This window comes from Oceanobacillus chungangensis (genome assembly GCF_003369565.1).
Lineage (GTDB): Bacteria > Bacillota > Bacilli > Bacillales > Amphibacillaceae > Oceanobacillus > Oceanobacillus chungangensis.
On sequence record NZ_PIOD01000016.1, the window covers coordinates 22,581 to 80,251 of the forward strand.

Genomic DNA, 57,671 nt, shown 5'->3' on the forward strand with positions numbered 1-57,671 from the left:
TCCTGCTGATTTAATTTTTCTACTGGCGTTGTTTTTGTGCTCCTGCTAATATTATTTTTCTCCTGGCGATATTCTTGTGCTCCTGCTGATATTATTTTTCTACTGGCGATATTCTTGTGCTCCTGCTGATAATGACTCCCCTAGTGATATTTACAGCCGATTTTCATCTTATAAGAAAAAGCCCGAATAGCATGGCTATCCGAGCTCTGTCCCTTCTTATTCTTTTTTTCAAACCATCACTTTACAAATATCATTCGTAAACTCTACTGGATCATTGATTGGCAGTCCTTCAATAAGAAGTGCTTGGTTGTACAGCAGGTTTGTATATAATTTCAATTTGTCTTGATCATTTGCAAAGGCATCCTTTAATGCTCCAAATACTTCATGGTCGATGTTGATTTCTAATACTTTATCAGCCTTAATATTTTGATCGTCTGGCATTGCGTTAATGACTTTCTCCATCTCGATTGATATTTCGCCATCAGCCGTAATAACAACTGGATGTGATTTTAATCGTTTGGATGCTCGTACATCTTTTACCTTGTCAGCCAAAATAGTTTTCATTTCTGCAAATAGGTCTTTGTTTTCTGTTTCTGCTTCTTCTTTCTCTTCCTTATTCTCATCTTCAATGCCTAGGTCGCCACTTGAAACAGATTTAAATTCTTTTTCTTTGTAGCTCATTAGCATTTTAATTGCGAACTCATCGATTTCCTCTGTGAAATACAAAATTTCATAGCCTTTATCTGCGACAACCTCTGTTTGTGGAAGCTTATCAATTCGCTCATTGGAATCACCAGTAGCATAATAAATATACTTTTGCTCTTCAGGCATTCTTGATACATATTCCTCTAAGGTAACCATTTTCTTTTCTGTAGAAGAATAGAAGAGAATTAAGTCTTGTAATACTTCTTTATGTTGGCCAAAGTCACTGTATAGTCCGAATTTAAGCTGTTGACCAAATGATTTGTAGAACTTCTCATAGCTATCACGATCATCTCTTAATAAGCTGAGCAATTGGCTCTTAATTTTCTTGCTGATGTTTTTAGCAATAATCTGTAGTTGTCTGTCATGCTGTAGCATTTCTCTAGAAATATTAAGTGACAAGTCTTCTGAATCTACCATCCCTTTAACGAAGCTGAAATAATCTGGAAGCAATTCAGGACTCTTCTCCATGATTAACACACCACTTGAATAAAGCTCTAGACCTTTTTCATATTCACGTGAATAGTAATTGTATGGTGCACTCTCTGGGATGAAAAGAATTGCATTATATCGTACAGTTCCATCAACACTTAGATGAATATGTTTTAATGGCTTATCGAAACCGTAATGCTTTTCATTGTAAAAATTCTCATAGTCCTCATCTGTAAGCTCACTCTTGTTCTTTTTCCAAATCGGAACCATCGTATTGACGGTTTGTTCTTCGACTACCTCTTCATATTCGTCTTCAGAACCTTCTTTAAGCTTACTTTCCGTTACGTCCATTTTAATTGGGTAGCGAATGAAATCGGAATACTTCTTAATGATTTGTTTCAAACGATATTCTTCCAGAAACTCATCATAGTTATCGTCTTCTGTACTTTCTTTAATTTTCAGTGTAATTTCTGTTCCTACTTCATTTTTCTCGGCAGATTCAATTGTATAACCGTCTGAGCCAGTAGACTCCCATTTATACGCTTCATCACTATCGATTGATTTACTTACAACCGTTACAACATCAGACACCATGAACGCCGCATAGAAACCTACACCAAATTGACCAATAATATCATGGCCATCTTTTACTTCATTTTCACTCTTAAATGTATGGGAACCACTTTTCGCAATTACGCCAAGATTACTTTCTAAATCCTCTTTCGTCATCCCAATTCCCGTATCAATGATTTTTAGTGTACGTTCGTCTTTATTTGGGACCACTTTTATGTAGTAATTCTCTTTATTAAAACTTAAATTATCATCGGTTAATGCTCGGTAATAGATTTTGTCGATTGCATCACTTGCATTGGAGATAAGCTCTCTTAGGAATACCTCACGTTGCGTATAGATAGAATTAATCATCATATCTAGTAATTTTTTCGATTCTGCTTGGAACTCTTTTTTCGCCACTGCTATCTCTCCTTCAAATAAGATACTCTCCATTAGCACTCTAAGATCTCGAGTGCTAATCCCTATACTTTAAATACCATAATAATCGCTCCTGTGTCAATTAAATTAACTATTAATGAAATAACAGGGTATCATTAGAAATAGAAAGGTGGGAGAAGCGATGTTAAAAAAGTATTTAGATAAAGCCAACTATGCAGTGGTCTTTACAGGTGCTGGTATGTCAACCGAAAGTGGGTTACCCGATTTCCGTTCATCGAACCAAGGGTTATGGAGGAAAAAGGATCCGAGTAAACTCGCCAGTACAAATGCGCTCAATGAAAATGTGAATGAATTTATTGATTTTTACCGTGAGCGAGTGCTTGGTGTCAAGGAATACAATGCTCACGAAGGACATTATATTTTAGCAGATTGGGAAAGGCGCGGGATTATCCAGTCAATTATCACACAAAATGTCGATGGTTTTCATCAGCAGGCTGGAAGTAAGCGAGTGGCAGAGCTTCATGGTACATTACAAAAGCTCCATTGCCAGAAGAAGCGTTTCAATTTGCATTAACTGAAACGGAAAAAGCAGATTTATTTATTGTTTTAGGTTCTTCTCTAACGGTAACACCAGCAAATCAATTCCCGCTTATCGCTAAAGAAAATGGCGCGAAATTAGTCATTGTTAATCAGGAAAAAACAGAAATGGACCAGTATGCAGACCTTGTTATTCATGACAAAATGATTGGCAGCTTATTAAAAGAACTGGATGGCTAATCTGCCAATCCAGTTCTTTTAAGGATATTTGAAACCTATACCTCTACTTCATCTTCCCAATCAAGCATTCCGCCTGCCATGTTGGTTACATTATAGCCCTCAGCTTCTAGAAACGCACTTGCTCTGCCGCTTCTTGCTCCCGAACGACATACCATGTAATATTGCTTCTCTTTGCTTAGCTCATTTAACCGATCAGGTAACTCTCCTAGAGGAATATGAGTTGCCCCAGGGATTTTCCCTTGTGCCACTTCTTCATCTTCGCGAACATCAATAATATTTAATGACTCTCCGTCATTTAATTTTTTTGCTAATTCTGTTGCTGTAATCTCTTGCATTACTTCTTGCCTCCAGTTATCTTTTCTTGATTTATATAGTAAAACTATATTTGTTTCGAAATGTTTATTGGTTTTATATAAAGTGCAGACTAGTTTAGTGTTTAGGAATCTCAGGCTAGTCGCTCTAGGAATACACTACGCTTTTCGCGGGGAGCTGGTGAGCCTAGGCTCTTCTTCCCACAGAAGTCTCCCTGTATTTCTTCCGCTAGGCTAGTGCAAAAACTAATGAAAACAGTATGACTTACCCACTAACTATCGACGTTGATTGCAGCAAAATACTGGTAACTCATATGTGAATAGCAACTGCTGGCCAGATCAGAAATCACAATTAAAATTAGTCCACACTCTATCTCTGCTGTGACTTAATCAATGCAGTGGTCTTTTGAAATAAACTTAAAGCTAAAAAAATCTATCTACTTTTCACTAACAAATTAACCGCTTCTTGCACGAAATCTTCAGGACTTTTTCCGTTTTCTTCTTCATCACGAATGCTTTGCTCTAAATTTTGAGTGACGATAAGCGCAGCGGTACGATCCAATGCATTTCTAGCCGCTGTTAACTGTGTAATCACATCTTTAACTTCCTTTTCCTCTTCCATCATTCTTAAAGCACCTCTCACTTGCCCTTCGATACGCTTCATTCTGTTAGTCACTTTTTCATTATACTTCATTCTACACTTCTCCCTTATCCCTTGATGTGAAGAACCTAAGTAGTACTTGAAATTATATACAGAAGACGGTACAGGTATGGAAAAGAACCCCTAGTTATAAGAGATTCTTTTCTTTCATCTATAATAGCTATGCCATCCATTTTGGTGGTGTATTTTTATCCCAGAATATCTCGCCAATTTCATGATGTTCCTTGAAACCGTCCTTGCTTAAATGGTAATGGAAATTAAAATAATACCCATCCAATGGACGATTATCACGGCGAACATGGAATCTTGCAACATCCTGTTCATTTAAATGATCGTATACGTGAAAGATTTTTTCTCCGTATCCTTTCGTTGGTTGTTCGGTAATTGCATAATAACGAGACACATCTTCATCTGCATCTTGCATTATCGATTGTAGTGCCATTTCAATATTAGGTAAGATAAATGCAGTAAAATCATCCTCTACATGATCTGCAATTCTAGGTCCGAATTTAGTAATCGTTTGGTCCTTTGCCTTTTCAATTAGGCTATGAATATAGTAATCCCTATCATAAGGGTTGTCCTTATTAAGCCAAGAATCAACTTCCGCTTCTTCCCTTACCTCTGCAGTGGAGGTTGAAACGGCTTCCTCTGCTTTTGATGCAACACTATCCTTACTCTCTTCTGCATCAACTTGCAATAATTCAGTTGGAACATATATGCCTAATGTAGCAACCGTAACTAGGGCTACTAAAATTTTCCTCATCCATAGCTTCATTTTAAAAGTCCCCTTTATTTGTAAGCACTTACTAGAATTTTACCATGTTAGAAATAGATGTCTATCATTTTCTCAATTTTTTACTGAAAATTAATACTTTAGTAATAGGTTTAATCCACTATAATCCTGCTTAATCTATATATGCCATCTTTTCAAAATGCATATACCCTAAATTGAATTGCTAGATTCTCCGGCATGAACTTAAAGACAATAATCAATAATAATATATTAATTATAACATGGGGTTAATGATTTATACCGTACAGACTGCCATTTTTTCGACAATTTGAATTTACATAATCCTTATTGTTTATATTAATGTTACAGATCGTGAAAATTAAGATACAGTTTTCGAAAACAAAAAGGCCTTAATGTAAAGTAGCCCGTATCTGTTCTACTTTTACATGAAGGCCTTTTAGAGTGTCACTCTTATACGGCTAGCTTATTTCCCTAAAATAGCTGGCTCTTTTATTTGAGGTGTTCCATATCTAAAGTACTCTGCTGGAAGTGGAGCACCATACCAAATAATTGCCTTTTCCACTTCTTCTTCTGTCCATGCAACCGGCTCCCAATTCGGGTCAAAAATTAAGTATCCTGCATCACCAAACAATTCAACACGATTTCCGCCAGGCTCAATTACATAAAGGAAATTTGCTTGACTGATACCGTGTTTTCCAGGTCCTGCTTCGATTTGAATGCCATTTTCTACACATAGATCCGATAGATCATTTAAATGTTGCGGATAGCCATACCAATAGCAAACATGGTGTAATCTGCCCTTACCTCCCATTGCATCTCCCAGAAATGCAAGCTCATGTACTAGTGGACTTACACTCAACCATGCAGCACCATCTGTCCCGTCCTTCTTTACTAAATGCTCACGTAAACGAAAACCAAGTTCATCCATCATGAATTGCTTGTTCGACGTTGGATCGTTAGCAAGTAAATTGACGTGATCCAGCCTACGTACTGGAACACCATTTAAAGGACGCTTTTGTGGCCGGTTCTTCAATTTTGTCGTTTGTCCTTCAGGTGCTTGATAATACTCCACATCCCAGAGAATCTCCATATTATGTCCATCTGGTGTGACAAATTGGTATGCATCACCATGACCATGATCTCCATCAATCCATCCTTTGCCATAGCCCGATTTCGTTAAAGCCTCAACACGACGTTCCAAAGCTTGCTTCGAGCTTGCCCGCCAGCCAACATGTCCTAAGCCTGGTTGTTTTCCTTCCGTCACCTTCAGAGTATGATGATAAAAATCCTCATACGCACGTAAGTATACAGATTGACCTTCTCTTTTCGTTTCACTCATCCCCAGTAACTCTTTGAAGAACCATAGTGTTTTGTCAGGCTCCGGTGTAAAAATCTCCACATGTGCTAATTGCGCGACATCAAAAATTTGTTCTTTCTCCATTGTAATTCCTCCCCTGTATAAATTACAAAACCATTTCGTAATCGCTTACATTTTATCTTTTAAAGCTAATTACCGATTTAATAATTCCGTACTAATTACATTAGAAAACGGGTTACTAATCTATGATGGTTTCCAGCAACAACTATAACATGTTCTTCACACTATAAATTCACTTCAGAGTTATCCGTCTGTGGAATTTATATGGCTGAATGATCCTTACTTAATCTCATTATATGAGAATAAATATTAGAAAAAAGACGGCAGTTCCTCTATGCGGAACCAATACACAAAAGTTTTAATTTAGTAAAAGTAATAATAAAAACTGTGCTTTCAACTGTCCGACGGTAATCTAACAATTGAAAGCACAGTTAAATTCTTACTGCGTGACACCAGATTTGCTGTATTGCAGTAGTATTAGAGATTATTTCAACCCGCTTGAAGAACCGTTATTTCTCAGCATCAATGAACAACTAAGAATTAAAATTGCGTAGGTAATGAAGCCGACTTCACGCAGATCAAAATAGAATCCAGATGCCATGAATAACTCAAAACCAATTCCACCTGCTCCTGCAGCTGCTCCCATCGCTACAGCAACACCGAAATTTATCTCGAAGCGTAAGAAGACCCATGACTCATTTGTTATTATTTATCGCTATTGATTCAAGCTGCGAAGTAGGCGCAAGGTTGATTTCCACTGCGGACATAAGGGATGTATTGCTGCCTCATCTTATATTGGGATAGATAAATAGTAGCAAACGCACTAGCGGAAGAAATACACGAAGACTCCTCGAAAATAAAGTCCCTTTTGTCTAATTGCGATGTAACGTTACCAAAGCTTTCCCTGTCCTGCGGGAAGAAGAGCCTAGGTGAGACTTCGCAGCGCAACAGCACAAGAAGGCTCACCAGTTCACCGGGGAAAGCGTAGTGTATTTCTGCAGCCACAGTCAAAGACGCAATATCATCTTAAGTCAGTTCACAGTTTATTTTCTCATTGCATAAGCCCAAAAAAAGGAAAATAAATAACTTAGGGCGAATGATATACATTAAGAAAGAATATCAGAGGGGTGAGGAGCTGGGAAAATGAATCGATTAAATTTAATAACTTTAGGGGTAAAGGACATGGTAGAGTCACTTAAGTTTTACCGGGATGGGCTTAGATTTCAAGTAGTTGTACATGGAGAAGAAACGAATCCAGATGTTATTTTCTTCAATAATGATGGTACAAAAATTTCACTGTTTCCGATTGAACACTTAGTTAAGGACATCAGTGAAGAAAATCCACCAGTTGTTGCAGATGGATTTGGTGGCATTGCACTCGCCTATAACGGCAAATCTAAAGAAGAAGTCGATGAAGTGTTTGCGTTAGCAGAAAAAGCTGGTGCTAAAATCGTTAAGAAACCTGAAACGGTATTCTGGGGTGGCTATAGTGGATACTTTCAGGATCCCAATGGATTCTACTGGGAGGTTGCATTTGGAGAAGACTGGGCATTCGATGAGAATGACATGCTAATTGTAAGCAATAATTAATCTGTTCATAAAGAAGTGTCATTACTAGGCAACTATCATATAAATGAGGTAAATGATGCTAAAAGGGTGACACGATGACACTTTGGATTGACATTTCAGTTAGTAATCATCAACTAAAGCTTTATGATGCAAGTACACTGCTTAAAACATATCCAATTGCAGTTGGAAAAATATTGACAGTTACACCTACAGGAAATTACATGATTGTTAACAAGGAGGAAAATCCCGGAGGACCATTTGGTGTATTGTGGATGGGTTTATCAAAGCAGCATTACGGGATACACGGTACGAATGATCCTTCCTCAATCGGCAAATCTGTTTCACATGGCTGTATCAGAATGTATAACGATGATGTGGTAGAATTATCAAACATGGTTCCACTTGGTACAAATGTCTACATTCATTCTTAATTTTTTCATTTGAATGGTTTAAACAGGTGAACAGCTCCTAATCTGTTCGCCTGTCTGTTGTGCACAGCTTCTCCTAGAAAGCTACGTTAGCTCCTGAAGCGATACCTAATATCTGTTTAATAAAGCTTCGTTCCATATGCTAATAACCGCTCCCTTTCCTTCAGCATAAAAGGCTCTATCCACCTATTCTTTATTTACTAACATCCAGGTAGAATATTCGATTATAATTAGATTATTGAAATAGGAGGAGGGGAATGGATTGTCTTCTGCTTTAAAAAGTGAAAAGGGAAAGAAATCAAAATGGAGAGTAGCAGGTTGGATTGTTGGATCTATCATCGCTATCTGGCTTATTATCTATCTATTTCCTGTTACCGAAAATAAAGCACTACATAAATTTAACCGCGATAAACCGCTAGTCATCGCTCATGGAGGTGGAAATGATTTAGCACCATCAAATACATTGGCAGCTTTTACAAATGCCTATGCACTTGGAGTCGATGTCATTGAATTCGATATCCATATGACAGAGGATGGCCACTTAGTATCGATCCATGATCCAACGGTTGATCGAACGACGAATGGTACTGGAAGAGTCAATGAGATGAAACTAGCGGAGATTCAATCCTTAGATGCAGCGGCAAACTTTCAGAACTTAGATGGCGAGTATAGCTACCGTGGCAAAGGTGTTTATATACCGACTGTCAACGATATTTTTGCAATAATCAATGACCCAGATATGCTATACACCATAGAAATTAAGGATTCCAATGATCCCAAGCTTTACCGCGATATGTGTCAATCATTATGGAGCGTTATTCAGGATTATGGATTAGAGGAAAACGTGATTATCGCATCCTTTGATCAGGAAATTGTAGATATGGTTACCGATGTCTCCGGTGGTAAGGCTCTTGTTAGTGGGGGACGACAGGAAATTACGAAATTCGTTGTTTTTCATAAATTATTCCTTAATGGATTGTACAAGCAAAACGTACATGCACTGCAAATTCCAACAGAGGATAGCAATATCAACCTGCAAGATCGAAAATTAATTCGTGGTGCAGAGCATCGTGGCATGGATGTTCATTACTGGACCATCAATGACAAAGAAACGATGCAAGAATTAATTAATCTTGGTGCAGATGGTATTATGACCGATAGACCTGATCTGTTAATCGATCTGTTGAAAGATTGATTTGCAAAAACTTATTTTATTAACCCCTGCTACTTTTTAACTAGCTTTGACTACTAGCTTTGTGAAAGTAATGATAGTATACCTAACTCTATAAATAGTTTAGGAAAATGGTAGCGCAAATTATTTGATTTATTAAAAAACTTTTACACCAATGTAATCTAGCATTAATGAACATAGATTATAATAAAAGGGTACCAAAAATGTTAGGAGAGGTGATCATGTTGAAACTAAAAAAATTAACAATTGCAACAATGGGGGCAATCCTTTCTACAGGTCTATTGTTTGGATGTGCTGCTGACGAAGAAGATCCAGAAACAGAGGATCCCGCAACTGAAGAACCAGCATCAGGAGAACCAACAGAAGATAACACAGATGATGGTACGGAAGAAGAAGCGCCTGAAGATGGTGCGGAGGACGAAGAAGGTACTGAAGGTTAATAATTATCATTTATGAATTTAGAAGCCTCCACTAATCTAAGTGGAGGCTTTAATAATGAATAATTTATCTAAATGAGAGAAGGAAGGGTCAGACGTATCTAAATTAATTAATCAATGCTTGCAAAGGAGCAGCAATTCTCCCGCCTCGTTTAATGAATTTTTCCGAGCTATATGGATTTACACCCATCACAGGTGCACGGCCAAGCAGACCACCAAACTCTACCATTTCTCCCTCTTCCTTTCCAGGAACAGGGATTACTCGTACTGCGGTTGTCTTTTTATTAATCATGCCAATGGCTGCTTCGTCCGCTATAATGCCAGAGAGGGTTGCAGGAGTAACGTCACCAGTCAGGGCAATCATATCCAAGCCAACGGAGCAGACACAGGTCATTGCCTCTAATTTCGGGAGGGTTAACGAGTTTTCCATAATTCCTCGAATCATCCCATTATCCTCACTAACTGGAATAAACGCCCCGCTTAATCCGCCGACAAATGAGCTTGCCATTGCTCCACCTTTTTTCACTGCATCATTCATTAATGCTAGCGCAGCGATTGTTCCATGTGTGCCGACACGCTCAAGACCAATCTCTTCCAGTATTTCTGCCACACTATCATTCATTGCATTTGTTGGTGCTAAAGATAAATCAACAATTCCAAATGGAAGATTGAGGCGTTCCGCTACTACACGACCAATTAGTTCCCCTGCCCTAGTAATCTTGAAAGCTGTTTTCTTAATAATCTCGGATATGTCGCTAAGATTAGCATCATCATGTCGTTTCAGTGCGCTTAACACGACTCCTGGTCCACTAACACCTACATTAATGACAGCTTCTCCTTCACCAGTACCATGGAATGCCCCAGCCATAAATGGATTATCTTCTACCGGATTACAGAAGACGACTAGCTTTGCACAAGCGAGACCATTTTGATCCTTCGTTCTTTCCGCCGCTTCTTTAATAATCATCCCCATTTTTGCAACAGCATCCATGTTAATACCTGCTCTCGTTGTCCCAATTGAAACCGAAGCACAAACACGCTCCGTAACACTTAAAGCTTCTGGTAGTGCATCGAGTAATGTTTCATCACCCTTTGTCATGCCTTTATGAACGAGCGCAGAATAGCCGCCAATAAAATCTACCCCTAGTTCTAGTGCCGCTTTATCAAGTGTTTTTGCTATTTCAATTGCTTGTTCCTTTGTAGCCTTTCCCAAAATTTCAGCAATTGGTGTTATCGAAATTCGTTTATTAATAATCGGGATGCCATATTCTCGTTCTACCGCTTCCGCAACAGCTTTTAATTCCCCTGCATAATGGGTGATTTTGTTATATATGTTTTGATTAAGATTATCAAAATCCGCATCCGCACAGTCATAAAGACTAATTCCCATTGTAACGGTTCGAATATCTAAATTCTCCATCTGGATCATTCTTATTGTTTCGATCATTTCATTATGTGCAATATTCATTCTAAACCCTCCTAATTCTTATACACGATGCATCGCTTGAAAAATTTCCTCAAGTTGAATATTTATTTTTAAACCAAGTGCATCCCCTAAATGATTAAACTGATCCTGCAACCGGTCGAGATTGTCTCTTCCCGCAACATCAACAAGCATCATCATCGTAAAGAAGTCTTGAAGGATTGTTTGGCTGATATCCAGAATATTAATCTGATTATCTGCCAATATATTTGTTACCTTTGCAATGATCCCTACTTGGTCCTTGCCAATTACACTAACAACTGCATGTCTTTCCGTCATCATGATCACCTCATATAAGATTTTTAAAATGGCTGTTTCTAAATTTCATTGATATATACTGAGGATTAGCTATAGGATAACAATTGCTTACTGGCCTACCGCAGCGAAAATACATTACGCTTTCCGCGGGGGGCTGGTGAGCCTTCCTCTCGCAGGACAGGGAAAGCTTTGGTAACGTTACATCGCAATCAGACAAATAGCCCTTTATTTTCGAGGAGTCTTCGTGTATTTTCTCCGCTAGAATGGAGTGAGAAAAATATATTATTAATTCACATAGCTGTTTATTGGAGCGGAAGACAGTAGACTCTTTAAAATAAAGCAACATTCTCTAACGAAGATGCATTACCACCAAAGCTTTTTTCTTACAGTAACCCAAACCGTGAAAAAAGCTGTTCAGGTAGGGAGTCATCATCGCAACTAGTTCGCAGTTTATATAAATACCAACAAACAACAGAAACAACCGATAAACTAAAAACCGAGATTGGAATCGATCCAATCTCGGCAGATGCAAGAATAACATACAAAAAATATGTATACGTTACTCTTCCGTCCTTTTGCCTGAGATTGTGAATCCTTCGGCGCCGCAAAATTGCGATCTCTTCAGAAGCTGCTCCCATTATAGTTTTATCCATAATGTTCATCGCGTATTTAATTAAAAAGATAGAATAATCTTAGCAATTAACAATAAAATGGTCAATAGGAGATTTCTAGATTCGTATCAGCGGTGCATCCGGACAATGTATTTCAGCCGTCCGGTATTATGTTTATTTTTCATTAACTTCAATATCTTCCTCTTCTTGCAAAGGTTGCTCAGGTTCTCCCACTTCTACAGGTCCCTCTGGGTCATCCTCAATAAACGCTGGTGGATTAGGCGGTGCTGAAGTATTATTGCTAATTCTAACCTCTACTGTATAAGTCATTGGTACAAATTCATTAAATGTGCTCATACCAACCACCGTCCCCTTTACTTCCGGTGCATAAACAAACTTGACAATATATTTAATATTAGCACCTTTTGATTGATATTCCTCATAAAATAATCTTGGCAATTCACCTTCTAATTGTCCACGAAAGTCCTGTAAATACGGTCTTCCTAACGAATAAGTAACTGTAACATTCTTATTATCTTTTTCCGTTAACTTTGTATCTGCTGCAACAGATTGTGAAATAAGTGTTCCATAAGAAGTTTCCGCACTATATACCTGTTTAACTGTCACATTTAAATCCGGATAATTGGTAGCAGCTTCCTCAGCAGTCAGTCCCCAAAAATTGGGAACTACTGTGGCTTTACCTACAGATACAACAACTTTCATTTTGTCCCTTTTCGCGATTTTTCCGTCTGCGGCTTCACTTTGACTAATAATATTTCCTGCTTCGATACTGTCAGAGTCCGCCTCTTCATATGTCATCTCAATTTCATTCGTTTCTACCCATTTCTCCACTTCAGCTTTGGCAGTTCCTGTAAAGTCAGGTATCGTGATATTCTTTTCGAAGACTTCTTTCCCTTTTGAATAATAAACAGCAGCACTGTCTTTACGTCGGTATTCTGATTCATTAATTCCACTGTCCTTTATGGTAAGCTTAATAAATGAACCTTCTTCAATATCATCACTGTACTCCGTTACCATCTGCAGGTTCTCTGCTTTATTTTCATCTATCCAGCTTTCTGCTTCCACTTGACTCATCTCTGAAAAATCAGCAAGTGGAATAACTTCTTCTGGATCAGGACCTAAACTGCTCATTAATTGGAGTGTCTTCCCTTTGCGTATTTTGTCTCCAGCAGGTACACCCTGAGAAATAATCTGATTTGCATCATGCTCCATATTATATTCTTGTTCTAATTCAACCTCTACATCATTTTCCTTCGCCCAGGCGCGAGCTTCCGCAACAGGCTTGTCCACAAAATCTTCAAGCTTAACATGAACAAGCATATAATAAATGAAGAAAATCAACATACAAGCTAAGACGGCTCCTGAAATAATCAGCCACATCCGGCGTCTCTTTTTTCTCTGGTAGTCCAAATCAATCTCTACTTCTTCTTCCGCATCCTGTCGACGACTGCTTCTAGAGGAGATAGGATCTGACTTAAGCGGGGTATCACGCTCAGGTACTATTTCTTCCATTTCCGCAGCAGAAGCAAGACTCTCCTGCTTTTGCTGCGGTTCTGTTTCTTCCTTGTTCTCCGTTTTCTTATCTTTTCCATCTTTTATTTTTTTGTCCTCTTGCTCATCCACCAGGTCATGGTACTTGTCTTTGTTGAATTTTGATAAAAAATCACTCATAGGAAGACAGTACACCCTTTCTCAAATGGAAAGCCTGATCAGACTGTAAAGCAATTTCATTGGAGTGCGTCACCACAATGACACATTTCTCGTGTTCATGTGCCAATTTTTTAAAGATATCAATGATTTCCTGCTCCATCTCTTCATCAAGGTTTCCCGTTGGCTCATCGGCAAGAATTAACTCCACATTAGTTGCCAGCGCCCGGGCAATAGCCACACGCTGCTGCTCTCCCCCAGAAAGCTTATTAACGAAACGATCCGCTTTGCTTTTTCCAATACCGATGAAATCTAGTAAATTATAAGCCACCGTCTTTGAATCTTCCGGAATTTCATTTTCCGTAATCGACATCGGAACGAGTACATTTTCCACAGCTGTAAAGGTCGGGATTAAATTATAGCTTTGAAAAATAATACCGACATTATTACGGCGGTACTTTTCATAGCCAATTTTCTTAATGTCTTCTTCGTTAAATGATACTGTTCCACTTTGTGGCGAATCCAAGGCACTGAGTAATGATAACAAGGTTGTTTTCCCTGAACCAGACTGCCCTAAGATTGCATAAAACTTACCCTTCTCAAACGAGACAGATGTATCTTTTAAGATATAACGACGCTGCTCGCCATCTTGATAATAATAATTTAAATCTTTCGCTTCTAATATCATAATCTCACCTCTCTATTATTTCGTGTTCAAAAGGGAGGATGAAAAGGACCGAGAAGTTCGAGGCGGCGAAGTTTTGAGCAGCGGAACGTATGCAGTTAATACGTGAGCAGCGCAAAAACGAGCCAACGAAGAAATTCGATGTGTCATTTTCACCGGACTTTTTGAACTTCCTCTCTATCACATCAGTATTTTCTTCGGATTAAGCCTTACAATATAAATTAGCGGAATAACCGTTGAAATTAAAATCGTTAACAGACCGATTCCATAGAAACCTAGAATATAGCTTGAATTAAGGTTTACCTCATAGGAATCTAAGACATCTTCTGTCGTTAAATTTGTTTGCTGAATCTCACTATAATACATAACACCTTCATCAGACATATTACTATCCGCTTTCATCAGCGTATCAGATACCTGTCCAGCCAATAAGTTTCCGCTGAATAAGGATAAAGTGATACCAATTACCGCAACAACCATTACTTCGATTAGTATTTGCCCGACAACACGGCCCCGTCGTTCTCCTAAGGATAAGTAAATACCCAATTCACGTTTACGATCCCGGAGGAACAGTAAAACTACTAAACCAGTAATCAGCACGGTTGCAATTACTGCAGCTATCAGAACATATTTTGATAAATTGGACATCGACTCTATCGGACCTGCAATGCTGTCATATTGATCCGAAGCATTGATTACTGTATAAAATTCCGGCAGCAACGGAGTTACCTCTTCCTCAAATGCTTCACTATCTTCCCGGTTATTTAAGACAAACAATGGTGTGTAATATTCAAAAGTTTGCTCTTCCCCCTCCATCGCTGCTGCAAATTCCGCATCCGTTTTCATGTATTCTTCCATATTATATTTATTTTCACTTGCAATAATCGCATTTGGAACATAGACCGTATTTTGATACTCAATGTCCATCCAATCAAACATACCGCCATCTGAACTTTCTCCCTGATCTTCTTTAATTGATTGGGGCTCAAATAACCCAATGATTTCCAGTACGACATCACGAGAAGTCGCAAGTTCCTCTTCGCCGGTCTCTTCATCATATGTATAGACCGCGTTGGTCAATGTAAAGGTATCTCCAACATGAAGATTATTTTTATCTGCTAATTTTTTCGAAATAATGGCAACAGAGGTACCATTATCGACTTCTTCTTGGGTGAAAACGCGGCCATCAACTAATTTTCCCTTCTGTTCTTCAAAATCAATCACAGGAGCATAGTTAATTCCTTTCAGCCTATAGTCCATGCTCGGACCTGTCATAGCAACTTCATCTTCCATTCCTTCACCCTGATAACTCTCAATACTCTCCGATCCCAGATAGGTAGACATACTGTAATCAAAATATTTCACATAGGAAAGCTCACCAATTTGTTTAATCAAATCAACGCCTATGTCCTCGAACTCCATTACTCCCAATTCTTCTTCACTCAGTGCATTTATTTTTTCATGATCCATCTCTACTGTTGCGGCAGTTCCCAGCCGTTCTTTAATGCTCGATTCCACATTACCAGTTGCTTGTTGAATAGAAAACGCACCTGATATTAAATTTCCTAAGATAAAAATTACCGCTAATAAAATTAATGATTTCCCTTTTTTTCTTGTAATACCTAAAAATCCTCGTTTAATAAAATTCATTACAAACCCCCTCACTAAAATCATCATACTCCCAATTTTCAAATATTTCTACCATGAATAAATTATATATTATAGTTAACTATTATCCAAGTGTATTTTTGGGTACAATCCCTCATCTCAATCTATTTTTATCATTGTTGTACTTGTTTAACAATAATGGATTAATTCAGATGTTACCACCGATTTCGATGATTGGAAGAAGATTGATGCATCTTCGAAAAACCAGATCGAAATATTACAGGGGGAACATCGGGGGGACCATCAAATATATAAAGAATTTAACCTTTGATAAGAAAGCAGGCTACTACTTTAAAGTGCCAAACAGTCAATGTTTTTTGACGAAGGAAAGTACTCGTATCAACTAAAATGAGACAATCGCCCAGTAACTTCCCTAGGCATCTGCATACCATATAAAGAATGTTCAAAGGTCTTATCATTACGACATTTCGAACTTCTTAGTATTTACGATTCAAAAGTTGTTTTCTAAAAGATCAACACTTTACCAGGTAAGGAAAAATATCTTTAAACAATTAAAAATAGAAATGAGGGTTACTTAGTGGATAATCAAGTACAAGGTCAGGATACGTTTCAAACGCAAGAGTCTTTTGGAATGCAAGAAGGTACTGACATGGAGGCTCAGGAAGGATATTGGGATGAAGAATACTATAGAAGACCGTTTCATGGAGGATTCCATGGCGGATTTGGCAGAAGACCATTCTACGGATTTCACGGTGGATTCGGCGTGCCATTCCTTGGTGGATTTGCAGGAGGTTTATTAGCTAGTACACTTTTTACCCCATATGGATACGGATACTATCCACCATACCCGTACCCGCCGTATTATTATTACTAACTCTTTTTATAAGGAGCAGTCCATCCGTGATTGCTCCTTAGTTTTTACATGCCTCCAAGATATGCTTGCCTGATTTCTTCACTTGCCTGCAGCTTCTCTGCAGTTCCTGAAGTAATCACAGATCCCGTTTCAATTACATATGCCCTTGTCGCAATGGATAACGCCATATGCGCATTTTGTTCGACTAATAATATGGTTGTTCCATCTCGATTAATTTCCTCAATAATATTGAAAATCGTCTTTACTAACAATGGTGCTAATCCCATTGATGGTTCGTCTAGAAGAAGCAGCTTTGGTTTTGCCATCAGCGCTCTCCCCATTGCAAGCATTTGTTGCTCTCCCCCAGACAGTGTCCCAGACAATTGCTTCTTCCGCTCAAATAATCTTGGAAACAATTCAAACACTTTCTCAAAATCCACGCGAATCCTCTTCGTATCCTTTCGTAAGTAAGCTCCAAGCTCTAGATTTTCCTCTACGGTCATATTAGCAAACACACGGCGTCCCTCAGGTACATGGGAAATGCCTGCCTTTACGATTGTTTGAGCTTGTTTTCCAGCAATTGATTTATTGTGGTATTCAATTTTCCCCTTCTTCGGTTTTAGTAAGCCAGACAGTGTCTTTAATAATGTACTCTTACCTGCTCCGTTTGCACCAATTAATGTTACAATCTCCCCTTCATTTACGTTTAAAGAAACACCTTTCAATGCTTTAATACTTCCATAATAGACATCGATTTCCTCGACCTTAAGCATGATTGCTAACGACCTCCTCACCGAGATACGCTTCAATTACCTTGGGATGATTTCGCACTTCATTTGGTGTCCCTTCTGCAATAAGCAGACCATGATCGAGTACCGAGATACGCTCACATATTCCCATTACTAGCTTCATATCATGCTCGATTAGGAGAATGGTCAAATTAAATTGTTCTCGAATAAAGGAAATTAACTCCATCAATTCTTTTGTTTCCTTAGGATTCATACCTGCCGCTGGTTCATCGAGTAAGAGTAATTCCGGACCAGCTGCAAGTGCCCGCGCAATCTCTAACCTTCTCTGCTCGCCATATGGTAGATTCTTTGCCTTTTCATCCTTCACCTTATCCAATTGAAAAATTTTGAGGAAATCAATTGCCTTCGCTTCCATCTCCTGCTCTCCGATAAAGTGCTTTTGCAAACGAAAAATAGAACTTAGTATAGAATGACTTGCTAACGAATGATATGCGACCTTTACATTATCTAATACGGACTGCTCATTGAAGAGACGGACATTTTGGAAGGTACGGCTTATCCCTTTGCGTGTCACCTTATATGGTGCAAGTCCGTTAATTCTTTCATCATTAAATGTTATTTCACCCTCTGTTGGCGTATACACCCCAGTTAATAGATTGAAGACCGTTGTTTTTCCAGCGCCATTTGGTCCAATTAGCCCTATCAACTCCCCCGGATAGAGCTCCAGATTAAAGCCAGCCACTGCCTTTAATCCACCGAAACTAATCCCAACTTGACTGACATTTAGTATCGGCTTAGCCTCCATACTGATTCCCTCCCTTTACCCTTCCCCATTTTCCGAAGTAATCCGTTATTTCTCGTGTTCCCATCAATCCTTGTGGACGATAAAGCATGACCATAACAAGTACTAGGCTATAAATTATCATCCGTGTCTCGGGAAGCCCTTGGAGAAAAGTGGATACAATTGTTAGTAAAATTGCGGAAACAACTGCACCAGATAAACTTCCTAACCCGCCCAATACAACAAAAATCAAAATATCAAAGGATTTCAAAAAACCAAAGTTCACCGGTTGTATGATATAGAAATTATGCGCATATAAACCTCCCGCAATCCCGGCAAAAAAGGATCCGATTACAAACGCTGCAACTTTATAATAGGTTGTATTTATTCCCATTGCATCTGCAGCAATTTCATTTTCACGAATGGAAATACACGCACGACCATGTCTCGAATTTGTAAAATTTGCGATGACAACAATCGTGAGGATTAAGCAAAGAAAGGATGTTGTCCATGTCGTTGCATGAGTAACTTGCATTCCTGCCGCTCCACCAACATAATCAATATTTAAAAAAATGATCCGAATGATTTCAGCAAAACCAAGTGTGGCAATTGCTAAATAATCCCCGCGCAGACGTAAGCTAGGAACACCAACAACTAATCCTGCTAAAGCTGCAACAATTCCTCCAGCTATTAACGCAACGGAAAAAGGCATGCCAAGCTTCATCGTCATTATCGCCGATATATATGCACCAAGCGCTAGAAATCCTGCATGACCAATTGAGAATTGCCCTGTAATCCCAATTACTAAATGCAGGCTCACAGCTAGAATAATATTAATACAAATAAAGATGAGGGTATTTGTATAAAACGGATTTAACATTGCGGTCGAAATGAGCAGTTGAATAATACCGTAGAACACAAATGCTAGTACGATAGAAAACCAAAATGTATTCACTTTTTTCAACATGATAGCACCTACACTTTCTCCTTCGAATTTTTCCCAAAGATGCCTGAAGGTCTAAAGATGAGGATTAAAATTAAAATAATAAATGCTGCTGCATCTCTCCATAAGGAAAGTCCAAGCGCACTTACAACCGTTTCTACAATTCCTAATACAAATCCACCAATAACTGCTCCGGGAATAATGCCGATTCCACCTAAAACTGCGGCAATAAAAGCCTTTAGTCCGGGAATGATTCCCATCAGAGGTTCAATTTTTGTATAGTAAACACCAAAGATTACCCCTGCAGCCCCTGCAAGTGCAGAACCAATTGCAAACGTAGCAGAAATCGTATTATTTACGTTAATCCCCATTAATTTTGCTGCATCTGGATCAAATGAAACAGCCCGCATTGCTTTGCCAATCTTCGTTCGATGGACAATAAATTGCAGGATTATCATAAGTACGACAGAAACCAAAAGAATGAGGAGTGATTGACTGCTAATTTGTACACCAAATATATCAAATGATCGGTTTGGCAATACATTCGGATATGCCTCCGGTTGTGCACCACGAATATAGATAACGACATATTGAATTAATAAGGAGACCCCAATTGCTGTAATCAAAGCCGCAATTCTTGTAGAGCTTCGCAGCCGTTTATACGCAATACGTTCAATCAACACACCGAACACCGCACAAACCGCCATTGATAAGATAAGCGCTGGAAAAAATCCAAGTCCCCAAAATGCAATTGCATAAAATCCTGTAAACGAGCCAATCATAAATACTTCACCATGGGCGAAATTAATTAGCTTAATAATTCCATATACCATGGTATACCCAAGGGCAATTAATGCATAAATACTGCCGAGTGATATCCCATTAAAAAGCTGCTGTAGCCATTCCATCGTTTCTCACCCCTATAAATCATGAGTTTAAAAATGGGAGAAGCATCCTTCTCCCATTCACAAAAATTATTTATTGTTAAACTTAAATAAATGCAAGCATTTTTACTTTTCATTTATTACGGATTAATTTTTGTTTTAAAAACTTGCTCCCCATCAACATATTCTAGGATTGTTGCCGATTTAATTGGATTATGATCCTTATCAATCGTAACAACTCCTGAAACTAGCTTAATATCCTTCGTTTCTTCTAGTGCGTCTTTTATTGCAGTAGAATCTGTACTTCCTGCACGCTCGATTGCATCAGCTAATAAGTAGACAGAATCATAGCCAAGTGCATGGAAGGCGTTTGGGGATGCTCCATCATATTCTTCTTTATATCTAGTTACAAAATTTTGAATGGTTTCATCTGGATCTTCTGATGAATAGTGGTTCGTAATAAATGTATTATTTAATGCATCAGCACCAGCCAACTCTACAAGTGTAGGAGAGTCCCAACCATCTGCCCCCATAAGAGGAACCTCAATTCCCATTTCCCGGGCTTGTTTAATAATTAATCCTACCTCTTCATAATATCCAGGAATAAAAATGAATTCTGGATCTGCAGACTGAATACGAGTTAACGTCGAACGAAAGTCGGTATCCTTGGCAACATAAGCCTCTTCTGCCACAATCGTTCCACCTGCTGCTTCAAACGTTTCCTTGAAAGCCGTACCTAATCCTTTCGCATAATCACTCGCATTATCTGCTAAAATGGCAGCGTTTTTAATCCCTAACTCATCGATTGCAAAATTTGCTGCTACGGTTCCTTGGAACGGATCAATATAGGATGTACGGAAAACAAATTCATTCAATGTTCCATCATCCTGAATCGTCACATTTGGACTCGTTCCAGAAGGAGAAAGCAGTATCGTCTCCGTATCATTTGCAATTTGCGCCTGGGCTAATGTATTCCCACTCGTTGCAGCACCAATTATTGCAGTAACCTTATCTTGACTCGTTAATTTAATTGCCGCATTCGTTGCTTCTGCTGCATCTGATTTATTATCAACTTTAGTCACCTTTATTTGTTTCCCATCAATTCCACCAGCTTCGTTTATCTCCTCAACAGCTAGCTCGATCCCTTCTGTATCTGACTGCCCATAAGATGCAACCGCCCCAGACAGCTCCATATTCACACCAATATGAACTGTATCTCCGCCACCATCACCAGAAGCACCTGAACCTCCTGTACCACAAGCAGCAAGTATCATTCCAAGAAAACTTAAGGCGAAAAGAACATTTATTACGTTCTTATTCATGACTAAATTCCCCCTCCTACATTATCTTTTCCAGATATTCATATCATGCTGCTTCTCTATTTATGCACTATTCTGACTAATTATCTGAAAATAGAACATTTACTAATTATTTCATTAATTTATAATATTATAAATCTAAATAGATAGTTAGTCCAGCTATTTCTGTCATTTAATTTTGCAGTATATGTTGCTCGATTGATATAAAATGTGGACTAGTTAGGTGCTCTCTAGCCTATCGCTCCGAAAATACACCTCAAGCACCTTAGGGGCTGGTGCAAATTTTACAATTTTTATTGAAAATCTTACTATACAGTTGAAATAGCACTTCCGCTCACATAGCCGTTTTTCTTTGCTGTAGTTCACTAAACCCAACACCAGAATTATCAGAATTGCACAACTTAAAATTTTCCATTGACTTAATCAAATTTTGAATCTATTATTAGATTTAAATCTTAAGAAAATTACATAGTAATACATCATTTCTTATCAAGAGAGACTGAGGGATAGGCCCGATGACGTCTCGGCAACAGGTTCTTTTTAGAATACTGTGCCAATTCCTACAAATGCTTCGGCATTTGAAAGATGAGAAAAAGATGGCTTCTAATAAATAGAATCCCTCTTTTCTTATCTGCATAAGAAAAGGGGATTTTTTCGTTTTATCTCAATAATATTCAGGGGGAACAACAAATGATTGAATTTAAGGATGTATCCAAGACCTTTACTTTAGGCAAGCGAGAAGTACATGCGGTTAAAAATGTTTCCCTTACGATCAATAAGGGAGAAATTTTTGGGATAATCGGTTTTAGTGGTGCTGGTAAAAGTACCTTGTTACGCCTCGTAAACATGTTAGAACGGCCTTCATCTGGTTCTGTGCTGATCCAAGATATTGATGTAAGCAAATTATCAGCAAAGGATTTACGAACCAGGCGCAGGAATATTGGGATGATCTTTCAAAACTTTAATCTATTCAATTCTCGTACCGTTGCAGGAAACATTGCCTATCCATTAAAATTAGCCGGTGCATCTAAGAAGGAAATAAATGCACGAGTAACGGAATTACTAAATTTTGTCGGATTAGCTGAGAAAGCAAAAGATTATCCAGACCAATTATCCGGTGGGCAAAAACAGCGTGTTGGGATTGCCCGAGCACTTGCAACATCTCCAGATATTCTAATCTGTGACGAAGCAACTTCTGCATTGGATCCGGAGACTACTGCCGACATTCTAAAACTATTAAAAAAGGTTAACAAAGACTTAGGGATTACAATTTTATTAATAACCCATGAAATGCATGTCATCCAGTCTATTTGCGATAAAGTGGCAGTTATGGAGGATGGGGAAGTAATCGAATCTGGTAATGTTTTCGAGACATTCACAGATCCACAGCATACAACCACACAGCGTTTCATTCGCTCGGTTCAACAAGATCTGCCATCTGAAACAATATTAAAAGAATGGCATGCAAGTGGTGGTGGTACATTGTATCGCGTCATTTTTAAAGGGGAAATCACAAATAACCCTGTTTTATCAACGGTAACAAGAAAGCATGATGTTGATTTCAATATCGTTTATGGTTCTGTAAGGGAATTACAAGAAAGATTGTTTGGTAATTTAATCGTCTCATTCATTGGCGAACAGAAACAGATTGATATCGTACGAAATGAACTGAAAACATTAGTAGATATAGAGGAGGTCATTGTCAATGAACGTTGATTGGTCCACATTCTGGCCACGAATAGTAGAAGCAACCGGGGAAACACTAATCATGGTAGTTGCCACACTCATTTTTGGCTCTATTATTGGTATCACCATTGGCCTATTAGTCTATGTAACTAGAGAAAATAACATTTTAGAAAACAAGATTGTCTTTCAAATCTTAAACGTCATTATAAATATCATTCGACCGGTACCATTTATTATCTTCTTAGTAGCCATCTCTCCACTAACGAGAATGGTTGTTGGGACGTCAATCGGAACTGCGGCAGCTATTTTCCCAATGACGATTGTAGCAAGCTTTACCGTTGCCCGTGTCGTTGAGAATAACTTAGTTAGTATCGATCCCGGCGTTATCGAAGCGGCACAAGCAATGGGAGCAAGCCCATTACGCATTATCTTTACCGTTCTAATTCCGGAAGCACTTGGTCCACTTGTTTTAGGACTTACGTTTGTTTCCATCAGTCTCATCGACTTCTCAGCTGTTGCAGGTACTGTCGGCGGAGGAGGACTCGGGCATATCGCAATGACATACGGTTACCAAAGATTTGATACAAGTGTCATGGTCGTTACCGTCATCATCCTAATCGTGCTAGTACAGCTCGCACAGTGGCTCGGCAACACCCTATCAAGGAAAATCATGCGTCGATAAAGACCAAACAGATATGAGAGCGCACGTGCCATTCGCTCTGGAAATACACTTCGCTTTCCGCGGGCGGCTGGTGAGCCTCCTCGTGCTACGCACTTCGTAGTCTCACCGAGGCCTTTCCTCCCGCAGGAGTCTTCGTGTATTTCCTACGCTGGGATTGCGCATTTACAAAAATGTTTATCCACTCCTTCATAAGAGGGAATGTATTGCGCTCTTACGGCCGTTGATTGTAGTGTAGACAGGAGACTCCTGCTTGGTTCAGCTCGAACCCACGGATAACGACTGTCCTTCGCCGCAATCAGCTCATGCGCCTAGTTCGCAGTTTAACTAATTAGCAACAAAATATACGTAATTAACCTATTGTAAATACAAATAAAAGGAGCAATTTAAAGATGAAAAAGTTATGGATTTTAGGCTTAGCGCTTATTACAGTTTTAGTGCTTGCTGCTTGTGGCAGCAATGATTCAAGTGACGGAAAATCAATTAAAGTAACAATCGGTGTTAACGGGTCTGATGGTGCACAGTGGCCAATTCTAAAAGAAAAAGCTGCAGAAGAAGGAATTGAAATTGAACTTGTGGAATTTGCCGATTACACATTACCAAATAATGCATTAGCACAAGGTGAAGTTGACCTAAATGCATTTCAGCATTTTTCTTTCCTTTCCCAATATGTAAATGAAAGCGGAGAGGACATTGTCCCAATCGGCTCGACCATGTTCGCACCTTTAGGCGTTTATTCTGAAAAAATTGAAGATATTTCTGAGTTGAAGGAAGGCGATAAGATTGCTATTCCAGATGATCCTTCTAACCAAGCTCGAGCGCTTCGCCTTCTGGAAAGTGCTGATTTAATAACACTTGCAGATGATTTCGGATTATTCGGTGACCCGAGTAAAATTACCGATAATCCACTAAATCTAGAAATTATTCCGATGACAGCACAACAAACACCACGTGTATTACCAGATGTTGCAGCTGCCATTATTAATAACGGAATTGCTGGTCAAGCAGGATTCTCTCCAGGCGAGGACCCAATTTATAAAGAATCTGCCGAAGATGAAAGCATTTATCCTTATGTCAACCTAATCGCTGCACGTGGCGAAGATAAAGATAATGAAACCTACAAACGAATTGTCGAACTATACCAAGAGGAAGATATTGAAAAAGCAGTGGAAGAAGATACCAAAGGTGGTTCATACTTAATCAAATTAACACAAGAAGAAATGGATAAAGCAATGGAAGACTCACAACAATAAGAGCAAAGTGGAAGCGACCATTTGTGCTGTGTACGGACTGCGCTCCGTTGTTTAGGGAGGTTCAACTTTTCGAACATTGCTTCGTAGGATATAGGAAACATGCCCTTGCAATTTTGCGGTATTGTACGTTTGGCAAAGCCCGCTTTTAGTCGGCCTTCCTTAAGTACCAGAATCGATGTTGACTTCCACCACAAAGGGATAAGTGCGACTAAGCCTCATTTGTAACCAATCGACAAGTCTTCTTTATCGTACTTAGGTGAAAGAAGTCTCGCTGGGTGCCGGAACCGGACGTGGCTGCTCTTGTCAGGTGAATTAAAATAGGAAAATATTTATATAAATAGGGGGAGTTTGAAATGAGTACTGTAAAAGATCGTAAAGAAGTATTGTTTCAATCAATTGAGGAGAATAAAGAGCTTTACATTAATACAAGTCAGGACATCCATGCGAACCCTGAAATAGGCAATCAAGAATTTTATGCAAGTAAAAAACATGTGGAAAACCTAAGAAATGCCGGATTTGATGTTGCAACAGCAGTCGCTGGACATGAAACTTCCTTCTACGCCGTTAAAGAAAGCGGTGTTGAAGGACCTACTGTAGCTTTTCTGGCAGAATATGATGCACTACCTGGCATCGGTCATGCTTGCGGTCATAACATTATTGGTACAACAAGTGTTGCTGCTGGAATTGCACTAGCTGAAACATTACCAGAAACTGGTGGTCGTGTTGTTGTACTAGGTACACCTGCTGAAGAAGGTGGCCCAAATGGCAGTGCGAAGGGAAGCTTTGTAAAACATGGTTATTTAAAGAATGTCGACGTAGCACTAATGCTTCATCCTAGTGGGAAAACAGCGCTAACTAGCGAATCGCTCGCCGTCGATCCACTTGATTTCCATTTTTACGGAAAACCAGCACATGCAGCTGGATCTCCTGAAAAAGGAATCAACGCACTCGATGCAGTTATCCAATTATTCAATGGCATTAATGCATTACGCCAACAGCTGCCTTCTGATGTACGCATTCATGGTATCATCACGCATGGCGGCGATGCACCGAACATCATCCCTGAGTATGCATCTGCACGCTTCTTTATCCGTGCGGAAACATGGGCAAAAACGATTGAAACGTCCGATAAAGTTCGTGCAATCGCAGAAGGTGCAGCACTTGCTACTGGAGCGTCCGTAACAATTGAACGTTTCCAGAATGAAGTGAAGGACCTTGTGCTTAATGCTGTATTGGATAATGTATTGAAAGAAGAGCTCGAGCAACTAGGTGAAGTCGTCCATACAGAAAGATCCCAGGGCAGAGGGTCAACGGATGCTGGAAATATTAGCTATGAAGTACCAACCGCACATGGATATATTAAAATTGGACCAGATGACTTGATTGGTCATACGGTAGAATTCCGAGAAGCAGCTAAATCGGAATTGGGTGATAAGGCTTTGATTACCGGAGCAAAAGCACTCGCATCAACAGGGTATCGTTTATTAACCGATTTCCAGCTGCTACACAGGATTAAAAAGGAATACGAGAGTGCACTGGCAGAAAAGCAACAATAGCAATAAGGAAGCTGAAGTGACGACATGTCGTTTCAGCTTTTTATTTTTTGAGAACAAATAGAAATCACAGTAGATATAGAGCACGTTTATAGCGTTAACCCCCCGCATTTCCGTAGCTGAATTTTCTCAATAAATTCTATTCGACTTCTGCCCATAAAAACGATGGTATAATGCTGACACCAGCTTTTTTTTCGGATAAAATATTTGAAATGGTACCATAACATACGTTTTAAAATCCGCTGTACAGCTTCTTAAGGAGGTACTATTTATATGAAAAATTTAATCGTCGTTGCTGGCTCGCTTGTAATAGCATTTGCCTTTAATTTCTTCCTCGTACCATATGGCATCTTAAGTAGTGGAATAAGCGGGATCGCCATCTTACTTGGAATCATTACTCCATTTGATACGGGTTTACTAAATTTCCTGCTTAATCTGCCATTACTCATATTGGGTTATTTTAAGCTTGGAAAGAAAATTACAATAAATACAATGGTTTGTGTTGTATCACTATCCATTTTCCTATACGTTTTACCAGTCATTTCAGTTACCGACAATATACTGCTTTCATCCCTCTTCGGTGGAGTTATCGGAGGTATTGGGATTGGCATTGTCATGAAGTATTCTGGTACTTCAGGTGGGCTCGATATCATTGCCATTATTGTTTCAAGAACAAGTAATTTTAGTGTTGGTCTGCTACTAACAGGAATGAACGGTATTATCGTCCTGATTTCTGGTGCTGTCTTTAATTGGGATATTGCATTGTACACCTTTTTCTCAATATATGTAACAGGAAAAATCATTGATAAAGTGCACACAGATCACATCAAATTAACGATGCAAATCGTTACGACAAAAGGCGAGCTAATTCGTGATGAATTACTTGCATCCATTTATCGGGGAATTACTGTTATGGATGGTTATGGTGGCTATACAAAGGAACCGAAACAAATCATCATGATGGTCGTGACACGTTATGAAACATTGCAAATCAAGGAAATTATAAGGAAACATGATGAACACGCGTTTATTAATATTTATGAAACCGTCGAGGTAGACGGCGAATTCGCGCAGAACATAAAGAATTAATTTATTTCCATTTTTAACAGCCCACTTCACAATAATGCGAAGCGGGCTGTTTACATCTTTACAGTCGGTAAAAGTTAAGCATTCTTCCATACTTTTGCATATTTCTTTTGATACTTCGGGTCTTCTTCCTTTTCAATTAAGCCAAGGGCAATCTCTTTAACCTTCTGTTCCTTTATTTCGTCGTACAGATTTCTCAAGTCCTGAATTATATCAAATCGCACAAGAGTATAATTCTTCCCACCTTCACATGTCTCAAATCGTTCGACAAGCTGGTTAACAACCATTTCCTTCTGCTCCTCACCTGCTAAGGCAATCCGCCAAATGGCTTGCAGGCTATGCCTTGCAGTGACCGTTCGCTTGTCCTTCGTTACTTCCCAAACCGCCGAAAAATCTGTAAGCATTCTTTTTTCTGGATCACTAATTGCTAAATTAGCAAGAAACTGCGCATAGCGGGAGCGTTTATGATTATCCGTTGATGTTAATCCTGCTAGTAACTCATCCCACACCTCATATGCCCAGTCCACTTCTTTCTTTGTTGCTTCGATTATATTCATAAATGCCTCATATTGTTGATTCTTATCTTCTGATTCCAAATTATTAAAATTTGTCTGCATCGCAGTATCCATTTATCTCACTCCTATTAGAAACAACTTTCTCTTTATATTTAGTTTACCAAATGAAGCGTGAAGGAAAAACTTTTTCGGTGTTAGGAAATTATAAAAAACTTCTTACTACTACATAAGTGCAACTAAGGCAGACACCGAAAAACTTGGTGACTGCCAAGTTTTCTAAAAAAAAACTGGAAATGTTACGCATAAAGTTTTATAGTTTTATATAGATTCAGTTGAAAGTGAGGGCACAACATGGGCCGTAAATGGAATAATATTAAAGAAAAGAAAGCGTCAAAGGATGCAAATACAAGTAGAATATATGCAAAATTTGGTCGCGAAATATATGTAGCAGCAAAGCAAGGTGAACCAGATCCAGAAGGAAACCAAGCATTAAAAGTCGTGCTTGAGCGTGCAAAGACATATAGTGTACCAAAACATATTATCGACCGGGCAATTGAGAAAGCAAAAGGTGGATCCGAAGAAAACTATGATGAAAATCGCTATGAAGGATTCGGACCAAATGGATCGATGGTTATTGTCGACACATTAACAAATAATGTAAACCGTACGGCATCTGAAGTCCGCGCTGCATTCGGTAAAAATGGTGGAAACATGGGTGTAAGTGGTTCTGTGGCATATATGTTTGACCATGTCGCCGTCTTTGGCATTGAAGGAAAAACAGAAGAAGAAATACTTGAGCTTTTAATGGAAGCTGATGTAGAGGTTCGAGACATCATAGAAGAAGATGGAACAATAATCGTCTATACGGAACCAGATCAATTCCATGCTGCACAAGAAGCGTTTAAAACTGTTGGCATTACAGAATTCACAGTTGCTGAATTAACAATGCTTGCGCAAAATGACGTCACTCTCCCGGATGATGCGTTAGAACAATTCGATAAAATGATCGATGCATTAGAGGAATTAGAGGACGTTCAACAGGTCTACCATAACGTTGACCATGGTGAATAATAAAACAAAAGCGGAAGTGCCCGTTTGTGCTGTGTACGGTGGCGAGGGAAGTCTCGCTAGGAGCACGGGCGCTGGAGCTGGACGTAGCCTTTCCTGTCATGGGAATTAAAATAGAAAATTTTATACTTTCTTATCTATGTATAAGAGCAGACCATCACCTGGTCTGCTCTTATACATTATTTTTTATTCGCTTCATATACTTTTAATAATTTCCCTTTTACCTTCGTATTTTTCATCGTCTGTAATACGAGTGGACCTTTCCCATTCAATATCTCCACAAAAGATACAGTATCCTGAATGGTAATAATCCCAATATCCTCGACTGATACACCAGCTATTTTTGCGATTGTTCCTACAAAGTCAACTGCTCTAAGCTTCTTTTTCTTTCCGCCATTAAAGTATAACTTCATGATTTGTTTATTTAGATTCTCGCTTTTGGACTTTTTAATGGTTGGTTGCTCTTTCATTTTTGTCTCAAAGGCTGCTTTATTAATCGCAACTTCTTCTTTAGCAGGTGCAAGCCTAGCTGGAATCTTAAAGCCAATATACTCCTCAACTTCATTCAAGAAACGATCTTCAAACGGTGTTACAAAAGTGATGGCTTTTCCGTTTAGTCCTGCTCTCCCTGTTCTTCCTGTGCGATGGACATAGCTTTCCTTTTCTAATGGGATATCATAATTAATGACATGGGTAATATTTTCAATATCAATTCCCCTTGCAGCCACATCTGTAGCAATTAAATAACGGAAGTCACCCTTTTTAAAATCATTCATTACTGCTAATCGATCATCTTGTTCCATGCCACCGTGGATTTTATCACAGCTATACCCTAAATCATCTAATTCTTGACATACTGTGTCTACTCTGTCTTTTGTTCGGCAAAATATGATGCAGCTATCTGGGTTTTCAATAATCGTGACATTCGTAAGTAATTGGAATTTATCTTTCTCTGTGACTTCATAGAGAAAATGCTCGATTTTATCTGTCGTAAGTCCAGTAGCTTTTATTTCAATATCAATTGGGTCTTTCATATAATTGCTTGCTAAGTTCTTCACTGTTTCAGGCAGGGTAGCAGAGAATAATAGGGTTACTCTTTCTTTAGGCAGCTTATTAATAATTGCTTCTACTTGTTCAATAAATCCCATATTTAACATTTCATCGGCTTCGTCAATGACAAGATAGCGAATTTTATCTAACGGAAGTGTGTCTCTCTCAATATGATCCAATACGCGTCCCGGTGTACCAGCAACGACATGTGTCTTTTGTTTCAATTCTGTCTTTTGAATGGCAATCGGCTGCTTCCCGTAAACAGCGGTTACTTTGATTCGCTTAAATCTTCCTATATTTGTTATGTCTTCCTTTACTTGAACAGCGAGTTCTCTCGTAGGGGTTAAGACAAGTGCCTGTGGTTTATTTTCCAGCCAGTCTACTAGCTCACAAATTGGTATTCCATAAGAAGCTGTCTTCCCACTTCCTGTTTGAGACTTCGCTACAAGATCCTGCTTCTTTAATACATGTGGAATAACCATACGTTGAACCTCTGTTGGTTTATCGTATCCTAAATCCTTTAATGCTTTTTCTATTTCCGTACTTAATTTATAATCAGTGAAGCGTTCTTGCGTCATATTTTAACCTCTTTTATATTTTATCTTTTTACTAGTACTGCTTCTTATTTAAGGCTCTCGTTCTAGAAATAATGGATGGTAATTATAAGTCGATATGAACTCAACCGATACAAATCGAGCCTTATTTAAAGCTTAGTATAACATGAATGATACTTAGCCATTCACTTTTCTAGGGTGGTATTAAAAAAGAAACGGTCACACAAAACGGATAATTTCGTGTGACCGTTAACTAATACTCTAAATATATATGACTAGCTTATGCTATAAAATTTTCTCATCTTTTAAAGTGTCATCTTTTAGTACCTTATATCCATCCGCCCAAAAATCAGCATTTTTAATCCCAAGCTTGGTGGAATTAAAGGTAGGATCCAATCCTTTCCTTTTTTGCCGTTCATAGTCTTTTAACGCGATAATTGCTGGCTTCGCTAATAATACGATTGCGATATAATTCAACCAGACCATAACACCAAGTCCAATATCGCCGAAGATCCACGCAAGCTTTGATTCCTTCACTGCCCCATAAAAGGTCGCAGCTAGCAGCAATATTTTTAATATACTCGATGCAATTCGGCTGTATTTTCCTTTTATCAAATAAGCTAGATTCGTTTCTGCGATATAGTAATAGGACATGATCGTCGTGAAGGCGAAGAATAATAATGCGATAGCAACAAATCCAGAACCGAACCCAGGTAAAATACTATCAACAGCTACTTGCGTATACCCTGGACCTTCCTCCACTCCAGAAATATTTTGAACGATATATTCGCCAGTATTTTCATCAATTGTATTGTATTGCCCAGTAAATAAAATCATAAATGCTGTTGCAGTACATACTAGGAAAACATCCAAATAAATAGAGAAGGATTGGACGAGTCCTTGCTTCACAGGATGTGAAACTTCAGCCGCTGCTGCAGCATGTGCACCAGTCCCCTGCCCGGCTTCACTCGCATAGAGCCCACGCTTTACACCCCAAGCAATTGCCGCTCCTAGAATACCACCAAATACCGAGTCTCCCCCAAATGCACTAGAGAAAATCAACGAAAATACAGCTGGTATTTTCTCTGCGTTCATCACTATCGTCAGGATTGCTACTAATATGTACCCAACAGCCATAAACGGTACGATAAATTGCGCAACATTTACGATTCGTTTGATTCCGCCAAATATTATTAACCCTAGAACCGCAACGAGGACAAGTCCTGTTACTACAGTGCTCGCTCCAAACGCATTATCGAGAGATATGGCAATCGAATTGGACTGAACACCCGGCATGAGCAGTGCCATTGCTATTAACGTAGCTATTGCAAAAATAATTGCATACCATTTAATACCGAGCCCTTTTTCAATGTAATAGGCTGGTCCACCGCGATATTGCCCATTTTGTTTTTCTTTATATATTTGTGCAAGTGTAGATTCAATAAATGCTGATGCAGATCCAAAAAAAGCAATGACCCACATCCAAAATACAGCTCCAGGTCCGCCAAATGCAATTGCCGTTGCTGTACCTGATATATTTCCTACCCCCATCCGTCCTGATAAAGCTAAAGATAAGGCCTGGAATGAGGAAACCCCTTCATCGGAGCTTTTCCCTTTAAATAACAGTCCAACCATATCTTTAATATGACGGACTTGGAGAAATCTAGATCTTAACGTAAAATATAATCCAACCAATACACAAAACGTAATTAGAATCGGACTCCATAAAAAATTATTAATATTATTAAATATTTGCTCTATCAAAAATACTCCTCCTCATATTAGAGGACAGAAAAAAACAGCAAATAACGCTCTACCCTTTCCTCTGTCCTTTTACCTGAAAGTTTCATCCTAAAAATAGGATATTCCCCATTGGTGGCGTCCTAATAAATACGCGCTCTCCAGAGTTGCGTCCAACTGTGATCCTTCTACCTGAGAGATTGTTTTCAAGGGTTTTCTTGAAACTTGCTCCTTCGGTGGCTTTGATTCTTGCACTCTCTCACAGCTTTCATCCGCTCATTATTTTATTTTTAGATAGAAAACGTTAATTCATAACGTCATCTATATAGCGTCGCCCTCCTTTATAAGCATAAAGAGTTAAGGGATAATAGAAATCCCTTAACTCTGCCCAGGCGAACGGCTATTCAACGAAATGTGTTCCCTCACGGTAATCCGTGTACGCCAGTTACACATCGTTTCTATTAATCTCATCCTAGCAGAATTCCTATCTTGCATCAATCCCTATTTTTGATTAGTACGAAAAGACTAAATAATAGAAGGATCACTCTTCCTATTTAGATTATTCTAGTAACTTTGGTGAATACCAGCTTAAAAGATACGCGATATCAACTCTTTCGATAACACACCAAATACAGGTTCTAATGCAACATAACCTAGATATTCAACATAATAAACGGATATATCTACCATTTGATCGCGAATCTACATGATTATTTCTTCGACCCTTATACTATTTGTAAACGTGTACATTGTGAAGGGGGAGAATGATTTGTATACATTTCTAGGGGGTATCGCACTATTAATTATCGGTTATTTCACTTATGGTAAATTCATTGAAAAGATGTTCGGAGTTAAGAACGAGCGACCGACACCCGCCTATGTTAATAGTGATGGTGTTGACTACATCCCGATGAGTACATCGAAGAACTCGCTTATACAACTTCTAAATATCGCTGGAACGGGACCTGTATTTGGTCCAATTATGGGGGCACTTTATGGTCCGGCAGCGTTTATCTGGATTGTTATTGGCTGTATCTTTGCCGGGGCTGTTCATGATTATTTAACGGGGATGATTTCGATTCGTAATCGAGGTGCCCATCTCCCAGAGCTTGCGAGTAAATTCCTTGGAAAGGTTATGAAGCATGTTGTAAATGGCTTTGCTGTCCTGCTTTTATTATTAGTGGGTACAGTGTTTGTATCTACACCAGCAAGTTTGCTACACCTATTAACAAATGGAAATGTGGCACTATGGGCTTTTATAGTTGCTATTTTTATCTATTACATTCTCGCAACATTACTTCCGGTTGATAAAATAATCGGTCGCCTCTATCCATATTTCGGTGCATTGCTACTCATAAGTGCATTAGGAGTAGGGATTGGTTTAATAGTTACGAAGGCCCCGATTCCAGAGCTTTCATTCCAAAATTTCCATCCTGAAGGTGCAGCGATTTTTCCATTATTATTCTTTACGATTTCTTGTGGTGCACTTTCAGGGTTCCACGCAACGCAAACGCCAATCATTTCTCGTACGACTAAAAAGGAAAAAGAAGGACGTAAAATTTTCTACGGCATGATGATTGCAGAAGGGATTATCGCAATGATTTGGGCAGCTGCAGGTATGAGCATGTTCGGTGGTTATAACGGATTAAATGAAATTCTAGCTGCAGGAGGACCTGGAGCTATTGTAAGTGAAGCATCTACCACACTGCTTGGAGCAATCGGTGGAACCCTAGCGGTACTTGGTGTTGTTGTCCTGCCAATAACTTCTGGAGACACTGCATTTAGAAGTGCTCGAATGATTATTGCTGACTACCTTAACATTGCACAGAAGAGATTCTCGAGTCGATTATGGATTGCCGCCCCACTATTTGTCGTATCGGCCATCCTCACACAGATTGACTTTAACCTATTATGGCGATATTTTAACTGGGCGAATCAGTCAACAGCTGTTATTGCACTATTTGTCGGCGCCATGTATCTGTATATCGCTAGGAAAAATTACTTTGTTGCGCTCATACCAGGTTCATTTATGCTTATCATGGTAATCACCTATATTCTATCGCAACAAATCGGATTTGGCTTACCAATGAATATCGCTTGGGCAGGCGGATTTATTTGTACAACAATCATTCTAGTCTTGTTCTTTAATGCCGCTAGGAAGGCAAGAGCAAACAATATCCCACTTGAAATTGATGTTTCCGATTGGAATAGGGTTGCATGATTGGTTGTCTTGTTAGTATTGAAAACTTAATTAGAGAGACTTCTTATTTCAGAAAAAAAACTGGCCACATATAATTACAAAGGGTTCCTTTTTGAGGTGCATTTTCAAAAACACGACGCAAATGACATTATAATTGACCGATAAAATGACATTTAAAATCCGTCTGAATTCAGACGGATTTTACTAATAATGATAAGGGTATTGTTTAGTTTCCTGATAATTTAAAATATATGGTACAATGAATTTGTGAAATATTGTACTTAAAGTAACTGGGCAGGTTAGTTGAACAAGAGGTTTTAAATTTTATGGTAACATATTGATAATGTGTTAAAGGGGGGTAAAGATGAAATTCTGTATGAATTTTGGTGATACAAATTTTATTGGAGTAGCAAATGCTGATACATACAAATCATTCGTAGACGAAGATTGGGAGCTAGATAATCTATTGCAACATTTTGGAGATGAGATGAAGCAAGGGCATATTTTAGTTTTTCAAATGACTGAAGAAGGAATTGAATATTCTTGGAGAGTGGATGTTAGAGTAGAAACAGAAGAAATTGCTCATAAATGCTTTAGGAAAGCAGGAGGGTATATAGAAGTAACGGAAAATCAACTATATTTAGTTGACTATGACTGCCTTACAATGGCTGCTCAGTTTGAAGATAACAAAGTCCCTGATAAAAATTGTTCCAAATATAGGATTGAGATAGAAAACGGATTTTATAAGGTTGAAATAGCTCAATATTATAACGTAGATAAAGATGAATATGTTGGAATAAGGGAGACAGACATTTTGATGAATTTCATAAAGGTATCGGACATTGAACCAATTGCTGAAAGTGTTTTTTGGTGTACATATTAAGTTGATAATAGGGATGCTACCTGTCCCTTTCTTCAACTAACTGGTGCTTTAGTTGATTAATAAAATTGACCAGCGGAATCCTTTAATGTAATTATATTTAGTTATGAATCTGATTGCAGTGCTGCTCGTTTTTCAGCGCGGATGGGTGGTTGCATAATAATATATTCATGGACCTAATTTTCGCAGTGATACGTTTGTCCAGCTGTTATTTCACACTCTACTCGCTATTTTTCCTGGTATTGACATTTTCCTGACTTTCTTCACAATTCTCCTCAAAAAAAGTCCACCAATCTCCTAACAAAAAACGGAAACTTTTTACAAATACAACGTTTAACCTGATGTCATCGCTGAGTTTATAGTATAATAATGCTACAACATGATTTGAAATTAATGGAGGAAAAATAAATGAAAAAGATTTTAGCAGCATTACTCGCAATAACATTAGTATTCTCACCACTTGGCAATATTCTTTTACAAGATCAGCCGACAACCGTTGAGGCAAAGGGTTATAAATCTGGAAAGAAAGGCTTTAACTTCAACAATAATAATAACAACAAATCAAGCAATAATTCATTTTTCCAAAACAATAAGAAAGACTCTGTTTCGAACAATAAATCAACAGCCAACAAAGCAGATAATAAGGGTGGCTTTATGTCCGGCGGTCTGATGAAAGGACTTATGCTTGGTGGACTTGCTGGATTACTATTTGGCGGACTTTTTGCCAATATGGGTATGTTAGGTTCCCTTCTAGGACTTGCAGTTAATATTCTCGCAATTGTCGTTTTAATTGGGATTATCCGCAAAATCTTCTCATTCTTTAAAAATAAGAAAAAAGAGGATACAAATCCATGGAGAAGCTAGTCATTCCTGAACAAGATATTATCAACGCGATTTGTGTATATATCGCTAGAAAAAAACAAGTAACACCAGAAGAAGTCGAAGTAGAGCTTATGTATGACGATGACACTGGTTTCTCCGCAGAAGCCTTTGTTGCTGGCCGTAAGCAGGTCCTTATCACAGGAAATATGATTGAGGCTCTGCGAATGTGGCTAGAGGAGTATTTAAACAGGGATCCATTTTCCGGAATTAAACTCGAGCTCGATGATGAAGAAGGTATCATAGCGATTATTAGATAATAAAAAATGGTCATAGGGTGCAGCACCCTATGACCATTTCTTATATTGCTTCTTTTATTTGCTTCGTATAGAAGTATCGGACGATAAAGAAGTAGATAATCTGAATAATCAAGAATGTCCCTAGCACCGTCACCGATTGTTTAAACAAATTATAATAGAACATATGTGATAATGCAGTAAGCGCAACTGCGCCATGAACAAGTGCAACAACAATAGGTGCAAAAAAGAGAATTGCAGTCTGTCTGTTCAGCACTTTTTTCAGTTCCTTTTCCGTTAATCCCATTTTGGAAATGGACTTGAACTTCTGTTTGTCTTCGTCTAAATCAGAATAAAGTCGGAAATAGAGGAAGCTTCCAGCAGAAACGAAGAAGACAATCCCAATGAATAGCCCGACAAACAAAATCATTCCATATGCCTTATTCATTTGATACAGTTGATAATCAACAGCAAAGAATTCATATGTTGTAATTTCTTCATATAGCTTCTCAGATGCATCAAGGATATTTTCCTTTCCATCTGTAGACTGCCATGCATAGTAAATCATTTCACTGTTTGCATTCGGCAACGCCTCGTAATCATTATCTGAAACAACATAATAGGAACCAGATGCTGGTAAGGCCCTTGAGTAGATAACTTCATCCGGGTTTGGTTCCAGCGTTACACCAGTATTCAGCTCAACCGCTTGTGTCAACAACTCTTCAGTCTGTTCAAACGGAATCCCTTCAAATTTGACAAGACTCATCTGCCCATCTTGAATATCAACGGTTTCCTCACCAATCAGCTTAGCAAATCGATTAAAATCCGATTCCTTTGCGATTAAAATACTTGGGTCGTCGCCTATTTGGTAATAGCGAAGAATGGTTTGCTCCATATCTGTTTCAATATTTTCATCCTGTAATGTTTGATTGATTAAAGCAATATCCTCTGCTTCATATTCATCATAAACCTGATACGTAAATGTATTGGGATTCATTATTTTCATTCCATCTGTAAGAAATGCTTGAAATCCGTACAATGTACCAATTGCACTAAATGCTACTGTAGAAATTATCGCTACCATGAAAAACGTACGCGCATTATCTTTCATCCGGAAAGATAGATCGGAGAAGAGAATCATATTGGTTTTGTGCCAAAAAATGTTTTCCTTCTTCTTAAGCTTACGAATAATATAAACGCTTAATTGCGTGAACAGGAAATAGCTGCCTATAATAACGACCACGATTACTGGTATCATTACGACGATTACTAGCGTTCCCTCAGCAAGCAGTGCCACTACATATCCTGAAGCGAGTAACAACACAGTAATAATCGTCAGGAAAATATTCGCTTTCGGTTCACCTTTCGATACCTTATCCCCTTTAATTAAGTCGATAAGCTTCTTGCTTCTCAGTACATAGGAAACAAAAAGGGAAATAACGAAGAACAACACAATAAACGAGACAAAGGACAAACCGATTGCCTCTATTGGAAAATAGAAATTCAGTGCGCCATCAATAATTAGCAAGTTTTCTGCAATTAATAATATCCCTTTAGCAAACACAAGCCCAAGAATAATCCCCCCGAGTGTTGCAAACAATCCAATTACCATGTTTTCTAAAAACACCATCGAACGAATTTGTCGCAAAGACATTCCTTGCATCATTAATAATCCGAATTCTTTCTTACGAGACTGAAGAAAAGAACTCATCGAATATAAGACGAAGAAGAAAGAAAAGACATAAATAATTCCCCCAGCGACATACATTCCTTGCTGGACACTCCCATGCATATCATCGCCAGAAAGTGTCGGGTGGAAGGCGAAAATCGCGAATGTGAAAAATACCATTACCGTAAACATACTGCTTAAAAAGTATGCAGCATACAACCGTTTATTACGGACGACATTATTAAACGCGAACTGACGAAAAGTCATTTGCATCGCCTCCTAATAACGAAAGTGTATCGATAATCTTTTGGAAAAAGGCTTGGCGATTATCACCGCGGTGGATTTCCGAATAGAATTTCCCGTCCCGGATGAATACAACTCGATTACAATAACTCGCAGCTTGCGGATCATGGGTTACAAGCATCATCGTAGCCTTGTCCCGTTGATTAATTTGTTCGAGCATGCCCATTACATCTTTAGAGGCCTTGGAGTCAAGATTTCCCGTTGGTTCATCTGCTAATAACAGTTTTGGTGTATGAATCATTGCTCTTGCTACTGCAGCACGCTGGGCTTGCCCGCCAGATATCTCATACGTACGCTTTTTCAAAATCGGCGTAATTCCTAGTCTTTCAGCAACTTCACCTACCTTCTGCTTCATCTCTTTCACGCTTTTTCCGTCCAAGGTTAATGGGAGTACAATGTTTTCCTCCACCGTTAATGTATGTAGTAAATTAAATTCCTGGAAGACGAAACCTAATTCACGTCTGCGGAACTTCGCTAATTCTTCTTTTTTAAGTTGATGGGCATTTTTTCCATTAATTAAAATTTCGCCCGTTGTTGGTTCATCGATCGTTGCAATCATATTAAGCAGCGTTGTTTTCCCACTTCCAGAAGGACCCATAATCCCAACAAATTCGCCCTCTTCAATTGTTAAATTTATATCTGTTAGCGCTCGATATGCGATTTTACCTTCATAAATTTTACTTACTTGCTTTACATTCAGCATCACAAGATCTCCTTTCAGCTTATGTTTCGTTTTGATCTGTGATTAGTATAGCGCCTGGTCCTCTTCCTTAACTATCGATTCCTCTTTCAAATACCTTACAGTGTTGTAAGGTTCTGTGTTTCAGAGAATATTATTCGGATGCTTGTCCCCTCGCCAACCTCCGATTCCAGCTCAATCCGATGCCCAAGATGATCAGCCGCTTCCTTTAGCAAATATAAGCCCATTCCTGTTGATTCCCGGTACTTCCTTCCGTTTTCACCAGTATAAAAGGCATCGAAAATTCGCTTTCTATCAGTATCTGGAATACCAGAACCAAAGTCTGTAACTTCTAACACCGCTTCATTAGCTCGTTCATAAATGGAAATAATGATACGATTACTTTTACCTGCCGAATAATTCACGGCATTATTAATAAGCTGTGAGAGCATGAAAAACAGCCATTTCTCATCGGTTTCCACCATAACCCCTTCAGTTCCCACCTGCAGCTTCGGGTATACTTGATTACGAATATAAAATCTTTTGTTTTCCCCATTAACTTCATTTACAACATCGACTATAGGAACCTGCTTGATATGGAAATCCTGTTCAATCGTTCGAAGACGAGCCATATACAGGATGGTGTTTAAGCCTATTTTCATCCTGTCTGTCTCTTCACGGATATTAGAGGAGTCGGGTTCATCAAGGTTTTGTGCGGACAACTCTATGACAGATAAAGGCGTCTTCATTTGATGTACCCACTGATCCATAAACTTACGATGATCCCCCTGCTCAGATTCTAGTTGCTTTATTTCCTGCATATATAACCGATATTGCTCCTTCAGTAACCGATCAACCGCCTTCGATAGAGGTGAAAAATCCGTGTCCTGGTAGGAATCATCTAATTTCTTAAGAGGTTCACTAAGCCGCTTATAGAACTTACGGCGACTATAATAATTGTATAGAAGATAACAGCCAAGAAAAAAGAGTACAAGGAAGATAGCATAAATCGCTGCACTTGTTTCATGATAACCATCAAGCCAATAAATCGAAGCAATCAGGATGAATTGGATTACTTGGAGGACAATCAATGGCGCATGTTCTTCGAAAAAGAGCTTCATTGCTCATCCTCCTTCGTCCATGAAACTTGCAGACGATAGCCAGCACCGCGGACCGTCTCCACCGCATCCTCAATTCCAATCGACTGGAATTTCTTCCGTACCCGTGTAATATTCACATTAAGTGTATTTTCATCAACATATGTTTGGTCATCCCATAGCTTTGCCAGTAAATCCTCACGCCCAGCCACTCGCGGATAACGCTCTAGCAAGCTTTCTATAATATCAGCTTCCTTTTTGGATAAAGAGGTCCCGTTTCCAGCATAGCTCAGTTCTAATCTTTCAGGAAAAAAATGGAGACCCTCCCTTTCAAGCACACGCTCCTCCGTCTTTGCTGCATATTCCCCATATGCGCGGCGCAGCTGACTCCGAATCTTCGCCATCACTATTTCCGGGTGAAACGGCTTGGTTATATAGTCATCGCCACCATTTTCAATTGCCATCACCTGATCCATCTCCCCAATTCTTGCAGAAATAAAAATAACCGGACAAATCGATTCCTTGCGAATTTGCCGACACCAATAATAGCCATCATAGCTTGGGAGATTAATATCAAGCAATACAAGATCAGGTGTATGCTGACGGAAAGTCTCCATTACATAATCAAAATCTGTTACCTTGATTACCTCGAATCGATATTTTTCGATGTAATTGCGCAAGTGCTCCGCAATTTTTCGATCATCTTCTACGATCATTATTTTCTTCATACCGCTCACTCCCCTTATTCAACACAATTATGGCATATTGTTGCGGTACCTGTCACTCCCCGTATTTTTGTCGAATATCAGCCTCATTCCTTGATATATCAGTGATTTTTCAATTATATCGGTATTTTCCAAATTATCCTTACTTATCGATAGAACTTATCAGAAAATTACCTTATAATGATTGAAATGACGGAAAGGAGATTAAGAGAAATGCCAATTAAAATTCCGAAGCAATTACCTGCACATGATATTTTAGAAAAAGAGAATGTTTTTATCATGGATGAGACCAGAGCGAACACTCAAGACATACGTCCATTACAAATAGTTATTGTTAACCTTATGCCGGAAAAGGAACGAACTGAAACCCAATTAATGCGGCTATTAGGTAATTCACCATTACAAGTCAACGTGACATTAATCCACACTGCAACGCACGATTCTAAAAATGTGAGCCAATCCCATTTGAATCAGTTTTATAACACGTTTGATAATATACGTGACACTAAATTTGATGGTATGATCATTACAGGGGCACCTGTTGAACTGCTGCCATTTGAGGAAGTGGATTATTGGGAAGAACTGAAGAAAATTATGGACTGGTCAAAAACAAATGTTACATCTGTTTTTCATATTTGCTGGGGTGCACAGGCTGCTCTCTACCATCATTATGGTATTGGTAAATTTGAGCTGCCTCGCAAATGTACAGGAGTAATTAATCATACGATTACCGATACGACTATAAGACTTATTCGCGGCTTTGATGATGAATTCTTAGCACCACACTCTCGTTATACAAGTGTAGCTGTAGAGGAAGTTAATGCGAATGAAGCGTTAATTCCACTAGCTATCACAGAGGATGGCGATCCATTCCTTATGCTCTCAAAAGACGAGAAGCATGTAATGGTCACAGGTCACTTGGAATACGATAATAAAACCCTTGCTGATGAATATTACCGCGATTTAAATAAAGGACTAGAAACAGACATTCCAAGAAATTATTTTCCAAACGATAATCCTGATGAAAAGCCGCTAAATCGTTGGCGTTCACATGCCCATCTTTTATTTTCCAATTGGCTTAATTATTATGTATATCAAGAAACACCATATGAATGGAAATAGATGCTCCGACACTGGCGTAGAGCGCCTTGTTTCAATGACAAGGTAATCTACGCTCTGTTTTTACAGAGCAATTTTTTAGAAGCTTATCAACTTTACCCTCATAGATTAGTAGAAATAAAAACCTTCCACGTTCTGCTATGATTCCAATACAATATATTTAACGATGCGCAGAAGGAAATATCGCAGCGTTCTTAAGATAGGCGATTTATTCAGAAGAATTTTTCATTAAAAAAACATAAGTAAAAACTTGACAAAACAGAAAAAACCAATTCGGCTTTTTGCTTCATTTTACAATAAGTGTTATACTTGTTAAGGTTGTTGTTTTTTGTGAAGCAGAGCACAAAAAACACGAATATATAATGTGAAATTATTAACATAGGACTGGAGATGATATTTATGAGATCTGTAGAATATACAGATCACGAAGTAGAGAATAATGGTAGTGATGATTATTCATTAGGTAAGGTACCTCGTGATAAGAGAAACATGGGCTGGTTAAGCATCACCAACATCACTTTTGGTATTGCGACAGCTATTTTTTATTTCCAAATGGGAAGTGTAATGGCACTTCAATTTGGTGCAATTAATGCAATTATTTCCGCCATTTATGCAATTATTGTTGCTGGTATATTAGGTACATTTATCGCTTACTTATCTGCAAAGTCAGGCATGAACGTTAACTTATTATCCAGAGGTGGTGGATTCGGTTATATTGGCGCATCTCTAACCTCATTTATTTACGCCACCAACTTTATTATGTACTGTGCGTTAGAAGGCATGATTCTAGTCACTGCCGTCCACGAATTTTTTCCAGTAATCCCACAATGGGCATTAATTATTTTCTTCGGCTCCATTGTTATTCCATTAAATTGGTTTGGAATCAAACAATTGGATAAACTGCAAAAGTGGTCATTACCACTATTCTTCATTTTCTTAATAGCAGCTATCATTATGGCTACACGCACACCTTCAGTTTATGAAGGAAGTTTCTGGTCTTACATGCCAGAGGGCGTTCAAATTGGCGGAACCGCATTATTACTTTGTATTGGTATGCAGCACGGGATTATGGGCTTGACACCATTACTAGCTTCAGATTATGCACGTTTCCTTAAACCAAAAGACATGAAAATTGGTATATTTGCAATTGGATTTATCCCACAAATCTTCTGTTTCGGAGTAATGGGAGGTTTAGGAATCTGGTTTGGAGTTCGTTTAGGAGAACCTAACCCAGGTGTATATATCGTAATGCTTCTTGGTATTTGGGGAGCATTATTTACAATGCTAACACAGGTAAGAATCAATATAACGAATATTTATAGTGGTTCGTTATCCCTATCGAATTTCTTTGAAAACATTTTCAAATTTAAACCAGGAAGACGTTTTTGGGTTGTCGTTACAGGCGTTGCTGCGATGATATTAATGCTCGGAAGCATCGTAAATCACCTTGATACGGTGATGACATTCCAGGGGGTATTCCTACTAGCATGGGCAGCGATTCTCGTAACGGATGCTGTATTCGTTAAACGTATCCTGAAGATTGGGCCCGGCTATTACGAAGAAAGACAACGGAATCTATATAAATGGAATCCAGTCGGTGTCGTTTCTCTAATCGTCTCAAGTGGATTAGGTACCATTGCCGCACTCGGTTACTTAGGTACATTTTTACAAAGTACTGCCGCATTCCTAGCAGCAATCTTAGCGTCTATCCTTACTGTCGTAATTGCGATTGCTACAAAAGGCAAATATTATATTAAAGCAGAAGACAGACACGTCGAAAGAGAAGATTATATCGCTTAATATTAAGATATTCTCTACCCAATTTTATACGATCAGTTTTAGCAGATTATATTGCTGCTAACAATTAAACAATAATTCAACAACGCTCAGAATTTAATCTGGGCGTTGTTGATGTATTCACAACTGTTTTAATGTCCTTCTTCACGAACTAAAAAAAGAGCGCCAATCCCGGATTGAAGCGATTAATTAACATCTTACATATTTACGTTTAAAACCAAGCTTACCTTTATCCACTTCTTTTTGAATACTTTCATAAGCGTTTAGGATACTGCTTTTTTTCTTGCCTCGTTTAACTTCAACTGTTCCTACTTCCTTTGCTGTCTCGACCGCCTTTTCATGCAGCGGCAAATAGGAAACCCCAACAGTGTATAGAAAATTATTCATTGCCGATTTTGTCCGTTCTGGCGCATCATGAATCGTATTTTTCACTTGCTCAAGCATATTGTTAATCTTGCTTTCGGAAAATTCATGGTCTTGGCGATTGCCCAAAAGCCAGCAGTAGCAGCTCCATCCTCCTGACATTCTCAATTCATCACCGCTTGCAATCCATTTATCCGCAACGTCTTGTGCAATGCTTGACTCTGACAAAGTTACTGCAACTACATAATCGGACAGCATATAAAAATACGCTGTATCCATCCAACGGTCGAAATCCGACTCAGTCATGGCTGTTGGATCTGCAATAATACCTGCAAAGTACATTGCATCATAGTTACCTGTGGCATATAGTTCTTCCGCTAATTGTTGATTTATTTTTATTTTCTTCGCAATGGGTTTCATGGCACCTGTAGCTACGCCAAAAAGCGGCTCGACCGCACCATTTGACATGTACATTTTTTTCATTCGTTCCTTGCTAAGGGCTTCAAGCTCTTGCATCACTGTTTCGAAATCCATCATTTTGCACTTCCTTCAATTATTTTTTAGTAACTAACTAGTGTAGATTCTTTATCAAGTTCTTCTATATAAATAAGGTGCTAAACGCATTGCGAATTGCACCCATTTTTTCTTATGAATTTATGTAACTTCTCATTTATTATTCGAGTCATCCAACCCAATTCGACCGATGAATTCTTCCGCAGCACTATAGCCCTGCTGCTTCAAATACCAATTATTTGCTGCGGCCTCAATTAGGCCTGCTACATCCCGGCCTGGCTGAAGCTGAATTTCAATATGAGGAATCGGCACGCCCATGTATTCTGTATAGCTCGTTTCCAGCTCCAATTCATTGTTCAATGTATGCTTTTTCCACTCTGTTAATTCGATATCGAGCGCGATTCTCGTTTCGTCCTGAAATGCCTTTCTTCCATACACACGCACGACATTCAGTAATCCAATACTTCTTAGCGCAAGAAACTCCTTGTTCATCTGATTATGTGTGCCAAGAACCGTTTTATGGCTAAGCTTCTTCAGGACTACCATATCATCTGCTACGAGTCGATGCCCTCTGCCGATTAATGTATGTGCCGTCTCACTCTTGCCTATTCCAGATTCACCACGAAGTAAGATTCCAATTCCGAATACATTAAGGCAAACGCCATGTACCGCTATTTCTGGTGCCAATGCTCTTGTCAAATAAGCATCTACTTTTGCGATAAAATCGGTTGTTTCTTCTTTTGTCCGCAGCAGCGGAATTCCCTCTTCTGCACAAAATTGCTTAAGATATATTAATTCCTCCTGCCCGGTTGTAACAATAAAACATGGAGGATGATAATTAACAACATTTTTAATCCGCATTTGCCGCTCACTATGATTTAATTGATGCAAATATGTAATTTCCTTAAGACCGAGTATTTGAACACGTTCCATTGGGAAAAAGTCGAAGTAACCAATAAATTCCAGCCCAGGGCGATGTGTCCGTGAAGTCGTAATCTTCCGGTCAATCTGATCTTCTCCTGCTAATACTTCTAATGAAAACTCACGAACTAAATCCTTAACGCCTATCGATTTCAATTCTGGTAGCACTTCCTTCCCAATCTTACTGTATATATTTATTTATTATACAGTAAAAAAGATGACCTTGTGAAAAAATACACTTATTGAAAAAGAAAGATCAATAGGGAAAAAATAGAATGTTTTTCTTTAAACCTTTTTAACAAATTCAGATTTTAATTGCATTGCACCAAATCCATCGATTTTACAATCAATATCATGGTCTCCATCAACTAAACGAATATTTTTTACCTTCGTTCCTACTTTTAGTGGAGTTGAACTCCCTTTTACTTTCAAGTCCTTGATTATTGTTACAGTATCACCATCATGCAACACGTTTCCATTGGCATCTTTTACAATCTTTTCATCCTCGACTACCTCTGGATCTGCTGTCCATTCATGTGCACACTCTGGACAAACGAGAAGAATTCCATCCTCATATGTATATTCTGAATTGCAGTTAGGGCAATTTGGCAAATTAGACATTTTGAATACCTCCATTGTTATTGGAAACAGAGGGAAACATCCCCACTCTATGTTCCACTTCATAGTTTCTTACATTTAGTTCCGTCTGTGCTCTTAGTAGAAAAATCTCATCTACTAAAGAGTGCTACAAATAATTTAAAATATATCAGCTAAATAAACTTGAATCGAATCAGGCAATAATTTATAAAATAATCCTTTATATTTAATATCAAGTAATCCAGCAATGAAAATAATAACACCAATTAATAATATCATCGTTTTCTTATTCTTTTTAGAAATCATCATCTTCACTCCCAGCAGAAAAATAGCATTTAAATCATTAAGTTAATTATATATTGATTAATATTAAATTAATATGTTGGTTTTTATTGCACTTAATGAGACAAATCCGCTTCGGAAGGAAGCTTTCATATCTTGCATCAAAACCTCCAAAAAATCCCCATAATCTCCCTTTCTTATTCTACTGTATGTTGTAATTTTAATATACTTTAAATGCCTACTATACTTCTTCTATCGATTGTGTATATCAAAGTACTCATTTATACTTAAACATATCTAATGTTTTTATCCACAAATATTAATATCTGAATTATCATTTATCAAAAAAGGAGAAGACGAAAATGAAACTTGGGGCTTTTTCTGTTAGCTTAACTGTAAAAGATATTCATACTTCAAAGTCATTTTACGAGAACCTAGGATTTGAAATCTTCGGAGGTGACATTACTCAAAATTGGCTGATAATGAAGAATGAAAATTGCATTATTGGCTTATTCCAAGGAATGTTCGATAAGAATATCTTGACTTTTAATCCCGGATGGAATGAAAACGCAGAAAATCTCGGATCATTTACCGATATTCGCGAACTGCAAAAGCAACTAAAAACAAAAGGAATCACAATGCACGCGGAAGCAGATGAGTCTAGTGAAGGACCAGCACATTTTATCATTGAAGATCCAGATGGTAATCAAATTCTTGTAGATCAACACGTATAATTGGGTGGAATTTCATGTGTCATTTATGAAAATACATCAAAATCGGTTTATAAAAATAATATAGTGCCTTACCCATACTAACCTAGAATTTTGGTAAGGCACTATAATGATTTATCTGTTAGATTTTCTCAGTAGCACTCATTAGTTTTTCTCCTTAACAATTGCTTGTATTCACTATTAAGAAAGATTGATTTTGCATATCCTCAGCTTAATTCTCCCCAGATATTTCAATCAAACTAACCTGACTTTGATTTAAAAAGCGAATCGGCGCTATACTTGTACCGATGCCACTATCAATATAAAGAAACTTGTCTTCACCAAATGCATATGTTCCTTTATCCTTTTCAGGGAAAAACCCTTGATCCGGTGCCACTAAAGCACCAATAAACGGAAGTCTTACTTGGCCACCGTGAGTATGTCCACTAAGAATTAAGTCCGCCGGGACATCCTCGTATTTATCCAGGATGCTTGGCGAATGGGAAAGCAATATCGTATAGCTTTCTTGATTTACATTTTCAAATGCAAGATTTAGATTCTCGTGATTCGTCGAAACATCGTCAATTCCCACTAAATTAAATGTTGCATTTCCTACCGTAATTTCAGTATTTCTGTTGTTTAATATCGTTACATTTCTATGTTCAAGTCCTTCTACTAACGCCCCGGCAAAATGATTTCCCCACTCATGATTACCAGAGACAAAAAATACATGCGGATGGAGTGCTGTTATTCGCTCGACAAGAGAGAAAACACCATGCAAATCATCTGTATCCCTATCGATCAAATCACCCGTCAGCACAATAATATCAGCATTTGCTTGTATCACAGTGTCGATCAGCGCTTCATTATCTTCTCCAAAAACTTTATTATGTAAATCACTAAGCTGTAGAATGGTTATTTTAGTATCGATTGGAATTTTACTGCTTTGAAACTGCATTCGATTTATCTTAAAAATATTCGTATCCACGTATGCTTTCGTTAACAATCCGATGATACATAAAATCCCAAATAAGTACATAAACCTCTTCTTCCCAAAATGGATCGCCTTCTTTTTCTGTTGGTTTAATTTAATTGACACGAAACCTTCATCCCCTCAAAAGTATTCTTTACCTTTTATTATATATTACATTAAGAAAGACTTGCCCTGTAATTGCTGTCAAGTAAGACGATTGATTGTATTTTTTCAGTAACGTTATATCACGTAAGATCGCAGGATACAATCGTACATATCATCATAAATCATGGAATTGAATAAAGATTATATGTAGGAAGATGAACGGCGTGATGACCTTATGAAAAGCATTAACAAAACTCGGTGGAGAACTTAAGAGGTTCACACCGAGTTTTGCTTTATATGAGAAGTAAGTGGTGGCAGACATAATAACAGTGCTTCTGTGGCATTTTTTTGAGACAGTAATGTAATAAATTTAATATTTAGATAAACGTAGTATTATGATAGGATATTCAAAAGGGGGATTTTCAATGTCCGATGAAATGTATCAATTATTAGCAATTATTATTTACATGGCTGCAATGGTCTTTATCGGTTGGTATGCATTTAAACGTACTGCGAGCCTGACAGACTATATGCTTGGCGGACGTTCTCTGGGTCCAGCGGTTACAGCTTTAAGTGCTGGAGCTGCAGACATGTCGGGATGGTTGCTTATGGGTCTTCCAGGTGCAATCTATTTGAGCGGCCTAGTTGAAGTCTGGATGGCTATCGGTTTAACGGTCGGTGCCTATTTGAACTATGTACTCGTTGCACCACGACTTCGCGTCTATACGCAAGTATCCAATGATTCCATAACAATTCCGAGTTACCTAGAAAATCGTTTGAAGGACAAGTCACGTCTTTTACGTATTGTCTCAGGAATTATTATCCTAATCTTCTTTACTTTCTACGTATCTTCCGGAATGGTTGCAGGTGGTAAGTTCTTCCTCAGCTCATTCGGATTAAACTATCATGTTGGTCTATTGATTGTATCAGCTGTCGTTATTTTCTATACTTTATTTGGTGGATTTTTAGCCGTGAGCTATACAGATGTTATTCAAGGCATTATTATGTTTTTCGCACTTCTGCTCGTACCGATTGTCGGTGTATTTCTTACTGGTGGCCTCTCAGAAACAGCAGTGAGCATTCGGGAAGTTAATCCTCAACTATTAAACTTCATTTCTGGCGGTTCCTTGCTCGGGATTATATCCGCAGTGACATGGGGACTTGGCTATTTCGGTCAACCGCATATTATTGTCCGCTTCATGGCAATTGGCTCGGTTAAGGAAGTGAAAAAAGCACGTCGCATCGGAATAGGCTGGATGTTCCTTAGCCTATTTGGCGCTGTCTCAACAGCACTTGTCGGCATTGCTTATTATCAGCAGAATAACGCCAAACTCGTAGACGAGGAAACCGTTTTTATAGTATTAGGGCAGATTATTTTCCACCCCTTTATTGCGGGAATAATGCTTGCAGCTGTACTTGCAGCTGTCATGAGTACGATTTCCTCCCAGCTAATTGTAACATCATCCGCCCTTATTGAAGATATATATAAAGCGGTCGTTAAGTCAGATGCATCTGACAAACGATATGTATTTTTAGGCAGAATGGCGGTACTTATTATCTCCATTATTGCGATTGTACTTGCTTGGCCAAATGATGAGTCGATTTTGAAAATCGTATCCTTCTCGTGGGCAGGATTCGGCGCTGCATTTGGTCCAATCATCTTACTTTCCCTTTACTGGCGAAAAATAACAGCTAAAGGTGCCCTCTGGGGAATGTTAACAGGTGCGATCACCGTTATGATTTGGGGTAACGTGAAAATATTAACGGATACACTCTATGAAATTGTCCCTGGCTTCATTATGTGTTGGATTGTTACGTACATGGTAAGTTTAGCGACATATAAACGAAATGACGAAATTGAAAAAGAATTTACGGAAGCACTTGAAATACTAAAAGGAGAAAGTTAGTTAAAAAGCCTGCGTTGAATATCTAACAGATTCGATTCTGAAGCACAAAAAAACACTCACAAATATGAATGTACCAATAGTTGTGAGTGTTTCCCATATAACATTTTATACAGCTTGTCCGGTTATTTCCTCTTCTTCAACTGGAGGGTTTAATTGACCTTCCCATTTAGCAACTACAAGTGCTGCAATTGAGTTCCCGACCACGTTAACCGCGGTACGTCCCATGTCAAGAATACGGTCGATACCAGCAATAAACGCTAATCCTTCGGCAGGTAATCCAATCGTACTAAATGTAGCTAGTAACACTACAAAGGATACACCTGGTACTCCAGCCATTCCTTTAGATGTAACCATCAAAACTAACATTAATGTAATTTGTTGCCAAATGCTTAGTTCTATACCAAACATTTGTGCAATAAATAATGATGCAATTGCTTGATATAATACAGACCCATCCAGGTTAAAGGAGTAACCCGTTGGAATTACGAAAGAAGCAATGTGCTTCGGACTCCCTGCTTGCTCCATTTTATCCATAATTCTCGGAAGTACTGTTTCCGAACTTGCTGTTGAAAATGCCAAAATTAACTCTTCTTTAATCAGCTTTAATATTTTAAAAATATTTACCCCAACAATTTTGGCCATTAAACCCAGCACGACAATAACAAAGAAAATCATCGTTCCATATACGGTGAGGGCTAGTTTGCCTAATGGAATCAGTGATGTGAAACCATACTTAGAAATCGTTACACCAATTAAGGCAAATACACCAATTGGTGCATACTTCATAAATAGGTTTGTAACATAGAACATGGCATTTGCCATTCCTTCGAAGAACCGCAGTACTGGTTTTCCTTTTTCTCCAATTGCTGCGATTCCAAGTCCCAATACAACAGCAAAGAAAATGATCGCTAGCATATCGCCTTCAACCATTGCCTGTACTGGATTTGTAGGTACAATATGCAATAGGGTATCCGCTATCGTCTTGCCTTCTTGCTCTTCTGATGTTTCTACATAGCCTGAAATGTCACCTTGCTCTAGGCTTTCCATATTTAGTCCAGCACCAGGCTGGAATACATTACCGGCAATTAGGCCAACGCCGATTGCAACCAATGTCATACTGATGAAATAAGTTAGGGATTTACCACCTAACTTACCAACAGATTTCAAATCACCAACACCAGCAATTGCAACGATAATAGTAGATAATACAATTGGAACAACAATCATTTTAATTAAACGGATAAACAGATCGCCGAATGGTTGTAAAACACTTTGCGCCGTTTCACTTCCGTAGAAAATACCACCGACAATAATACCTAAAATAAGACCAATAAAAATTTGATTAGCTAAACTTAATTTAAATCTTTTCATCAATTACCCTACCTTCTTGTTGTTATATAAGTGTGCCTAGGCAAGGGAAACAAAGGTGTTTTGAATAAAAAACGAGAATTGACCAATAAAAAAAGACACGGGTTGTGTCAATTCACATTATATCATCATATTCTTTTGTTTCCTTTAAACGCTGACGAGGTTAGCTTTCGGGTTTGGACTACGGAAACAGTAAGCCCATCCATAAGTAGGATTCACCCCATGCGGAAATTCCGCCGTAAATATTGGGTCCCCCGTTCTAATAATAAGATTAAGCGAAGTTTACATTAAATGCTCTTTGATTATACTATGAAATTATTATTTTTGTAAATAGTAGATATTGCCATTGCCTTGAAGGAATCTGGCAAGTAAACAGTAATAAATTTCTTTAACTCTACATCAGGTTACCTCATCAGTTGAATAATAAACAAAATGACTATCGAATTAAGAATAACCCGATAGTCATGTATTTTGCGATGGTAAAGATAGCGATCACCCTTACACATATGAAATACTAATTTGTACTAGCTAAATTTTAGAACCCTCTAGATTTCTTTCTCGCAGCAGCCTTTTTGCCATGTACAATATAGTAGACAAAGATGCAAACAAAGACAATCGCTGCCATACCTACATATAATCCGCGGAATCCGATTAATGGCAGAATAAATCCTAGCAGAAATGGACCTATCCCTATTCCAAAATCAAAGAAAACAAAATAGGTTGATGTTGCTAAGCCGATTCGATGTCTTGGAGCCTCGTTAATTGCAACCGTTTGAGCACTTGATTGAAACGTACCGAAACCAATCCCAATAATTGCACCAGAGATAAGCAAAATAATTCCAACACTTGCCTGACTAAGAAGGAACATGCCAATTCCAAACAGCAAGAGCGACGGATAGATAACAGCATTTTCCCCCATTCTGTCAAACCATTGGCCAGTAAATGGTCTAGAGAGCAGAAGAAATACTGCGTACGTAACAAAGAAGAAGCTCGCTGCATCGACTAAGTTTATTTCTACTGCATAAGCACTAAAGAAGGATAGAATACTGGAATAGGAAAATCCGAGTATAGCAACAAGAATACCAATCCCAATCGTAGTTCTTTCAAAGTAATCACCTAGATGGAAACCACTTTTCTCATTACTCGTACTCGGTATAAACTCTGTTTTTGGAACACGTAAAAAAAGCGTTGCAATTAAAGCAACCACTGAAAAAACAGTAGTAGTAATAAAGATCATATTATTATCAAAGTTTTGGCTAATATATAATCCTAAGAAGGGACCAACTGCCATAGCTAGATTCGTACTTGTCGCAAAATATCCCATACCTTCTCCACGTCTTACATCTGGTATGATATCCGCAACAATCGTCCCCGTTGCTGTTGTACTAATTCCAAAAGCAAAACCATGAATAAAACGAATGATGAGTAACAGCGCCAAGTTATTTACCGGAAAATAAAATAACATCATCACTAAGAACAAAATCAAACCGAAAAGCAGTAATTTCTTTTTACCCACCTTTTCGATTGCATTCCCAGCAATCGGCCGTACTAGCACCGCTCCAAGTACAAAAATACTCGATGCAAGACCCGCTTGACTTTGTGATGCATGGAATTTCTCAATCGAGTAAACGGCTAATGTTACTATTAATATATAAAATGATATAAAAAGTAAAAAATTTGAAGTAGAGACCATGATAAAGTCTTTGGTCCATAATTTAGGCTTATGTTTCATTTTTCCTCTCCCTATTAAAATAAATAATTCTATTTAAACATATGTGCAACTAACTAAAGTTTTTCTTTTAATAATTGAATCGTTCGAAACGCTGTATCTATATCTGATTGTGGTATGTCCTCTATTAATGACTTTTCGAAATCACGGACAATCAGAATCGCTTGCTTATATACTTCCATCCCTTTTTCCGTTAGCTGGATCATCCGCTCTCGCTTGTCTTTGCTAGGAACTTCTTCAATCAGCTGCTGATCCGCCAGTCGCTTCACCGTACGTGATACCGTTGGCTTTTCGACATCAAGATGATTGCTTATCTCCACAAGTGTGACTGGTCCTATTTGTTTTAAACAATAAACAATACTCCACTGTGAGTAATACAATCCAATCTCTATTAATCTTTCATTTAGTCTTTTCGTAAATGACCTTGAGAACTGCAGGTTTTTTTGAAAAAACAAAGATTGCTCCAACTCTAACCCCTCCGAATTATATAGTTACCTAGGTAACTATACGCTTATCTTTAAGAAATGTCTATACTTCAGCTTATAAAAGTGTATTGACGTATGCGAAAAAAGGCACATACAAAAAAATGTAATGGAAGGAACAGTGATGATAGCTAAAACATAATAAAAAGAACAATTTCCTTTTTAGATTAAAGGGAATTGTTCTTTTACAAATACATTTTCTCAGCCAAATCTAAAATTACACTTTTGTAATGCGATTAAACTACTAACGTAACAATCATCCTTCAGCCCTCTGCCACGCTTCAAGAGCTACTTAGTCGCTTGAAGGTGACAGATGCGTGTAAGGAACCTTTTCTACATCACAATGAAAGGAGATTTAGAATGATAATCATCCAAGGGTATTAAGGAGATACCCCGACCTTTAGATTGTAATTTTTGAAAAATCCCCGTTATTAAATATTATGCCTGCTTTTTCTCCGGCCAGTAGCTTCCCGTTTTCTGTTTTCTTCTCATCAGATAGGCAGCATAAATAAGCAAAATTGTGAGCACAATTGTAAGTATGTATATCAGCATTGCACTTAAATAAAAGAAAGTATCACTTACTTTAAAACTATCGAAATGGATGCGATATGGTACCCCTTCAGGATAACTGATTTTTACTGAAAAATTGTTATTATGATAGACACTTGGTGGAACCTCTTTTGTTAAATTAATTGTTTTGCCTTCCTGGTCTTCAAATGCCAGAGCAAGATAGTAATAATCACGTTCATATCGCTTGTAGCTATAATCAGCATCTCTATCCGTAATAATAGCCATTGCTTCCTGCTGTTTGCCGGTATGTGCTTGAATTGTACTGCCAATACTTTTCGCCATTGAAATATAGGAAAATAATAGGCCAATGCATAGTCCCGATATAAATATCCCAGATATTAATCTGCTTAGCCACTTATCATGTCGATCTGTCCATCTCTCAACCGCTGGGATATGAACCAGCTGATAAAGGATAAAAAGAATTGGATAGATTAGAGCGATTCCCATCATAATAAGATGCTGATAAATTTGGGAACGTATATCCCCGTTGCTGAAGGCAGCGCCAACCAATGTGCCCTCCAGCTTGTCACCAGCTTCCAGCTCCTCAAATTCGCTCTTGCTAAGCTTCGCATAGGTTCTGGGATTATTTTTATAGATAACATTTGTGTCATTTCCGTCCTTAAACACGGCATAATAGGTCAGGTTTCCAAACAGATCATTTTCTGCAGCTTTACTCTGAACCGTTTCCGCGTGCTTTTCCCCCTTTTGCTGCTGTATCAATGCATAAAGAGCCTTCGATTCATCAATGAACCCATTCACAAACATTATGAACACAAAGATGCCAATAATATAAAGACCAATACGTTTTAAAGTTTCCATCAATTTCTCCTTTTCCTTGCAATAAATCGCTTATATTTGCTCACTGTTGCTGATGAGTAAATGATACACTCGTTTTATAATAAGATTATATGATTCCGCAATCAAATACTTGGCTATTCTCAGTAATTAAGTTATCCACAGCATTGAAATTGTATAGTTTCCTAGCAATAAAAAAAGCATAAACGCCAATTTGGCGATTTATGCTTCCTGTAATGTAGCTGCACTTTCCTTCTGAATTGCTTGTTTCCCATCTTCTTCTAACCCAAGTGCTTGTGCCGTTAAAGCATCGATTTCACGAATAAGCGCAGGGTTTTCCAATAATGATACGCCATATGAAGGAATCATTTCCTTGATTTTTGACTCCCACCCATTAATATGGTGCGGGAAGCATTTCTCGATTATTTCCAGCATAATGGAAACTGCAGTAGACGCACCTGGAGAAGCACCGAGCAATGCAGCGATTGAACCGTCATCAGCAGTAACGACCTCCGTACCGAATTGAAGTGTTCCCTTACCGCCGGCCTCTGTATCCTTGATTACTTGCACTCGTTGACCCGCTACAATCACATCCCAATCCTCGCTCTTGGCCGTTGGAATGAACTCACGCAATTCCTCCAAGCGTTTTTCATTTGAGAGCATCACTTGCTGGATCAAGTATTTTGTCAACTTCATCTCTTTCGCGCCAGCCGATAGCATCGTGAAGAGATTATTCGGCTTAACCGAACCAATTAAATCAAAGTAGGAACCAGTTTTCAGGAACTTCGGTGAGAATCCAGCAAACGGTCCAAATAGGACGGATTTCTTACCATCAATATATCGTGTATCCAAATGTGGAACAGACATTGGTGGGGCACCAACCTTCGCCTTCCCATAAACTTTTGCATGATGCTGCGCTACAATTTCTGGTTTGTCGCATACCATAAATAACCCACTTACAGGGAAACCACCAATGTGTTTTGACTCAGGAATATCCGTTTTCTGAAGAAGCGGCAGGCTTCCGCCACCAGCACCAATAAATACAAAATCAGCGGTATGGTATTCCAGCTTTCCTCCGTCGATATCATGTACTTTTACTTCCCATGAACCGTCCTCAGTGCGTTTCATATCCTCTACTAGATGTCGATAATTGACCTCCACATCATGAGCTGTCAGATGATCGAACAACATACTTGTTAATGCACCAAAATTGACATCCGTTCCAGAGTCAACCTTTGTTGCGGCAATCGGCCCATTTGTTTTACGTTCTTTCATAATTAATGGCATCCACTCCATCAGCTTTTCCGGATTATCAGAAAACTCCATCCCAGCAAATAACGGATTTTTTGACAGCGCTTCGAAACGATCCTTTAAAAACGCTACATCCTTTTCTCCGTGCACCAAGCTCATATGTGGCAATGGCATAATAAAGTCCTGTGGATTTTGAATTAATTTATTGTTTACAAGATATGACCAAAACTGCTTGGAAACTTGAAACTGTTCATTGATCTTTAATGCCTTGCTTGTATCAATTGATCCATCCGGTCTTTCCGGTGTATAGTTCAGCTCACAAAGTGCCGAATGCCCTGTCCCGGCATTATTCCACCCGTTCGAACTTTCCTCTCCAGGCTTCGAAAGTTTCTCAAACACTTTGATTTCCCATTCTGGCACTAACTCTTTCAATAAGGAGCCTAATGTCGCACTCATAACCCCCGCACCAATTAAGATAACGTTTGTTTTCTTTGGCTGTCTGCTCATTTATATCTCTTCCCTATCCCATAATATTTACAGAAAAGATGCACTCACTCTCATTTAAGCGGTTACATCAAACATAATGAGTGTAGCACCTATTCTGAATCAATAATAATATTCTAATATATATTATATCATTAATATTTTCAGATTAGTATATTTAAAGGTTATTAGAGCTTTGAATTTATAGTCGAAGAGAGAACACTAGGTACCTGTTCCTAGTGTCCCATTTGACTATTAGATAGCTGTTTTCCCAACTATAATACTAGGTTATTCAATAATAGGTATTGCAGCAAAGGTTATATTCCTATTTCCAGCATTTTCGCTGTTACCTTCTCGATCCTACTGTCTATATTCACGCCAACAGACTTTGGTAGTTTC

52 protein-coding genes, 2 pseudogenes and 6 riboswitches (1 of these 60 only partly in view) are annotated in these 57,671 nt (G+C 38.4%); of the genes and pseudogenes, 20 read left to right on the top strand and 34 right to left on the bottom strand.

What is annotated here, in order from left to right:
- Nucleotides 1–228: 228 nt before the first annotated feature.
- The gene (gene htpG / locus CWR45_RS13420; protein WP_115750379.1) at nt 229–2,106 is read right to left on the bottom strand and encodes a molecular chaperone HtpG; all 1,878 of its coding nucleotides are present in this window, start codon (nt 2,104–2,106) and stop codon (nt 229–231) included.
- Between the two features lie 160 nt (nt 2,107–2,266).
- Here htpG and CWR45_RS13425 point away from each other — a divergent pair.
- Nucleotides 2,267–2,862 (top strand): annotated as a pseudogene (locus tag CWR45_RS13425) (Sir2 family NAD-dependent protein deacetylase).
- Nucleotides 2,863–2,897: 35 nt separating this feature from the next.
- Here CWR45_RS13425 and CWR45_RS13430 read toward each other — a convergent pair.
- The 5 genes and pseudogenes from CWR45_RS13430 to CWR45_RS13450 all read right to left on the bottom strand — a co-directional run.
- Nucleotides 2,898–3,197 carry a rhodanese-like domain-containing protein gene (locus tag CWR45_RS13430; RefSeq protein WP_115750380.1) on the bottom strand — a complete coding sequence of 100 codons (300 nt, stop codon included), beginning with the start codon at nt 3,195–3,197 and terminating at the stop codon, nt 2,898–2,900.
- Nucleotides 3,198–3,606: 409 nt separating this feature from the next.
- Complete coding sequence (locus CWR45_RS13435; RefSeq protein ID WP_115750381.1) at nt 3,607–3,867, bottom strand: metal-sensitive transcriptional regulator; 261 nt, start codon at nt 3,865–3,867, stop codon at nt 3,607–3,609.
- Between the two features lie 127 nt (nt 3,868–3,994).
- Nucleotides 3,995–4,609 carry a YpjP family protein gene (locus tag CWR45_RS13440; protein ID WP_115750382.1) on the bottom strand — a complete coding sequence of 205 codons (615 nt, stop codon included), beginning with the start codon at nt 4,607–4,609 and terminating at the stop codon, nt 3,995–3,997.
- 442 nt (nt 4,610–5,051) lie between these two features.
- The gene (locus CWR45_RS13445; RefSeq protein ID WP_115750383.1) at nt 5,052–6,029 is read right to left on the bottom strand and encodes a catechol 2,3-dioxygenase; all 978 of its coding nucleotides are present in this window, start codon (nt 6,027–6,029) and stop codon (nt 5,052–5,054) included.
- Between the two features lie 421 nt (nt 6,030–6,450).
- A pseudogene (locus tag CWR45_RS13450) lies at nt 6,451–6,660 on the bottom strand (hypothetical protein); the annotation flags it as partial.
- 449 nt (nt 6,661–7,109) lie between these two features.
- On the opposite strand from CWR45_RS13450, the gene CWR45_RS13455 reads away from it, so the two are divergent.
- The 4 genes from CWR45_RS13455 to CWR45_RS13470 all read left to right on the top strand — a co-directional run bounded on the left by CWR45_RS13455 (nt 7,110) and on the right by CWR45_RS13470 (nt 9,595).
- A complete protein-coding gene (locus CWR45_RS13455; RefSeq protein WP_115750384.1) occupies nt 7,110–7,556 on the top strand; it encodes a VOC family protein in 447 nt (148 codons plus the stop codon).
- A gap of 74 nt (nt 7,557–7,630) precedes the next feature.
- Entirely contained in the window at nt 7,631–7,966 is a 336-nt protein-coding gene (locus CWR45_RS13460; protein ID WP_115750385.1) for a L,D-transpeptidase, read from the top strand.
- Nucleotides 7,967–8,225: 259 nt separating this feature from the next.
- Nucleotides 8,226–9,158, top strand: a complete 933-nt coding sequence (locus CWR45_RS13465; protein ID WP_115750386.1) for a glycerophosphodiester phosphodiesterase family protein — start codon at nt 8,226–8,228, stop codon at nt 9,156–9,158.
- 218 nt (nt 9,159–9,376) lie between these two features.
- A complete protein-coding gene (locus tag CWR45_RS13470; RefSeq protein WP_115750387.1) occupies nt 9,377–9,595 on the top strand; it encodes a hypothetical protein in 219 nt (72 codons plus the stop codon).
- Nucleotides 9,596–9,698: 103 nt separating this feature from the next.
- On the opposite strand, the gene CWR45_RS13475 is transcribed toward CWR45_RS13470, so the two are convergent.
- The 5 genes from CWR45_RS13475 to CWR45_RS13495 all read right to left on the bottom strand — a co-directional run bounded on the left by CWR45_RS13475 (nt 9,699) and on the right by CWR45_RS13495 (nt 15,947).
- Complete coding sequence (locus tag CWR45_RS13475) at nt 9,699–11,060, bottom strand: PFL family protein (RefSeq protein WP_115750388.1); 1,362 nt, start codon at nt 11,058–11,060, stop codon at nt 9,699–9,701.
- An 18-nt stretch (nt 11,061–11,078) separates the two neighbouring features.
- The gene (locus tag CWR45_RS13480; protein WP_115750389.1) at nt 11,079–11,354 is read right to left on the bottom strand and encodes an ACT domain-containing protein; all 276 of its coding nucleotides are present in this window, start codon (nt 11,352–11,354) and stop codon (nt 11,079–11,081) included.
- Between the two features lie 536 nt (nt 11,355–11,890).
- Nucleotides 11,891–11,968, bottom strand: a riboswitch (glycine riboswitch).
- A gap of 150 nt (nt 11,969–12,118) precedes the next feature.
- A complete protein-coding gene (locus tag CWR45_RS13485; RefSeq protein WP_115750390.1) occupies nt 12,119–13,636 on the bottom strand; it encodes a PASTA domain-containing protein in 1,518 nt (505 codons plus the stop codon).
- Nucleotides 13,629–14,300 carry an ABC transporter ATP-binding protein gene (locus CWR45_RS13490; protein WP_211315971.1) on the bottom strand — a complete coding sequence of 224 codons (672 nt, stop codon included), beginning with the start codon at nt 14,298–14,300 and terminating at the stop codon, nt 13,629–13,631. The genes CWR45_RS13485 and CWR45_RS13490 overlap by 8 nt, the downstream gene beginning before the upstream one ends.
- Nucleotides 14,301–14,477: 177 nt before the next feature.
- On the bottom strand, nt 14,478–15,947 hold the full coding sequence (locus CWR45_RS13495) for an ABC transporter permease (RefSeq protein WP_115750392.1): 1,470 nt from the start codon (nt 15,945–15,947) through the stop codon (nt 14,478–14,480).
- Nucleotides 15,948–16,503: 556 nt separating this feature from the next.
- Between CWR45_RS13495 and CWR45_RS13500 the strand changes: the two genes are divergently transcribed.
- Entirely contained in the window at nt 16,504–16,800 is a 297-nt protein-coding gene (locus tag CWR45_RS13500) for a hypothetical protein (protein WP_425453631.1), read from the top strand.
- Between the two features lie 44 nt (nt 16,801–16,844).
- Here CWR45_RS13500 and CWR45_RS13505 read toward each other — a convergent pair whose 3' ends face one another.
- The 5 genes from CWR45_RS13505 to CWR45_RS13525 all read right to left on the bottom strand — a co-directional run bounded on the left by CWR45_RS13505 (nt 16,845) and on the right by CWR45_RS13525 (nt 21,458).
- Nucleotides 16,845–17,552 carry an ABC transporter ATP-binding protein gene (locus CWR45_RS13505; protein WP_115750393.1) on the bottom strand — a complete coding sequence of 236 codons (708 nt, stop codon included), beginning with the start codon at nt 17,550–17,552 and terminating at the stop codon, nt 16,845–16,847.
- A complete protein-coding gene (locus tag CWR45_RS13510) occupies nt 17,545–18,333 on the bottom strand; it encodes an ABC transporter ATP-binding protein (protein WP_115750394.1) in 789 nt (262 codons plus the stop codon). Before CWR45_RS13510 ends, CWR45_RS13505 begins: the two co-directional genes overlap by 8 nt.
- A complete protein-coding gene (locus CWR45_RS13515; protein ID WP_115750395.1) occupies nt 18,323–19,276 on the bottom strand; it encodes a branched-chain amino acid ABC transporter permease in 954 nt (317 codons plus the stop codon). The genes CWR45_RS13510 and CWR45_RS13515 overlap by 11 nt, the downstream gene beginning before the upstream one ends.
- Before the next feature lie 8 nt (nt 19,277–19,284).
- Complete coding sequence (locus tag CWR45_RS13520; RefSeq protein WP_115750396.1) at nt 19,285–20,160, bottom strand: branched-chain amino acid ABC transporter permease; 876 nt, start codon at nt 20,158–20,160, stop codon at nt 19,285–19,287.
- A gap of 116 nt (nt 20,161–20,276) precedes the next feature.
- Nucleotides 20,277–21,458, bottom strand: coding sequence for an ABC transporter substrate-binding protein (locus tag CWR45_RS13525; protein WP_115750397.1), 1,182 nt, complete (start codon nt 21,456–21,458; stop codon nt 20,277–20,279).
- A gap of 480 nt (nt 21,459–21,938) precedes the next feature.
- Nucleotides 21,939–22,047: riboswitch (SAM riboswitch) on the top strand.
- Nucleotides 22,048–22,145: 98 nt separating this feature from the next.
- Here CWR45_RS13525 and CWR45_RS13530 point away from each other — a divergent pair.
- From CWR45_RS13530 to CWR45_RS13550, 5 genes are all read left to right on the top strand, one after another.
- Nucleotides 22,146–23,171 carry a methionine ABC transporter ATP-binding protein gene (locus CWR45_RS13530; RefSeq protein ID WP_115750398.1) on the top strand — a complete coding sequence of 342 codons (1,026 nt, stop codon included), beginning with the start codon at nt 22,146–22,148 and terminating at the stop codon, nt 23,169–23,171.
- On the top strand, nt 23,161–23,823 hold the full coding sequence (locus CWR45_RS13535; protein WP_115750399.1) for a methionine ABC transporter permease: 663 nt from the start codon (nt 23,161–23,163) through the stop codon (nt 23,821–23,823). Before CWR45_RS13530 ends, CWR45_RS13535 begins: the two co-directional genes overlap by 11 nt.
- 389 nt (nt 23,824–24,212) lie before the next feature.
- Nucleotides 24,213–25,073, top strand: coding sequence for a MetQ/NlpA family ABC transporter substrate-binding protein (locus CWR45_RS13540; protein WP_115750400.1), 861 nt, complete (start codon nt 24,213–24,215; stop codon nt 25,071–25,073).
- A gap of 353 nt (nt 25,074–25,426) precedes the next feature.
- The gene (locus tag CWR45_RS13545; RefSeq protein WP_115750401.1) at nt 25,427–26,629 is read left to right on the top strand and encodes a M20 family metallopeptidase; all 1,203 of its coding nucleotides are present in this window, start codon (nt 25,427–25,429) and stop codon (nt 26,627–26,629) included.
- Nucleotides 26,630–26,899: 270 nt separating this feature from the next.
- Nucleotides 26,900–27,715 (top strand): YitT family protein, encoded by an 816-nt coding sequence (locus CWR45_RS13550; protein ID WP_115750402.1) that lies wholly within the window; start codon nt 26,900–26,902, stop codon nt 27,713–27,715.
- A 74-nt stretch (nt 27,716–27,789) separates the two neighbouring features.
- Here the strand turns inward: CWR45_RS13550 and CWR45_RS13555 are convergent, their stop codons facing one another.
- Nucleotides 27,790–28,341 (bottom strand): hypothetical protein, encoded by a 552-nt coding sequence (locus tag CWR45_RS13555; protein WP_115750403.1) that lies wholly within the window; start codon nt 28,339–28,341, stop codon nt 27,790–27,792.
- 237 nt (nt 28,342–28,578) lie between these two features.
- Between CWR45_RS13555 and CWR45_RS13560 the strand changes: the two genes are divergently transcribed.
- The gene (locus CWR45_RS13560) at nt 28,579–29,298 is read left to right on the top strand and encodes a YebC/PmpR family DNA-binding transcriptional regulator (RefSeq protein ID WP_115750404.1); all 720 of its coding nucleotides are present in this window, start codon (nt 28,579–28,581) and stop codon (nt 29,296–29,298) included.
- Between the two features lie 176 nt (nt 29,299–29,474).
- Here the strand turns inward: CWR45_RS13560 and CWR45_RS13565 are convergent, their stop codons facing one another.
- The gene (locus CWR45_RS13565; RefSeq protein ID WP_115750405.1) at nt 29,475–30,923 is read right to left on the bottom strand and encodes a DEAD/DEAH box helicase; all 1,449 of its coding nucleotides are present in this window, start codon (nt 30,921–30,923) and stop codon (nt 29,475–29,477) included.
- Nucleotides 30,924–31,184: 261 nt separating this feature from the next.
- Complete coding sequence (locus tag CWR45_RS13570) at nt 31,185–32,660, bottom strand: alanine/glycine:cation symporter family protein (protein ID WP_115750631.1); 1,476 nt, start codon at nt 32,658–32,660, stop codon at nt 31,185–31,187.
- A 62-nt stretch (nt 32,661–32,722) separates the two neighbouring features.
- Nucleotides 32,723–32,806, bottom strand: a riboswitch (glycine riboswitch).
- 3 nt (nt 32,807–32,809) lie between these two features.
- A riboswitch (glycine riboswitch) is annotated at nt 32,810–32,911 on the bottom strand.
- Nucleotides 32,912–33,018: 107 nt separating this feature from the next.
- A riboswitch (ZMP/ZTP riboswitch) is annotated at nt 33,019–33,098 on the bottom strand.
- A gap of 310 nt (nt 33,099–33,408) precedes the next feature.
- Here CWR45_RS13570 and CWR45_RS13575 point away from each other — a divergent pair.
- From CWR45_RS13575 to CWR45_RS13590, 4 genes are all read left to right on the top strand, one after another.
- The gene (locus CWR45_RS13575; protein WP_115750406.1) at nt 33,409–34,860 is read left to right on the top strand and encodes a carbon starvation CstA family protein; all 1,452 of its coding nucleotides are present in this window, start codon (nt 33,409–33,411) and stop codon (nt 34,858–34,860) included.
- Nucleotides 34,861–35,215: 355 nt separating this feature from the next.
- Nucleotides 35,216–35,722: a hypothetical protein gene (locus tag CWR45_RS13580; RefSeq protein WP_115750632.1), complete on the top strand. Its 507-nt coding sequence runs from the start codon at nt 35,216–35,218 to the stop codon at nt 35,720–35,722.
- 405 nt (nt 35,723–36,127) lie between these two features.
- Nucleotides 36,128–36,583, top strand: coding sequence for a hypothetical protein (locus tag CWR45_RS13585; protein ID WP_115750407.1), 456 nt, complete (start codon nt 36,128–36,130; stop codon nt 36,581–36,583).
- A complete protein-coding gene (locus tag CWR45_RS13590) occupies nt 36,571–36,858 on the top strand; it encodes a YxcD family protein (RefSeq protein ID WP_115750408.1) in 288 nt (95 codons plus the stop codon). The genes CWR45_RS13585 and CWR45_RS13590 overlap by 13 nt, the downstream gene beginning before the upstream one ends.
- 40 nt (nt 36,859–36,898) lie before the next feature.
- Here CWR45_RS13590 and CWR45_RS13595 read toward each other — a convergent pair whose 3' ends face one another.
- The 4 genes from CWR45_RS13595 to CWR45_RS13610 form a co-directional block, all read right to left on the bottom strand.
- Nucleotides 36,899–38,770: an ABC transporter permease gene (locus CWR45_RS13595; RefSeq protein ID WP_115750409.1), complete on the bottom strand. Its 1,872-nt coding sequence runs from the start codon at nt 38,768–38,770 to the stop codon at nt 36,899–36,901.
- Entirely contained in the window at nt 38,745–39,509 is a 765-nt protein-coding gene (locus tag CWR45_RS13600) for an ABC transporter ATP-binding protein (RefSeq protein WP_115750410.1), read from the bottom strand. The genes CWR45_RS13595 and CWR45_RS13600 overlap by 26 nt, the downstream gene beginning before the upstream one ends.
- A gap of 95 nt (nt 39,510–39,604) precedes the next feature.
- Nucleotides 39,605–40,606, bottom strand: coding sequence for a sensor histidine kinase (locus CWR45_RS13605; RefSeq protein ID WP_115750411.1), 1,002 nt, complete (start codon nt 40,604–40,606; stop codon nt 39,605–39,607).
- Complete coding sequence (locus CWR45_RS13610) at nt 40,603–41,310, bottom strand: response regulator transcription factor (RefSeq protein WP_115750412.1); 708 nt, start codon at nt 41,308–41,310, stop codon at nt 40,603–40,605. The genes CWR45_RS13605 and CWR45_RS13610 overlap by 4 nt, the downstream gene beginning before the upstream one ends.
- 210 nt (nt 41,311–41,520) lie before the next feature.
- Here CWR45_RS13610 and metA point away from each other — a divergent pair, with 210 nt between their 5' ends.
- Both metA and CWR45_RS13620 read left to right on the top strand, forming a co-directional pair.
- On the top strand, nt 41,521–42,429 hold the full coding sequence (gene metA / locus CWR45_RS13615) for a homoserine O-acetyltransferase MetA (protein ID WP_115750413.1): 909 nt from the start codon (nt 41,521–41,523) through the stop codon (nt 42,427–42,429).
- A 396-nt stretch (nt 42,430–42,825) separates the two neighbouring features.
- Nucleotides 42,826–44,226 (top strand): purine-cytosine permease family protein, encoded by a 1,401-nt coding sequence (locus CWR45_RS13620; RefSeq protein ID WP_211315972.1) that lies wholly within the window; start codon nt 42,826–42,828, stop codon nt 44,224–44,226.
- Between the two features lie 186 nt (nt 44,227–44,412).
- Here CWR45_RS13620 and CWR45_RS13625 read toward each other — a convergent pair whose 3' ends face one another.
- The 4 genes from CWR45_RS13625 to CWR45_RS19875 form a co-directional block, all read right to left on the bottom strand.
- Entirely contained in the window at nt 44,413–45,120 is a 708-nt protein-coding gene (locus CWR45_RS13625) for a DNA alkylation repair protein (RefSeq protein WP_115750633.1), read from the bottom strand.
- A gap of 132 nt (nt 45,121–45,252) precedes the next feature.
- Nucleotides 45,253–46,176 (bottom strand): HPr(Ser) kinase/phosphatase, encoded by a 924-nt coding sequence (gene hprK / locus CWR45_RS13630; RefSeq protein WP_115750415.1) that lies wholly within the window; start codon nt 46,174–46,176, stop codon nt 45,253–45,255.
- 129 nt (nt 46,177–46,305) lie between these two features.
- Entirely contained in the window at nt 46,306–46,641 is a 336-nt protein-coding gene (locus CWR45_RS13635; RefSeq protein WP_115750416.1) for a zinc ribbon domain-containing protein YjdM, read from the bottom strand.
- Nucleotides 46,642–46,776: 135 nt separating this feature from the next.
- Nucleotides 46,777–46,923: a hypothetical protein gene (locus CWR45_RS19875; protein WP_170138864.1), complete on the bottom strand. Its 147-nt coding sequence runs from the start codon at nt 46,921–46,923 to the stop codon at nt 46,777–46,779.
- A 338-nt stretch (nt 46,924–47,261) separates the two neighbouring features.
- Between CWR45_RS19875 and CWR45_RS13640 the strand changes: the two genes are divergently transcribed.
- Nucleotides 47,262–47,633, top strand: coding sequence for a VOC family protein (locus tag CWR45_RS13640; protein WP_115750417.1), 372 nt, complete (start codon nt 47,262–47,264; stop codon nt 47,631–47,633).
- A 208-nt stretch (nt 47,634–47,841) separates the two neighbouring features.
- On the opposite strand, the gene CWR45_RS13645 is transcribed toward CWR45_RS13640, so the two are convergent.
- Nucleotides 47,842–48,708, bottom strand: coding sequence for a metallophosphoesterase (locus tag CWR45_RS13645; RefSeq protein WP_245975425.1), 867 nt, complete (start codon nt 48,706–48,708; stop codon nt 47,842–47,844).
- 404 nt (nt 48,709–49,112) lie between these two features.
- On the opposite strand from CWR45_RS13645, the gene putP reads away from it, so the two are divergent.
- A complete protein-coding gene (gene putP, locus CWR45_RS13650) occupies nt 49,113–50,594 on the top strand; it encodes a sodium/proline symporter PutP (protein WP_115750418.1) in 1,482 nt (493 codons plus the stop codon).
- A gap of 105 nt (nt 50,595–50,699) precedes the next feature.
- Here the strand turns inward: putP and CWR45_RS13655 are convergent, their stop codons facing one another.
- The 6 genes from CWR45_RS13655 to CWR45_RS13680 all read right to left on the bottom strand — a co-directional run.
- Nucleotides 50,700–51,965, bottom strand: a complete 1,266-nt coding sequence (locus tag CWR45_RS13655; protein ID WP_115750635.1) for a cation:dicarboxylate symporter family transporter — start codon at nt 51,963–51,965, stop codon at nt 50,700–50,702.
- Nucleotides 51,966–52,099: 134 nt separating this feature from the next.
- A riboswitch (cyclic di-AMP (ydaO/yuaA leader) is annotated at nt 52,100–52,250 on the bottom strand.
- Between the two features lie 247 nt (nt 52,251–52,497).
- Nucleotides 52,498–53,694, bottom strand: a complete 1,197-nt coding sequence (locus CWR45_RS13660) for an MFS transporter (protein WP_115750419.1) — start codon at nt 53,692–53,694, stop codon at nt 52,498–52,500.
- Nucleotides 53,695–53,747: 53 nt separating this feature from the next.
- Entirely contained in the window at nt 53,748–54,158 is a 411-nt protein-coding gene (locus tag CWR45_RS13665) for a MarR family winged helix-turn-helix transcriptional regulator (RefSeq protein WP_115750420.1), read from the bottom strand.
- Nucleotides 54,159–54,611: 453 nt separating this feature from the next.
- Entirely contained in the window at nt 54,612–55,562 is a 951-nt protein-coding gene (locus CWR45_RS13670) for a hypothetical protein (RefSeq protein WP_115750421.1), read from the bottom strand.
- A gap of 198 nt (nt 55,563–55,760) precedes the next feature.
- Complete coding sequence (locus tag CWR45_RS13675; protein WP_115750422.1) at nt 55,761–57,296, bottom strand: malate:quinone oxidoreductase; 1,536 nt, start codon at nt 57,294–57,296, stop codon at nt 55,761–55,763.
- 293 nt (nt 57,297–57,589) lie between these two features.
- Nucleotides 57,590–57,671: the 3' end of an ABC transporter ATP-binding protein gene (locus tag CWR45_RS13680; protein ID WP_115750423.1), read on the bottom strand. 677 nt of this gene lie beyond the right edge of the window; the window shows 82 of its 759 coding nt (coding positions 678–759); its start codon lies off the right edge, out of view — the gene reads right to left on this strand; it ends in the stop codon at nt 57,590–57,592.

Bases quoted from the DNA above. Each gene is read 5' to 3' on its own strand.
- CWR45_RS13475 (WP_115750388.1), bottom strand. From the start codon at position 11,060: ATGAATATTGCACATAATGAAATGATCGAAACAATAAGAATGATCCAG.
- CWR45_RS13470 (WP_115750387.1), top strand. From the start codon at position 9,377: ATGTTGAAACTAAAAAAATTAACAATTGCAACAATGGGGGCAATCCTT.
- CWR45_RS13550 (WP_115750402.1), top strand. From the start codon at position 26,900: ATGAAAAATTTAATCGTCGTTGCTGGCTCGCTTGTAATAGCATTTGCC.
- CWR45_RS13545 (WP_115750401.1), top strand. From the start codon at position 25,427: ATGAGTACTGTAAAAGATCGTAAAGAAGTATTGTTTCAATCAATTGAG.
- CWR45_RS13430 (WP_115750380.1), bottom strand. From the start codon at position 3,197: ATGCAAGAGATTACAGCAACAGAATTAGCAAAAAAATTAAATGACGGA.
- CWR45_RS13510 (WP_115750394.1), bottom strand. From the start codon at position 18,333: ATGGAGGCTAAGCCGATACTAAATGTCAGTCAAGTTGGGATTAGTTTC.
- CWR45_RS13660 (WP_115750419.1), bottom strand. From the start codon at position 53,694: ATGAAACATAAGCCTAAATTATGGACCAAAGACTTTATCATGGTCTCT.
- CWR45_RS13505 (WP_115750393.1), bottom strand. From the start codon at position 17,552: ATGCTTAAGGTCGAGGAAATCGATGTCTATTATGGAAGTATTAAAGCA.
- CWR45_RS13485 (WP_115750390.1), bottom strand. From the start codon at position 13,636: ATGAGTGATTTTTTATCAAAATTCAACAAAGACAAGTACCATGACCTG.
- CWR45_RS13620 (WP_211315972.1), top strand. From the start codon at position 42,826: ATGAGATCTGTAGAATATACAGATCACGAAGTAGAGAATAATGGTAGT.
- CWR45_RS13610 (WP_115750412.1), bottom strand. From the start codon at position 41,310: ATGAAGAAAATAATGATCGTAGAAGATGATCGAAAAATTGCGGAGCAC.
- CWR45_RS13605 (WP_115750411.1), bottom strand. From the start codon at position 40,606: ATGAAGCTCTTTTTCGAAGAACATGCGCCATTGATTGTCCTCCAAGTA.
- CWR45_RS13490 (WP_211315971.1), bottom strand. From the start codon at position 14,300: ATGATATTAGAAGCGAAAGATTTAAATTATTATTATCAAGATGGCGAG.
- CWR45_RS13455 (WP_115750384.1), top strand. From the start codon at position 7,110: ATGAATCGATTAAATTTAATAACTTTAGGGGTAAAGGACATGGTAGAG.
- CWR45_RS19875 (WP_170138864.1), bottom strand. From the start codon at position 46,923: ATGATTTCTAAAAAGAATAAGAAAACGATGATATTATTAATTGGTGTT.
- putP (WP_115750418.1), top strand. From the start codon at position 49,113: ATGTCCGATGAAATGTATCAATTATTAGCAATTATTATTTACATGGCT.
- metA (WP_115750413.1), top strand. From the start codon at position 41,521: ATGCCAATTAAAATTCCGAAGCAATTACCTGCACATGATATTTTAGAA.
- CWR45_RS13540 (WP_115750400.1), top strand. From the start codon at position 24,213: ATGAAAAAGTTATGGATTTTAGGCTTAGCGCTTATTACAGTTTTAGTG.
- CWR45_RS13600 (WP_115750410.1), bottom strand. From the start codon at position 39,509: ATGCTGAATGTAAAGCAAGTAAGTAAAATTTATGAAGGTAAAATCGCA.
- CWR45_RS13565 (WP_115750405.1), bottom strand. From the start codon at position 30,923: ATGACGCAAGAACGCTTCACTGATTATAAATTAAGTACGGAAATAGAA.
- CWR45_RS13530 (WP_115750398.1), top strand. From the start codon at position 22,146: ATGATTGAATTTAAGGATGTATCCAAGACCTTTACTTTAGGCAAGCGA.
- CWR45_RS13640 (WP_115750417.1), top strand. From the start codon at position 47,262: ATGAAACTTGGGGCTTTTTCTGTTAGCTTAACTGTAAAAGATATTCAT.
- CWR45_RS13555 (WP_115750403.1), bottom strand. From the start codon at position 28,341: ATGGATACTGCGATGCAGACAAATTTTAATAATTTGGAATCAGAAGAT.
- CWR45_RS13520 (WP_115750396.1), bottom strand. From the start codon at position 20,160: ATGGAATGGCTACAGCAGCTTTTTAATGGGATATCACTCGGCAGTATT.
- CWR45_RS13440 (WP_115750382.1), bottom strand. From the start codon at position 4,609: ATGAAGCTATGGATGAGGAAAATTTTAGTAGCCCTAGTTACGGTTGCT.
- CWR45_RS13675 (WP_115750422.1), bottom strand. From the start codon at position 57,296: ATGAGCAGACAGCCAAAGAAAACAAACGTTATCTTAATTGGTGCGGGG.
- CWR45_RS13670 (WP_115750421.1), bottom strand. From the start codon at position 55,562: ATGGAAACTTTAAAACGTATTGGTCTTTATATTATTGGCATCTTTGTG.
- CWR45_RS13590 (WP_115750408.1), top strand. From the start codon at position 36,571: ATGGAGAAGCTAGTCATTCCTGAACAAGATATTATCAACGCGATTTGT.
- CWR45_RS13595 (WP_115750409.1), bottom strand. From the start codon at position 38,770: ATGACTTTTCGTCAGTTCGCGTTTAATAATGTCGTCCGTAATAAACGG.
- CWR45_RS13655 (WP_115750635.1), bottom strand. From the start codon at position 51,965: ATGAAAAGATTTAAATTAAGTTTAGCTAATCAAATTTTTATTGGTCTT.
- CWR45_RS13435 (WP_115750381.1), bottom strand. From the start codon at position 3,867: ATGAAGTATAATGAAAAAGTGACTAACAGAATGAAGCGTATCGAAGGG.
- CWR45_RS13445 (WP_115750383.1), bottom strand. From the start codon at position 6,029: ATGGAGAAAGAACAAATTTTTGATGTCGCGCAATTAGCACATGTGGAG.
- CWR45_RS13480 (WP_115750389.1), bottom strand. From the start codon at position 11,354: ATGACGGAAAGACATGCAGTTGTTAGTGTAATTGGCAAGGACCAAGTA.
- CWR45_RS13515 (WP_115750395.1), bottom strand. From the start codon at position 19,276: ATGTTGAAAAAAGTGAATACATTTTGGTTTTCTATCGTACTAGCATTT.
- CWR45_RS13560 (WP_115750404.1), top strand. From the start codon at position 28,579: ATGGGCCGTAAATGGAATAATATTAAAGAAAAGAAAGCGTCAAAGGAT.
- CWR45_RS13535 (WP_115750399.1), top strand. From the start codon at position 23,161: ATGAACGTTGATTGGTCCACATTCTGGCCACGAATAGTAGAAGCAACC.
- CWR45_RS13495 (WP_115750392.1), bottom strand. From the start codon at position 15,947: ATGAATTTTATTAAACGAGGATTTTTAGGTATTACAAGAAAAAAAGGG.
- CWR45_RS13460 (WP_115750385.1), top strand. From the start codon at position 7,631: ATGACACTTTGGATTGACATTTCAGTTAGTAATCATCAACTAAAGCTT.
- CWR45_RS13585 (WP_115750407.1), top strand. From the start codon at position 36,128: ATGAAAAAGATTTTAGCAGCATTACTCGCAATAACATTAGTATTCTCA.
- CWR45_RS13635 (WP_115750416.1), bottom strand. From the start codon at position 46,641: ATGTCTAATTTGCCAAATTGCCCTAACTGCAATTCAGAATATACATAT.
- CWR45_RS13525 (WP_115750397.1), bottom strand. From the start codon at position 21,458: ATGAATAAGAACGTAATAAATGTTCTTTTCGCCTTAAGTTTTCTTGGA.
- CWR45_RS13580 (WP_115750632.1), top strand. From the start codon at position 35,216: ATGAATTTTGGTGATACAAATTTTATTGGAGTAGCAAATGCTGATACA.
- CWR45_RS13625 (WP_115750633.1), bottom strand. From the start codon at position 45,120: ATGGATTTCGAAACAGTGATGCAAGAGCTTGAAGCCCTTAGCAAGGAA.